The 40,735-nt window shown below is 66.2% G+C and carries 56 protein-coding genes; 50 read left to right on the top strand and 6 right to left on the bottom strand.

The features are described from left to right. Positions 1-1,418: recombinase family protein (locus ACWDUA_RS24375; protein WP_449753607.1), on the top strand; the 1,418-nt coding region annotated here is incomplete at its 5' end. On the opposite strand, the gene ACWDUA_RS24370 is transcribed toward ACWDUA_RS24375, so the two are convergent. Beyond that, positions 1,402-1,812, bottom strand: a complete 411-nt coding sequence (locus tag ACWDUA_RS24370; protein WP_449753606.1) for a hypothetical protein — start codon at positions 1,810-1,812, stop codon at positions 1,402-1,404. The genes ACWDUA_RS24375 and ACWDUA_RS24370 overlap by 17 nt on opposite strands. A gap of 158 nt (positions 1,813-1,970) precedes the next feature. Further along, positions 1,971-2,501, bottom strand: a complete 531-nt coding sequence (locus ACWDUA_RS24365) for a hypothetical protein (protein ID WP_449753605.1) — start codon at positions 2,499-2,501, stop codon at positions 1,971-1,973. A 158-nt stretch (positions 2,502-2,659) separates the two neighbouring features. Here ACWDUA_RS24365 and ACWDUA_RS24360 point away from each other — a divergent pair, with 158 nt between their 5' ends. The 48 genes from ACWDUA_RS24360 to ACWDUA_RS24125 all read left to right on the top strand — a co-directional run bounded on the left by ACWDUA_RS24360 (position 2,660) and on the right by ACWDUA_RS24125 (position 37,741). After that, the gene (locus ACWDUA_RS24360; protein ID WP_449753604.1) at positions 2,660-2,896 is read left to right on the top strand and encodes a helix-turn-helix domain-containing protein; all 237 of its coding nucleotides are present in this window, start codon (positions 2,660-2,662) and stop codon (positions 2,894-2,896) included. Positions 2,897-2,961: 65 nt separating this feature from the next. After that, entirely contained in the window at positions 2,962-3,141 is a 180-nt protein-coding gene (locus ACWDUA_RS24355) for a hypothetical protein (protein ID WP_449753603.1), read from the top strand. Next, a complete protein-coding gene (locus tag ACWDUA_RS24350) occupies positions 3,138-3,533 on the top strand; it encodes a hypothetical protein (protein WP_449753602.1) in 396 nt (131 codons plus the stop codon). Before ACWDUA_RS24355 ends, ACWDUA_RS24350 begins: the two co-directional genes overlap by 4 nt. Next, positions 3,526-3,723 (top strand): hypothetical protein, encoded by a 198-nt coding sequence (locus ACWDUA_RS24345; RefSeq protein ID WP_449753601.1) that lies wholly within the window; start codon positions 3,526-3,528, stop codon positions 3,721-3,723. The genes ACWDUA_RS24350 and ACWDUA_RS24345 overlap by 8 nt, the downstream gene beginning before the upstream one ends. Continuing rightward, entirely contained in the window at positions 3,723-3,914 is a 192-nt protein-coding gene (locus ACWDUA_RS24340; RefSeq protein ID WP_449753600.1) for a hypothetical protein, read from the top strand. The genes ACWDUA_RS24345 and ACWDUA_RS24340 overlap by 1 nt, the downstream gene beginning before the upstream one ends. Then, entirely contained in the window at positions 3,911-4,114 is a 204-nt protein-coding gene (locus ACWDUA_RS24335; RefSeq protein WP_449753599.1) for a hypothetical protein, read from the top strand. Before ACWDUA_RS24340 ends, ACWDUA_RS24335 begins: the two co-directional genes overlap by 4 nt. After that, complete coding sequence (locus ACWDUA_RS24330; RefSeq protein WP_449753598.1) at positions 4,111-4,410, top strand: hypothetical protein; 300 nt, start codon at positions 4,111-4,113, stop codon at positions 4,408-4,410. Before ACWDUA_RS24335 ends, ACWDUA_RS24330 begins: the two co-directional genes overlap by 4 nt. After that, positions 4,410-4,853, top strand: coding sequence for a hypothetical protein (locus ACWDUA_RS24325; RefSeq protein WP_449753597.1), 444 nt, complete (start codon positions 4,410-4,412; stop codon positions 4,851-4,853). Before ACWDUA_RS24330 ends, ACWDUA_RS24325 begins: the two co-directional genes overlap by 1 nt. Then, a complete protein-coding gene (locus ACWDUA_RS24320) occupies positions 4,850-5,584 on the top strand; it encodes a hypothetical protein (RefSeq protein WP_449753596.1) in 735 nt (244 codons plus the stop codon). The genes ACWDUA_RS24325 and ACWDUA_RS24320 overlap by 4 nt, the downstream gene beginning before the upstream one ends. Positions 5,585-5,638: 54 nt before the next feature. Then, on the top strand, positions 5,639-6,205 hold the full coding sequence (locus ACWDUA_RS24315; RefSeq protein ID WP_449753595.1) for a hypothetical protein: 567 nt from the start codon (positions 5,639-5,641) through the stop codon (positions 6,203-6,205). A 74-nt stretch (positions 6,206-6,279) separates the two neighbouring features. After that, on the top strand, positions 6,280-6,606 hold the full coding sequence (locus tag ACWDUA_RS24310) for a hypothetical protein (RefSeq protein ID WP_449753594.1): 327 nt from the start codon (positions 6,280-6,282) through the stop codon (positions 6,604-6,606). Beyond that, positions 6,603-6,815 (top strand): hypothetical protein, encoded by a 213-nt coding sequence (locus tag ACWDUA_RS24305; RefSeq protein WP_449753593.1) that lies wholly within the window; start codon positions 6,603-6,605, stop codon positions 6,813-6,815. The genes ACWDUA_RS24310 and ACWDUA_RS24305 overlap by 4 nt, the downstream gene beginning before the upstream one ends. Further along, positions 6,808-7,116: a hypothetical protein gene (locus tag ACWDUA_RS24300; RefSeq protein WP_449753592.1), complete on the top strand. Its 309-nt coding sequence runs from the start codon at positions 6,808-6,810 to the stop codon at positions 7,114-7,116. Before ACWDUA_RS24305 ends, ACWDUA_RS24300 begins: the two co-directional genes overlap by 8 nt. After that, complete coding sequence (locus tag ACWDUA_RS24295; RefSeq protein ID WP_449753591.1) at positions 7,113-7,295, top strand: hypothetical protein; 183 nt, start codon at positions 7,113-7,115, stop codon at positions 7,293-7,295. The genes ACWDUA_RS24300 and ACWDUA_RS24295 overlap by 4 nt, the downstream gene beginning before the upstream one ends. Next, positions 7,292-7,612: a hypothetical protein gene (locus ACWDUA_RS24290; RefSeq protein WP_449753590.1), complete on the top strand. Its 321-nt coding sequence runs from the start codon at positions 7,292-7,294 to the stop codon at positions 7,610-7,612. Before ACWDUA_RS24295 ends, ACWDUA_RS24290 begins: the two co-directional genes overlap by 4 nt. Then, positions 7,612-7,776 carry a hypothetical protein gene (locus tag ACWDUA_RS24285; RefSeq protein WP_449753589.1) on the top strand — a complete coding sequence of 55 codons (165 nt, stop codon included), beginning with the start codon at positions 7,612-7,614 and terminating at the stop codon, positions 7,774-7,776. Before ACWDUA_RS24290 ends, ACWDUA_RS24285 begins: the two co-directional genes overlap by 1 nt. Positions 7,777-7,948: 172 nt before the next feature. Then, positions 7,949-8,164 carry a hypothetical protein gene (locus tag ACWDUA_RS24280; protein WP_449753588.1) on the top strand — a complete coding sequence of 72 codons (216 nt, stop codon included), beginning with the start codon at positions 7,949-7,951 and terminating at the stop codon, positions 8,162-8,164. A 742-nt stretch (positions 8,165-8,906) separates the two neighbouring features. Beyond that, the gene (locus ACWDUA_RS24275; RefSeq protein ID WP_449753587.1) at positions 8,907-11,231 is read left to right on the top strand and encodes a bifunctional DNA primase/polymerase; all 2,325 of its coding nucleotides are present in this window, start codon (positions 8,907-8,909) and stop codon (positions 11,229-11,231) included. Between the two features lie 313 nt (positions 11,232-11,544). Next, positions 11,545-11,880 carry a hypothetical protein gene (locus tag ACWDUA_RS24270; RefSeq protein WP_449753586.1) on the top strand — a complete coding sequence of 112 codons (336 nt, stop codon included), beginning with the start codon at positions 11,545-11,547 and terminating at the stop codon, positions 11,878-11,880. 13 nt (positions 11,881-11,893) lie between these two features. After that, complete coding sequence (locus ACWDUA_RS24265) at positions 11,894-12,286, top strand: hypothetical protein (protein WP_449753585.1); 393 nt, start codon at positions 11,894-11,896, stop codon at positions 12,284-12,286. Further along, entirely contained in the window at positions 12,283-12,498 is a 216-nt protein-coding gene (locus ACWDUA_RS24260; RefSeq protein WP_449753584.1) for a hypothetical protein, read from the top strand. The genes ACWDUA_RS24265 and ACWDUA_RS24260 overlap by 4 nt, the downstream gene beginning before the upstream one ends. Positions 12,499-12,512: 14 nt before the next feature. Beyond that, complete coding sequence (locus tag ACWDUA_RS24255) at positions 12,513-13,316, top strand: hypothetical protein (RefSeq protein WP_449753583.1); 804 nt, start codon at positions 12,513-12,515, stop codon at positions 13,314-13,316. Positions 13,317-13,619: 303 nt separating this feature from the next. After that, positions 13,620-13,988: a hypothetical protein gene (locus ACWDUA_RS24250; protein ID WP_449753582.1), complete on the top strand. Its 369-nt coding sequence runs from the start codon at positions 13,620-13,622 to the stop codon at positions 13,986-13,988. 88 nt (positions 13,989-14,076) lie between these two features. Further along, positions 14,077-14,442, top strand: coding sequence for a hypothetical protein (locus ACWDUA_RS24245; protein ID WP_449753581.1), 366 nt, complete (start codon positions 14,077-14,079; stop codon positions 14,440-14,442). Continuing rightward, a complete protein-coding gene (locus tag ACWDUA_RS24240; protein WP_449753580.1) occupies positions 14,439-15,746 on the top strand; it encodes a PBSX family phage terminase large subunit in 1,308 nt (435 codons plus the stop codon). The genes ACWDUA_RS24245 and ACWDUA_RS24240 overlap by 4 nt, the downstream gene beginning before the upstream one ends. Further along, positions 15,743-15,943 (top strand): hypothetical protein, encoded by a 201-nt coding sequence (locus ACWDUA_RS24235; protein WP_449753579.1) that lies wholly within the window; start codon positions 15,743-15,745, stop codon positions 15,941-15,943. The genes ACWDUA_RS24240 and ACWDUA_RS24235 overlap by 4 nt, the downstream gene beginning before the upstream one ends. Then, positions 15,940-17,562 (top strand): phage portal protein, encoded by a 1,623-nt coding sequence (locus tag ACWDUA_RS24230; RefSeq protein WP_449753578.1) that lies wholly within the window; start codon positions 15,940-15,942, stop codon positions 17,560-17,562. Before ACWDUA_RS24235 ends, ACWDUA_RS24230 begins: the two co-directional genes overlap by 4 nt. Then, positions 17,562-18,623, top strand: a complete 1,062-nt coding sequence (locus ACWDUA_RS24225) for a phage minor capsid protein (protein WP_449753577.1) — start codon at positions 17,562-17,564, stop codon at positions 18,621-18,623. Before ACWDUA_RS24230 ends, ACWDUA_RS24225 begins: the two co-directional genes overlap by 1 nt. 94 nt (positions 18,624-18,717) lie before the next feature. Further along, the gene (locus tag ACWDUA_RS24220) at positions 18,718-19,344 is read left to right on the top strand and encodes a hypothetical protein (protein WP_449753576.1); all 627 of its coding nucleotides are present in this window, start codon (positions 18,718-18,720) and stop codon (positions 19,342-19,344) included. A gap of 52 nt (positions 19,345-19,396) precedes the next feature. Then, positions 19,397-20,401, top strand: coding sequence for a major capsid protein (locus ACWDUA_RS24215; RefSeq protein WP_449753575.1), 1,005 nt, complete (start codon positions 19,397-19,399; stop codon positions 20,399-20,401). An 11-nt stretch (positions 20,402-20,412) separates the two neighbouring features. Next, positions 20,413-20,700 carry a hypothetical protein gene (locus ACWDUA_RS24210; protein ID WP_449753574.1) on the top strand — a complete coding sequence of 96 codons (288 nt, stop codon included), beginning with the start codon at positions 20,413-20,415 and terminating at the stop codon, positions 20,698-20,700. 68 nt (positions 20,701-20,768) lie between these two features. Beyond that, on the top strand, positions 20,769-21,041 hold the full coding sequence (locus ACWDUA_RS24205; RefSeq protein ID WP_449753573.1) for a hypothetical protein: 273 nt from the start codon (positions 20,769-20,771) through the stop codon (positions 21,039-21,041). A 2-nt stretch (positions 21,042-21,043) separates the two neighbouring features. Then, on the top strand, positions 21,044-21,463 hold the full coding sequence (locus ACWDUA_RS24200; RefSeq protein ID WP_449753572.1) for a hypothetical protein: 420 nt from the start codon (positions 21,044-21,046) through the stop codon (positions 21,461-21,463). Beyond that, positions 21,463-21,789 (top strand): hypothetical protein, encoded by a 327-nt coding sequence (locus ACWDUA_RS24195; RefSeq protein ID WP_449753571.1) that lies wholly within the window; start codon positions 21,463-21,465, stop codon positions 21,787-21,789. Before ACWDUA_RS24200 ends, ACWDUA_RS24195 begins: the two co-directional genes overlap by 1 nt. An 8-nt stretch (positions 21,790-21,797) precedes the next feature. Then, positions 21,798-22,133: a hypothetical protein gene (locus ACWDUA_RS24190; protein WP_449753570.1), complete on the top strand. Its 336-nt coding sequence runs from the start codon at positions 21,798-21,800 to the stop codon at positions 22,131-22,133. Beyond that, positions 22,130-22,579, top strand: coding sequence for a hypothetical protein (locus ACWDUA_RS24185; RefSeq protein WP_449753569.1), 450 nt, complete (start codon positions 22,130-22,132; stop codon positions 22,577-22,579). Before ACWDUA_RS24190 ends, ACWDUA_RS24185 begins: the two co-directional genes overlap by 4 nt. A 4-nt stretch (positions 22,580-22,583) precedes the next feature. Next, on the top strand, positions 22,584-23,333 hold the full coding sequence (locus tag ACWDUA_RS24180) for a phage tail tube protein (RefSeq protein WP_449753568.1): 750 nt from the start codon (positions 22,584-22,586) through the stop codon (positions 23,331-23,333). 31 nt (positions 23,334-23,364) lie between these two features. Next, positions 23,365-23,856 carry a DUF7426 family protein gene (locus ACWDUA_RS24175; protein ID WP_449753567.1) on the top strand — a complete coding sequence of 164 codons (492 nt, stop codon included), beginning with the start codon at positions 23,365-23,367 and terminating at the stop codon, positions 23,854-23,856. Between the two features lie 312 nt (positions 23,857-24,168). Then, positions 24,169-28,587 carry a phage tail tape measure protein gene (locus ACWDUA_RS24170; RefSeq protein WP_449753566.1) on the top strand — a complete coding sequence of 1,473 codons (4,419 nt, stop codon included), beginning with the start codon at positions 24,169-24,171 and terminating at the stop codon, positions 28,585-28,587. Beyond that, complete coding sequence (locus ACWDUA_RS24165; protein ID WP_449753565.1) at positions 28,587-29,426, top strand: hypothetical protein; 840 nt, start codon at positions 28,587-28,589, stop codon at positions 29,424-29,426. The genes ACWDUA_RS24170 and ACWDUA_RS24165 overlap by 1 nt, the downstream gene beginning before the upstream one ends. Further along, complete coding sequence (locus ACWDUA_RS24160; RefSeq protein ID WP_449753564.1) at positions 29,423-31,006, top strand: Gp37-like protein; 1,584 nt, start codon at positions 29,423-29,425, stop codon at positions 31,004-31,006. Before ACWDUA_RS24165 ends, ACWDUA_RS24160 begins: the two co-directional genes overlap by 4 nt. Before the next feature lie 8 nt (positions 31,007-31,014). Beyond that, positions 31,015-31,710, top strand: coding sequence for a C39 family peptidase (locus ACWDUA_RS24155; RefSeq protein ID WP_449753563.1), 696 nt, complete (start codon positions 31,015-31,017; stop codon positions 31,708-31,710). Then, positions 31,644-32,420 (top strand): peptidoglycan recognition protein family protein, encoded by a 777-nt coding sequence (locus tag ACWDUA_RS24150; protein ID WP_449753562.1) that lies wholly within the window; start codon positions 31,644-31,646, stop codon positions 32,418-32,420. Before ACWDUA_RS24155 ends, ACWDUA_RS24150 begins: the two co-directional genes overlap by 67 nt. Beyond that, positions 32,420-32,632, top strand: coding sequence for a holin (locus tag ACWDUA_RS24145; RefSeq protein ID WP_449753561.1), 213 nt, complete (start codon positions 32,420-32,422; stop codon positions 32,630-32,632). The genes ACWDUA_RS24150 and ACWDUA_RS24145 overlap by 1 nt, the downstream gene beginning before the upstream one ends. After that, complete coding sequence (locus tag ACWDUA_RS24140) at positions 32,629-33,009, top strand: DUF2746 domain-containing protein (RefSeq protein ID WP_449753560.1); 381 nt, start codon at positions 32,629-32,631, stop codon at positions 33,007-33,009. Before ACWDUA_RS24145 ends, ACWDUA_RS24140 begins: the two co-directional genes overlap by 4 nt. A 3-nt stretch (positions 33,010-33,012) precedes the next feature. Next, entirely contained in the window at positions 33,013-34,125 is a 1,113-nt protein-coding gene (locus tag ACWDUA_RS24135) for a hypothetical protein (RefSeq protein WP_449753559.1), read from the top strand. Continuing rightward, on the top strand, positions 34,122-34,484 hold the full coding sequence (locus ACWDUA_RS24130) for a DUF7572 family protein (protein WP_449753558.1): 363 nt from the start codon (positions 34,122-34,124) through the stop codon (positions 34,482-34,484). The genes ACWDUA_RS24135 and ACWDUA_RS24130 overlap by 4 nt, the downstream gene beginning before the upstream one ends. Beyond that, positions 34,484-37,741 carry a glycosyl hydrolase family 28-related protein gene (locus tag ACWDUA_RS24125; protein WP_449753557.1) on the top strand — a complete coding sequence of 1,086 codons (3,258 nt, stop codon included), beginning with the start codon at positions 34,484-34,486 and terminating at the stop codon, positions 37,739-37,741. The genes ACWDUA_RS24130 and ACWDUA_RS24125 overlap by 1 nt, the downstream gene beginning before the upstream one ends. A 157-nt stretch (positions 37,742-37,898) precedes the next feature. Here the strand turns inward: ACWDUA_RS24125 and ACWDUA_RS24120 are convergent, their stop codons facing one another. The 4 genes from ACWDUA_RS24120 to ACWDUA_RS24105 all read right to left on the bottom strand — a co-directional run bounded on the left by ACWDUA_RS24120 (position 37,899) and on the right by ACWDUA_RS24105 (position 40,008). Beyond that, positions 37,899-38,843 carry a hypothetical protein gene (locus tag ACWDUA_RS24120; protein WP_449753556.1) on the bottom strand — a complete coding sequence of 315 codons (945 nt, stop codon included), beginning with the start codon at positions 38,841-38,843 and terminating at the stop codon, positions 37,899-37,901. Next, positions 38,843-39,226, bottom strand: a complete 384-nt coding sequence (locus ACWDUA_RS24115; RefSeq protein ID WP_449753555.1) for a hypothetical protein — start codon at positions 39,224-39,226, stop codon at positions 38,843-38,845. Before ACWDUA_RS24115 ends, ACWDUA_RS24120 begins: the two co-directional genes overlap by 1 nt. Before the next feature lie 65 nt (positions 39,227-39,291). After that, a complete protein-coding gene (locus ACWDUA_RS24110) occupies positions 39,292-39,504 on the bottom strand; it encodes a helix-turn-helix transcriptional regulator (RefSeq protein ID WP_449753554.1) in 213 nt (70 codons plus the stop codon). Between the two features lie 90 nt (positions 39,505-39,594). Next, positions 39,595-40,008, bottom strand: a complete 414-nt coding sequence (locus ACWDUA_RS24105) for a hypothetical protein (RefSeq protein WP_449753553.1) — start codon at positions 40,006-40,008, stop codon at positions 39,595-39,597. A 161-nt stretch (positions 40,009-40,169) separates the two neighbouring features. Here ACWDUA_RS24105 and ACWDUA_RS24100 point away from each other — a divergent pair, with 161 nt between their 5' ends. After that, the gene (locus ACWDUA_RS24100) at positions 40,170-40,388 is read left to right on the top strand and encodes a hypothetical protein (protein WP_449753552.1); all 219 of its coding nucleotides are present in this window, start codon (positions 40,170-40,172) and stop codon (positions 40,386-40,388) included. The last annotated feature ends 347 nt before the right edge of the window (positions 40,389-40,735 follow it).

Below are 40,735 nucleotides of genomic sequence, written 5' to 3'. Positions count from 1 at the left end.
GAGGCCGGATGTGCGAGCATGTGCATATGCGCGCCATCATCTACACCCGCGTCTCCAACGACCACAGCGGACGCTCGACCAGCACCGATGACCAAGAGCGCGAGTGCCGAGAGCTGTGCCGCACCCGAGACTGGGATGTCGCCGAGGTGCTGTGCGACGACGACATCGGGGCCTCACGCTGGTCGAGTAAAGACCGTCCCGCCTACCGCCGCCTCGCCGACGTCCTCCGCTCCGGCGATGTCCTGGTCACCTGGGAGGCCTCCCGAGCGCAACGCGACCTCGCGGCCTACGTCGAACTCCGAGACCTCTGCGCCGAGCGCGGCGTCGCCTGGTGCTACAGCGGACGGCTCTACGACCTCTCCCACGGCGACGACCGATTCTCGACCGGCCTCGACGCGCTGCTCGCCGAGAAAGAGGCCGAGCAGATCCGTGAGCGCGTCCTGCGCGGCAAACGCGCATCCGCCCTCGCCGGACGCCCCGCCGGACGCGCACCATACGGCTACCGCCCCGTCCGCGACCCGCGCACCGGCCGCACCGAGTCGTGGGAGCTGATGCCCGAACAGGCCGCGATCCTGCGCGAGGCCGCACAACGCATCCTCGGCGGCGAGTCCGGCCGGTCCGTCTGCGCCGACTTCACCGCACGCGACATTCCCACCCCGACCGGCAGTGCGTGGCTGTCCCAACGTCTGCGGGTGATGCTCGTGCGCCCCGCGGTCGCCGGTCTGCGGGAGCACCGCGGTGAGGTCGTCGGACCGGGCCGCTGGCCCGCGATCCTCGACCGCGATACCTGGGATCGGCTGTGCGCCCTGTACCGGGACCCTGACCGCCGGATGAACGACAGCACCGAGGTCAAGCACCTGCTGTCCGGGATCGCCGTCTGCGGCGTCTGCGGCGCCACCGTGCGCTACTTCGATCCGCCGTCAGCCCGGTCCAAGCACATCAACGCCACCTATGTCTGCTCGACCTCGGCGGTGTGTGTGCGCCGGCGGGTGGACCGCGCCGACGAGATGGTCTCCGAGTTCGTCATCGCCACCCTGGAGGGTCTGTCGCCGTCGGCGTTCACCCGCGACGACCCGGCCGCTGCCGCCGCACACGAGGAGCTGGTGGCACTCCAGTCGCGTCTGGATGCCTTCACCGATGAGGCGGCCAGCGGCGGGCTCTCCGCGTCTGCGCTCGCGCGCATCGAAGCCAAGTTGTTGCCGCAGATCGCCGAGGCCCGACGGCGGGCGTCCGTGTCCCCGATGCCGATCCCTGGTGATGCTCTCGGTCCGGCGGCGCGCGACTACTGGGGGCGGGCGTCTGTGTCCGAGCGGCGTGCTCTTGTCCGGGCGCTGGCGTCGGTGACGATCCTGCGGTCGACTGTGCGTGGCCCGGGCAGTTTCGATCCGGGGTCGATCGTGATCAAGCTGGCCCTGTGACTGTTGCCCGCATGACCCGATCCTCACCCGTCCATGTCACCAGGCACTCGAACCGCCGGTAGCCGGCCATGCCTCCGAGTCGGTTCTGCGCGTTCACCTCTCCGGTGACCTCCCACTCACCGTAACGGCTCGACGGCGTGGTCACCTGCACGCGACGGGTCTCCACCGATCCAGGGTTGTACGCAGCGTCTTTCAGCGCGTGCTCACACGCGACGGTGGCCGCGCTGTCGAGGTTGTGCGGGTCGGTCACCGCCTCGACGCGTGCGGCCTCCCGCTCTTCCGGGCTGGGGTCATCTGAGGTGTTGGCCGCGATCATGGCGACGATGGCAGCGAGTACGAGCACGGGCACAGCGACCCAGATCCACCATGTACTGCGCTTGCTCTCAGTCGTCATTGAGGCCTCCTGTGGTCCGGTCGGATGAATTCGAACACCTGTGCGATCTGATTGTCGGAGTCGAGCGCTACTAATCTCTCATGCACCGACCACAGATCCTCGCCGACATCGCCGACATGGCGCCACGCTTCGACACCAGACGACTGACGGATGACCAGCTACTTGAGCTCTTGACCCTCGTCCGACTCGGAACCGAAGCGACTCCGGATAGCATCAGTCGCCCGATCCTCCGCGTCGTCTGAGGTCTTCTGGCCTTGACCCGCTTCGCCCGGTGTTCCCTGTTCCGGCGCAATTTCCAGCTTCCCATTTCCAGCCCCCTCGATTCGCCGCCGAATCTCGCCGAGGAGCCTGTCTGTTGAGACCCCGGTGAGTTCGACATCCGGCTGCTCGCTGGTTGCGAGCAGGTGCCGCAGGATTCCTGCGGCGTCCGGGCGCCCAGCCTCATCGAGCTGGTCAGGCGCGAGCCCAACCGTGAGTGCCATGCGGGCGATCGTCTCGTCAGGTGCGACCACCGGAATCCGGCCTGTGCCGGTCCCCTGGAAGCCCTTCACGATCTGACGCCAACGCCCCTCGCTCATCCCAGCCATCTCTGCGGCCTTGCGCATCGACAGCTTCGGTACCGCCGCCTTCTGCGCGGCGTCGATCAGCCGAGCCTCTGGCGGTGCTGAGGGCGTTCCCATGTCACTCACCATGCAAGCGTAGGTGTGCGAAGTCCAGTCCTGGGAATCCCGCCAACTTTCGCAATTACACGCATGTCGTTTTCGAACACCGCAGGTCACGGCCACTACGCATCACTTCGTGCGATCTACGCTTGACCTACGCACTTCTACGCAGTACCTTCGAACGCATGACGAAGAACGAACTCCCACCGCCCCGAACGTGGCAGGAGCTTCGCGTCATCCGCGAGAAGGACGGCCACACGCTCACCTCCCTCGCCGAGGCTGCCGGGATGTCTCTCGGCTACCTCAGCGACCTGGAGAACGGACGCCGAGAGCCCAACGCGCGGGTGACCAAGAAGCTCGCCATCGCCCTCAACGTCCCAGTCTCGGTGCTGGAGAAGCACCGGCGCATCGCCGCGGCCTGACCAACAAAAAATCGCCGCCCGTGCGGACACACGGACGGCGAACACAACGAGAAAGAAGGCTCTCAATGCAGGACCAGTCTAAGGCACAGATCTCCCGCGACGAGATCTCCGCCGACATCAAGCGTCGAGCACGGGAATTCGCAGCCGACTTCCACGCCGGCGACCTCTCCCCCGAGGCGCAGCAGGTCATCCGCCGCGTGATCATCGACCCCTACCTCGCCGATCTCAAGGACGGTGCGGCATGACCACCGTCGACTCCACCTACCACCGTTGCTGCCGGTCGGTCGGTCGTCACTCCACCGACTGCACCGAGACGACTACCTCGACCGCCGAGGTCACCGGCCGACTCCTCGAGCAGATCACCGAGTTCGCCGGACCCCACTCATCCGTCTCGACCTACATCGCGGCCGACCGGGCCAGCGTCGACGTCCACGGCGTCAACCCCGACCGCTACCCAGAGTGGAACGCCGACGAACCACTAGCGGCCGTGCGCATCCTGACCGCCAAGTCCGGCCGCCGGATGATCAGCGCCGAGGCCGTCACCCTGCTCCGCGCCCTCCAGCTCGTCGCATCAGTGATGGCGTTCCCGCCCGAGGTCACTCCCCTGCGCCTGGTCGGTGGTGACCGCGATGCGTGACCTCGGACTGTACGACCTTGCCGGCGACCCGCCCGACCCCGACGGAGGACTGATCGAGTGCCCGTGGTGCAGCGGTTGGCATTCCGCCGACGACGACCTCTGCCCATTCCTCACCGCGGTCCCGGCCGACGGAGCCGAGATCCACGAAGAGGACATCGACTGGGACGACTGGATCGGGGAGGTGGCCTGATGGCCAAGCACCGTGCGAAGTGGTCGGTCGGCAGCGGGACCCGATGGGTGCCGGGAGTCGGGATGGTCACCGGTTGGTGGGCGGAGCATCCCACCGACCCGGGGCGGGACAGGTTCTTCACCCGATGGGGTGCCGCGATGGCCTACGCCGGCGCGTACGCCGGCACCCGCCACGCCGAGGCCGTCCGATGAGCGCTGACGCCTTCACCGCCATCTGCGCGATCGGCTGCCTCGCAGGCCTCGCAGGCACCTGGGCGCTCGCCTACCTGTGGCCCGACATCCCCACCGATGACGACGAGCTGCACGACATCGACAACACCCCACTCGGAGTGCTCGACCTGCGAGACCCCCTCGACGAGCACTACCGCACCGCACCCAAGGAGACCCGATGACCACCACCGAACCGCACATCGTCGACCTCGACGCCGTGCGTGACCAGATCGACGCCATCCGTGCCATCGACGCACAGATCAAGGTCCTCGCCGAGACCAGGGCATCCCTGCGTGCCGATGTCGAACTCGCACTGGGCGACAACGAGATCGGCAAACTCGACGGCCACACCGTGGCGACGTGGAAGCACACCAAGCGCAACAGCCTCGACCAGACGGCACTCAAGCGAGCCCATCCCGAGATCGTCGCTGAGTTCATGCGCGCCACCGAGGTTCGCACCTTCCGGGTGGTCGAGTGATGACCACTTACCGAGGCCTTATCGACAGCGGTCAGTGCAACGGACGCTGCCTGCTCGCCGAGGAGGAGGGTGAATGCTCCTGCTCCTGTGGAGGCAGGCATCATGGCGAGCTTGCCGAGATCCCGTTGGGAGGCTTCGGACCTCGGTCACAGGGGGTCATGAGGTATGGCGTGCACAACCCCTCTGCCGAGAGGTATGGACGGAAATACTGGATCGTTGGGTTGGCCGACGGTAGGGAGATGGGCATCAAGGCCGACTCCCTCGACGCATCCGACGGAATCCTCTCGGCCATCGGAGATGAGGGATACGCCCTACTGATTCTCAGGCCTGCGTACTGGATGTACGCCTACGCGGCCTCCGTGGTTGATGGGACTCCGGTTTGCGTGGACAACCTGGACGCTCCCGATGCTCCGAAGAAGAAGCGAGCGAGGAGTTTCCGATGACCGTGACCGACGTCGATCTGCTCGGCGACCTCAAGCAGATGATCATCGACGGCTCCGCAGGCGAGGAACGCAGCCAGCAAAGGGACCTCGGCCCCTCCGAGGTCGGAACCCCCTGCCTCCGGAAACTCGCCCTCAAACTGTACGGGGCACCGCACACCAGCCGAGGCAGCGACCCACTGCCCTCGGTGGTCGGCACCGGCGCCCACGCCATGGTGCAGGCGTACGCCGAGGCCGACAACGCCCGCCGCATCGCCCATGGGGACGGCATGCGATGGATGGCTGAGCAGCGTGTCACCGTCCGCCAAGGGCTGGCCGGCACCTGTGACCTTCTCGACCTCCAGACGTTCACCGTCATCGACTGGAAATTCCCTGGTCAGAGCCGATTTGACCACTACAAACGGCACGGGCCGTCGGAGGTGTACCGCCGCCAAGCCCACCTGTACGGGCGGGGGTGGTGCAACCGAGGCATCCCCGTGCAGCGGGTGGGAATCTGTTTCCTTCCCCGCGGTGGACAGCTCAAGCACGCCCACCTGTGGACCGAGCCATTCGACGACGCCGTGGTCGACGAGACCCTCGCCCGCCTCGACCTGGCGACCGCACTGATCTGGGACCTCGACATCGACAACCACCCCGAGAACGTCGACAAGATCCCCGCCACGACCGGCGACTGCTACGTGTGCCCTTTCCACGCCTCCACCCCACTCACCCCGTTCGAGTGCAACGGAATCTAGACCCCCAGTCGCAGAAGCGATTCGGGCCACATGAGAAGAAATGAGAACAAGAAAATGAGCATCCTCGACGACATCGACAAGGCCCTCAGCACCCGCAGCAAGTCCGCGTTCACCGCGGACAGCGTCGCCGGTGAAAAGGTCCGCGGCCCCATCATCTCGGTGGACTACCGGCAGGTCACCGACTACACCACCCAGCAGCCCGCCACCTTCCCGTCGGGTGACCCCAAGATGCAGTTCATCGTCTCGGTCCAGACCGACCAGCGGCTGGATGGAGACGATGACGGCGCGCGGAGTGTCTACATCCCGAACTGGGGCAAGCGAAAGCAGGCCCTCGTGGAGGCGATCCGCGAGAGCGGCGCATCGAAGGGCTCCGAGGTCATGAGGCCCGGGGTCGTGTTCGAGGCGGTCTACAACGGGGAGAAGCGCGCCCAGGGTGGCCAGAGCGGTTCCTACACCTACAAGGACTACACCTACGAGTTCGATCGTGGGGCTGCTGCGAGTTCGGCGGCCGACGCGCTCACCTCGGCGCCGGCCGAGTCCGTGCCCGCCGGATTCACCGCAGAGCAGTGGGCCTCGATGCCCGAGGCCACCAAGCAGGCGATCCTCGCCGCGCAGGCCTGACCTTCCTATCTCGGTTCGGCTGCCTTGTAAGGGGTTGCGAGGCAGCCGAACCCGGAACCCCGAAAGGAGTCATGATGACCGAACAGAGAAGACCACGCGTGCACAGCGTCTCGCTCCTGCACGCCGACGGCACCACCGAGACCTTGATCCCCGAGTCGGAGGTGTCATCCCTGCGTTCGGAGGTCGACCGACTGCGGGATCTAGAGGAGGCGGCCGTGGATGTCGTGGATGTCGACGCGTTGATCGAGCGGGTAGCGAAGGCGATACGGGCCGTCGATGTGCAGCATAACCAAGGCACCCCCTGGGATCAGCTCCCCAGTGGTGCCCGCTACCGCTACCTCAACCGTGCCCGCTCCCTGCATGACGCCGGGTTCCTTCGCACACCGGAGGCCGGACAGTGAGCATCGCAAAACGCATCCTCAACCACGAGACGTGGATCAACGACGACAATGAGCGGGATCACTCCTTCAACCCGGCCCCCAAATCGGAAGGCTGGGACCTGTTCGAGCACTGGGAAGTGGACGCTGGTGGCGAGCCGTGCCTGCTGCTGATCACCAGCTCCCCGAATGATGTTGGCAGCCTTGCGCCGGGGAGTTTCATTCTTGGCTGACTGGGAGTTGTTCGCCATCGGCCGATCCGACTTCGCGGTGCGTGAGGCGAAGAAACGGCATCGGCAGGCCATGCAGGCCGACACGATCCTTGCGGCCGCCACAATCCTGCACTACTGCTGCGACATGTGGGCGCAAGCCGCACACGGCGGCATCTATCCCGGAATGGCTGAACGTGCCTGCGGCCCAAAAGCGATCCGCCACATCGTGCACCTGGCCAACCATCCGACGCTCATCAACATGTGGGAGCGGGCCCATGACAAGGAGACCACGATGACCCTCGACTTCGGCGGTGCCTCATGACCTCCCGGCACCGCACCGGCACACCTGTCGACGTCACGATCCTGCGGGCCATGCTGCGGGACACGAGCGTGGTCGAGATGGTTGCCGCGGCCCTTAGCGCGTTCGGCGACACGCTCGGTGTACCCATCGACGGCGAGCAGTTTGTCTACGACATCAAACGAGACCTGGAGGAACTGTGAGCGACTATTGGCTCGGGCTGTTGACTATCCCCGCTGTAGCCGTCACAGCAGCCGCGACAGCTGTCGTGGTTGGGGGGCTGCTGAGGCTGTGGTTCGAGTGGGGCGAAGGTCTCCTCAAGCTGCTGCCGGAGCGGTTGCAGCCGCGCAACCAGACCCGTCACGCCGCGATCGTTGCGACCGCAGATAGGGCGTACCGGCTGTTCTGGGTGGCTGGCTTCGCTGTGTATGTCGTCAACCACGGTCCGCTGAAGAGCGGAACTCTGTCCAAGGTCCAGAGGGTGCGTCAGGCCATCGACAGAGAACTGGAGGAGGCGTGATGGCCGAGCAGATGGCTATGCGTACGAGAACCGAAGTGCGCGAAAAGATTCAGCGACTCATTCAGCATCACTGCTCGGTACGCCCCCTGTCCATCGCGTGTGACGACGACAAGGCTGCCGCGCTCGCCGAGCTGATCATCCGGATTACCGAAGGGAGGGTGTGATGGACCCCTACACCTCATACGACGGCACCGTCTATACCGACAACCACATCCTGCACCCCAGCCCGAACGCCTGTAGCCACACGAATACTCACGCCTGCGCGGCGTGCGACTTTGACGGCTACTACGTGCGTCGATTCGGTTCGGCATGTCCATGGTGGGGCGGCGGTGCGTGATGCCGATCTATGACGTCCGCGATGCGGCGTGCGCTGTCGATGTCCCAGGCGTCCGGCACATGGCACCTGTGCTGCTCATGCGCGACGGAACCTACGCGGTGTGCCCGGACCTGACCGGCGACGCACTCAAGGTTGCGCGCCGATGGGTCGACATCTGCGGACCCGACTTCCGCGCAGCCAACCTCGACCTACTCGACGACAAGAAGAAGGCGTGATGGAACCGCTGAAACCTGGGTATCTCGACCAGCGACTGAGCAAGCTGTACCAAGTTCACCCCCACAAGGCGTCCGCGAAGTGGCGCCCGAAGTACGCCAGCTCCAAGCAGCGCACATCCTGTGACGAATGCTTTGCGGCGCAACACGAATCCGGGGGGCTGTATGGCCCAAGGGCTCGTGTGACACACACGCGGACGATGCCAGACGGCGCCAAGCTCTACCTGTGCTCCGCTCATACGGAGTTGTGGCGAGAGCAGGACGAGTTGACCAAGCCGAAGAGGGCGGGCAAGAAGAGATGAGTGGCGCCGAGTACCTCCTCCTGAATCCGTTTGGGATCCCGGTCCGGAGGTTTTCCACCGCCGACGAGCTGGAGGCGCACATTGTCGAGCGGTTCGGGTCAACGTCGGCCGAGGACATGGCGAGTCACCGAGGTGTGATGCGGCAAAGCGGCGGTGATGCGTGATGGGGGTCGGGAAGTGGACTGTGCGCAAAGGCGAGACCTGGGGACGCCCCTGCTGGCGTGCCGAATCCGACACCGACCACTCACGCACCCGCACCTTCGACACCCATGCCGACGCGCAGCGGTACGCGGACTGTATGGCTAACACGCAGAGGAGGAAGTGATGGGGGTCGGCGACTACCCGCGGTGCACCGAGTGCGGCGCCCGCCTGCCCGCCACCACCTGGCGACCACGCCTGTGCGTCGACTGCCAGCACGACGAGAAGGAGGACGTGGCCGAATGATGCCCGTCAACGACGACACCCCCAACCCAATCCTTGCCGACGGATACGCCGACGCCGCCCCCCAATACTGGGCCGCCGGATGGCGAGGCATCCTGCCCATGCCCCGCGGGAAGAAGTTTCCCCCACCAACCAGCTACACCGGATACCAAGCCCTCACCCCCTCTTACCCCGACATCCAAGCATGGTGCGAGGAAAGACCCGACGGCAACACTGCCCTGCACCTCCCCGACACCATCATCGGCATCGACGTCGACGCCTATGACGGGCGCACCGGCGCAGGCACACTCGCCTACGCCGAGCACCTGTGGGTGCCACTGCCGGCCACCGTGCGCACCACCAGCAGAGACGACGCCCACTCCGGCATCCGCCTCTACCGAGTCCCCGCAGGCACCCGACTGGCCACCAAGATCGAATTCCCCGATGTGGGCCTCGGCCACATCGAGATCGTCCAGGCATCCCACCGGTACGCCGTCGTCTGGCCATCCCTGCACCCCGTCGGAGCCCGCTACCGCTGGCAGGACGCCGATGGGTTCTCCTGTGACATCCCATCACCCGACGACCTGCCCGACCTGCCAGAGGGGTGGATTACCCCTCTCACCGCCGGGGTGTCGACGGTGCCGACATCACTCGCCTCCGTCGACGTCACCCACGCCATCGCCGGACTCACCGACGGCACCATGGACCTTGCGGTGTCCAACCGGCTCAACTCCGCCATCCTCGACCTCCCCGGCGCGGCCAGCAGACACGACACCACCTGCGCGCACGTCCTGGCGCTCCTGCGCATGTCCGAGCAGGGGTACGCCGGTGTGCAGCAGGCATTGTCGGTGCTCGGCTCGGCATTCGCCGGCGCTGTCACCAAGGACGGCACCAGATCTGATCAGCAGGCACGCTCCGAGTTCGCGCGCATGATCAGCAACGAGCGAGGACACCAGCTCATCGCCTCATCGCCGACCGTCGTCGACGTCACCGAGGTGCTGAGAATCAACACCGAACGACGGCAGCCCGAGCCGACCGAGGACGTCGACACCCCAGAGGTGGGCGACGAAGACGACGACCCGGGCACGATCCAGATCCCCGACGCCGAATTCTGGGCGGCCAAGCCGTACCTCACCGCGATCTACGAGATGGCACACTCACGGCTCTCCTCCCCCTGGTCGGTCCTCGGCTGCTGCATCGCCCGCGTCCTGGCTGCCACACCGCCCTGGATCACCCTGCCACCGTTCATTGGTGGGCGAGGATCGCTCAACACCTTCATCGCGATCGTCGGACACTCCGGGCAGGGCAAAGGGGCATCAGAAGCCGTCGCCGAGCTCCTCGTCCCCCTCGACCCGTCGATCGGGGAGCTCCCCGCAGGCTCGGGCGAGGGTCTGGCGCACTCCTACGTCCATCGGGCCGGACCGAAGGAGAAGGACGACGCCGAGCCAGGCGGCATCATCCGTGACCGCACCAGTTGCCTGTTCTCCATCCCCGAGGTCGACACCCTGACCGCGGTCGGCGGACGACAAGGCGCCACCATCATGAGCAAGCTCAGATCCGCCTACTCCGGCGAGGAGATCGGATTCTCCTACGCCGACCCGACCAAGCGGCTCCTGGTCGGCAAACACCAGTACCGCATGGCCTTGATCCTCGGCGTCCAGGCGAGCAGGGCCAGACCGCTGATCGACGATGCGGCCGGCGGCACCCCGCAACGGTTCGTGTGGTTGCCAGCCAACGACCCCGAGATCGGATCGGTGGAAGGAAAAGAGCACCCCCCGATCGACTACACGCGGTGGGTCAGGGTCCGAGGAGATCTCGACATTCCGGAGATCGCGAAAACAACCATCAGAGAATCCCGAATTGCGCGAGCACGCGGCGAGGGAAATGCACTCGACGGGCACACCCTTTTTACCCGAGAAAAGGTGATGGTGGCCCTGTGTGCCCTCGATGGGCGGACCACGCCGGACGAGTGGGACTGGCATCTGGCGGGCGCGGTGATGGCCAAGTCGGAGGCGGTCCGGGCCGAGATCGGCGCCGAGCTGGCCGCCGAGTCCGAGCGCGAGGCAGTTGCCCGCGGCGAGTCCATGGGCATCTCCCAGGCGGTGCGCGACGACGCTGCAGTGAACTGGAAGGCCGCCAGGGTGTCCAGCTCGATCATGCGCGCCCTCGACCGCAAAGGGCCGTCATTGTCAGCCTCGGAGCTGCTGAAGAGCATCAGCAGCCGCGACCGGGCAATGGTCACAGAGGCACTCGAAAGACTCGAAAGGCAAGGCTTGGTCGAGATCGAAGAGGTGGTCACCGACGGCAGTAACGGTCATCGGATCACCCTTTCGGAGGTGGCGAAATGAGGGGGTGGAAGAAATGGCCACCCCGGGTGGGGGTGGCCACGGATCGGGCGAAAAACTCTCAATCATCGATCGAGAGTTACCGTACCCTAAAATCCTCTCTACCTGCACCGTTATCATTTTGTTATCTAAAAAAGGCTAACCCCTACGCGAGAACCTTCGACCGGGGTGGCCAAAACGGCCACGTGGCCACCCCATGTGGCCACGCCCACCACGAGGCCGACCGGTGAGCCCCGCACCGCGCTGCGTCTGCCCCGACTGCGGCGCCTCACACGCCCAGCGCAAACAGCGCGCAGACACCCCCCGAGCGCCCTCGATGGCCGACACCACCGACCTCACCCCGACCCGCTGCCCGCGCTGCCACACCCCCGTACTCGCCGGCCGCGTCGAAGCACTCGACCGACTCATCGACACCGACCCCCTCACCGAGATCGGGGTCATCGCCTACCGGGCCACCGAGCGCACCCTGTTCACCGTCACTGGCCCGAGGGCGCGCGTGGTGTCGAGCTTCTTCCGATGGCCACCGGCTGACCGCACGACCACCGTGCACGTCGAGCACGCCTGCGAGCGACCCATCCCGCCCGAACTGCGCGAAAACAATGTCGTGCAGAAAAAGCGGGAATACGAATTCCCCGAAAATCCGAACTTCTGAGAAAGGTAATTCGATGGTTAACCGCAACAAAGCCAAGGGCGACAAATACGAGCGCGACATCCTTGCCCGCTGCCTCGCATTCGGATTCACCCAAGCGCGTCGCACCAGACCCGGCCGCATGGAAGACCAGGGCGACATCCACCTCTTCAGCGACGGCCGCCACATCTTGCAGACCAAGGACGTCGCCACCCCCGCCTGGCGAGAGTGGCTCACCGGCCTTGCGGCCCAGCGCAAGGCAGCCGGGGCGTACACCGGTGCGCTCGTCGTCAAGCGCCGAGGTGTCGGGGGCAACCCGCCAATCCACCTCGCCGTGGTCGACCTCGACGACTACCTGGTGCTCATCGACCGACTCGAGGCCTACCACGAGGCATACCTCCGTGCAGCCAAGGGCGGAGACGCCGCATGACGACCGCGCCCGACTGGACCACCTGCCCCGACTGCGGCAAACGCAGCTACCGCGCCAAGCGGGACGCCAAAACCCTCCGACGACGACTCGGTGACGGACGACTGAGCGTCTACCGCTGCCTCGGATCTGGCTACTGGCATGTCGGACACAAGCCCCACCTGCTCGCACGAGGCGTGATCAGCCGCGACGACGTGGAACAGCGCCGCCGATGACCCGAGGAGATGAAGTGAGCAAGCCCCAACACCACGACGCACGTTCGGTCGACGGCGACGCGCGTGAACAGGCGCGTGAGCAGCACGGACGTTCGAGGTCGAGGTCGCGCGCATGGCGTGCGGATGAGGTGTTGTCGGAGGGCGAGTTGGCGGATCTGTGTCGCAGGCTGGATCTGGTGACGACCGATCTGGTTGACCGTCTGGCGTTGTTGGGTGGTCCGTGGTCACGGATGGGTGTTGCGGGCCCCCACGTCCAATCTCAGCCGTGTTCCCGCCCGCCCTACCATCTGGGGGCCGAGGGCATCCTCGCCGAGCTGAGCAACGAGCTGACGACGACCGTGCGGGTGTTGTGCGAGCACCGCGGTGTCGAGGTGCCCGCGGTCGACAGCCTGGTCGCCGTGGCTGGCTGGCTGCGTAAGCATCGGGTCGCACTCTCGGTGATGGAGCCGCGTGTGGGTCGCGAGCTGGTGTCGGGCGTCATCCGGGCCGTCGACGCGGCCGTTCGGGCGGTGGGTGTCGTCGAGCAGGAGTACCGCATCCCACACGACCGCGAAGCGGAGATGATCAAGCAGGCCAACCGCATCGAGGTCGATGCCGCCGCGGTGGCTCGCATGGCCCACAAGCTCGGTGATCAGGCCAGGGGGCTCAACCGCGATCGTGTGGACTTCCTGCGTCGCAAGGGCTATCTGGCGGGCGAGCAGGTCGACGGCAAGTGGTGGTACCGGCTCGGTGACGTGTTGGCTGCGCATAAGCGGGCGCGTGAGGCGCAGCGGTTGCGGAAGTCGCAGGTCGTGGCATCGTCAGCAGATCTGGGTTAAGCTGCGCTTGCGCGACCGTTGACCCTGACGAGGGCACGGTCGCGTTTCCCGTTCCCCGAACTATCCGGGATTTCCGGATAGTTGCCATGGGGCTCACATTTCCGAACCGAAAGGCGGTGACCTGATGGCTGCCCGCATCGTAAACCGCGTGCCGGTTCTCAAGCCGAGGCCGCGGCCACGCGCCCCCCACTACCACGCGAGCTCGAGCAACCCGCCGGTTGGCGGCACGCTCGTGATCGGCGGGCGGACCCTGCCTTACGACGCCCCAGTCGGCGATATGCTCGCCGCCGCGATGGGCCTCTGATGGCTGTCGAGCGCCTCGGAGGACCCCGCGACCGAGGCGACTTCACCACCGTCCCCGCCGACGACTACCGCCGGCAGTACGCGCTTCTCGTCGCAGAGATCACCGCGGTAGCCGAAGACGGCTTCGACACGGCCGAACAGAAGCGCACCTACTTCGACGAGGTGATCCCTGCCTGGGAGGCGGTCCGCAACGTCGACGACAAGATCAACCGTCGTGGCCTGCTCGCCATCCGAATTGCCGAGGCGCGCAACACCTTCCGGCGCGTCATGGGCGAACACTGGCAGCCGTCGGCCGAGAACACCGTTGCCCGTGCCGCCCGCGCCCGCGGCCTCGACATCACCACACCCGATGGCCCGTCGCTGGACTGACGACGACAGCGACCGACTCCGCGCACTGCACGCCGAAGGCCGGTCCCTGCACTCGATCTGCAAAGACCTCGGACGCAGCAAAGGCACCGTGTCTCATCGCGCGAAACTCCTTGGCCTGCAATGGGATCGAAGCCGCACCGCGAAAGCCGCCGAAGCGGTGCACGTCGACAACAAGGCGCGGCGCGCCAACCTCGAAGAGCAGCTGCTCATCAAGGCCGCCGCACTGCTCGACGAAACCGAACAAGGCGAGCTCGTCCACGGCTTCGGCGGAGCCGACTTCGTGTTCAACTCACGCCAACTCGACAACATGACACCGAAGTCCAAGAAGGACCTCATCCAGGCCGCCGCGTCCGCGCTCGTCGCGGCAAACAAACTGCACGAGCTGAACTCCGAGGGCCGCGACCTACCGGCCGTCGACGCCTGGCTCGACGCCATGCTCGGCGGTGACGAGTGATCGTCAACCCCCTCGTCGGCAAAGGCCTCGCCGCCGCCCGAATGCCCAAGGCGCGCCTCAACGTCTACGAGGGCTCCGTCCGATCCTCGAAGACCATCGGCAGCCTCATCGAGTGGATCAGGTTCATCCGCGTCGGCCCGGACGGCAACCTCCTGATGACCGGCCGCACGCAGCGCACCATCATCAACAACCTCGTTCTGCCGATGCAGGAGATGTTGGGCCCGCAACGCTGCAAGATCAACTACGGGCTCGGCACCGTCGACATCCTCGGCCGTACCATCCTGCTCATCGGCGCCGACAACGAGGCCGCCCGCACCAAGATCCAGGGCCTCACCCTCGCCGGTGCCTACGTCGACGAAGCCAGCACGCTTCCCGAGAGCTACTGGAACATGCTCGTGTCCCGCCTGAGTGTCGTCGGGGCGCGACTGTGGGCCACCTGCAACCCTGAAGGCCCCCGGCACTGGTTCAAGCTCAAATGGCTCGACAAGGCCGCCTACTGGATCACCCACGACGGCAGCATCATCGACCGCCGCGACGACCTCACGCTCCCCGAGGGCGATGACCGCCGACCCATCGAACTGCACCGCGTCAGCTTCATCCTCGACGACAACCCGAACCTCGACGCCGACTACGTCGCCAGCGTCAAGAGCATGTACACCGGCCTCTGGTTCCGGCGCATGATCAAAGGCGAATGGGCGTTGGCCGACGGCGCCGTCTACGACATGTTTGATCCCGCACGCCACGTGGTGGACGAGGTGCCGACCATCGAACGGCTCGTCGCGCTCGGTGTCGACCACGGCGTGCAGAACCCCACCCGCGGGGAGCTGATCGGTGTCGGCGTTGACGGCGTGCTGTACGTGGTCGCCGAGTGGAATCCGCCGCGCATGACCGACGGCGAGCGCTCGCAACACCTGCGTGCGTGGTTGGGTGAGAACGGTTGGCCGGACCGGCTGTTCGTCGACCCGGCGGCGAAAGGTTTCCGCAACCAGCTCCGCGTGGACGGCTTCACCTCGGTGTTCGCCGCCAACAACCGCGTCGTCCCTGGCATCACGCTCGTGTCGTCGCTGTTCAAGGCCGACCGACTGAAGATCCACCGCTCATGCACCGCGCTGATCGACGAGCTCCCCGGCTACGTGTGGGACACCAAGAAGGCGGAGGAGAAGGGCGAGGACGCGGTCATTAAGCTCGACGACCACAGCGCTGACGCCCTGCGTTACGGGGTAGTGACATCGCAAAACCTCTGGCGCTCCTACGTTTCCATCCCGACCGTGACCGTTGACGAACCTGAGGAGGCCGCCGCGTGAGTGATTCGATGAGGCTGGTCACTCGGGAGAATTTCTACGAGGTTGGGAAATGGGCGGGTGTCGAGGAATACTGGGGACTCCATGCTCCACGCCCTGCGCTGCATATCGAGACGCCTGACGGCCTGGCGCTCGCGCATATCGGTGACACGGTTGCTTGTTTCGGCGATGACTTCTATGTCCTGAAGGCCGCCCCGTGAGTGTCGATCTTCCCGCCAACGGCACCGCCTGGCCGCCCAGGCCGCACAACAGGGTCCTCGCAGCCTGCGCCGAGCGCCAAGTCTGGTGGGAGGGCGACCCCGACAAGCTCGCCCTGTTCTACGGCTCCGAAGGCTCCCGCACCTGGGGCGATGCCACCTCGCAGAGCCGCGTGAAGCGTGCCTGGCGAGCCTTCTGGGGACAGCGCGAACCCGGACCGTCCAACCCGCCGCGCCTGCATGTCCCGGTGGCCGCCGACCTCGGACGAGTCGCAGCCCAGGCCCTGTTCGCCGAGCCCGTCACCATCACCGACCCCGCCGGCGACGAAGCCCTGCAAGGCGTGATCGATGCGCTGATCAACACCGATGAGGCGCACTCACGCAGGCTCGCCGCCGCCGAGTCCGCATCGATGCTCTCAGGGGTGTACGGCCGTGTTGTGTGGGACCAGGAGGTCAGCGACACACCATGGATCGACTGGGTCGACGCCGACCGCGCCATCCCACACTTCCGCTGGGGGCACCTCGTCGCCGTCACCTTCTGGTCCGAGCTCGACTGCGACGACGACAACGTGGTCCTGCGCTGGCTGCAGCACTACACGCCTGGTCGCATCGACCACGGTCTCTACCAGGGCAGTCGTGACAACCTCGGCCGGGCCATCCCACTCACCGAGCATCCCACCACCGCCGGTATCGGGGTCACTCTCGACGGCACCGGCACCGGCATCGCCACCGGCACCGATCGCATCGCCGCCGGCTACGCGCCGAACTTCCGACCGGCCCCCGAGTGGCGAGACGAACCCGCACTCAAGGATCTCGGCCGGGCAGACCTGACCCGCGACGTCATTCACCTGCTCGACCGGATCGACCGGACATGGTCGAGCTGGATGAACGACCTCGACCTCGGGCGTGGCCGCATGTTCGCCTCCGAGGAGCTGCTGTCGTCGCGGCATGGCAAGGCCGGATTTGATCTCGATCAATCGGTGTACTCGCCGGTCGGCACCGGTGTGGCATCCACCGGTGAAGCCATCACTTATCTTCAGGCACAGCAGTTTGCGATCCGCGTCGACGAGCACCAGCGCACCTTCGAGGGCTTGTTGCGGCGCGTGCTGTCCCGCGTTGGCTACTCGCCGCTCACCTTCGGGCTCGCCGACGAGGTGGCGATGACCGCGACCGAGGTCGACGCCAAGGAGCGCGACACCAACGCCACCCGCGCCGCCCGCGTCCGCCTGTGGTCGCCAATGCTCGTCAGCCTGAATACCACTCTGTTGCAGGTCAATTCGCATCTCACCGGGGCACCAGCGCCAACTGAAGACCTTGAGGTGTCATTCCCCGCGATGCGTCAGCAGTCCGACAGCGCCAAGGCTGCCACCGTACAGATGTGGGAGGCTGCCCGCGCGGCGAGCACCGAGACGAAGGTCCGCTACCTGCACCCCGAGTGGGACGACAAGAAGGTGGAGATCGAGGTCGAGGCCATCGACAAGAGCGCAGAGCCACCGACGAGCATCTTCGGCCCCCAGGAGTCGACGTTCGGCCCTCCTGCCGAGGCTGACCCCAACGCAGACCCGCAAGCCCAGGGCGGCGAACAGCCGACCGACCAGCCTGCCGCCGATACGCTGGACTGATGGCACAGGACGGCGAGCTCAAGCCGCACGAGATCGAACGACTCGCGCAACGCATCAGCGACCTGTACGCCGCCGCTGAAGTGGAGCTACTGCAGCTGCTCGCCAAACACCTCGCCAAGGGCCTTGACCTCGACGAACAGCACTGGACCGAGCGTCAACTGCTGGAGCTGCGCAAATTCCAGCAAGCCGCCCAAGAGCTGATCGAGAAGCTCTCCGCCGAGTCAGCCGAGGTAGTCGCAACGATCGTCGCGCAGGCCGGCAACCGCGGCGCAGCCGTTGCCGTCGGATCGCTGGCCGCAGGGTCGGTCGCCTCGGCCGCCGTCGATCCCTACGCGGTGACCGCCATCGCCGCCGAGCTGGAGCAGACGCTCACACGCACACGATGGCACATCTACCGAGACACCAACGACATCTACCGCAAGGTGATCGCCGAGACCGCGCCACAGGCCACCCTCGGCGTCGAGACCCGCCGGCAGACCGCCCGCAAAGCCCTGACGCGCTTCGCCGAGGAGGGCATCACCGGGTTCACCGACAAGGCGGGCAAGCGGTGGGAGATGAGCACCTACGTCGAGGCCGCGAGCAGGCAGGCGACGAAAGAGGCTGCAATCCAAGGACATGTGGCACGACTAGAGTCCAACGGACACAACCTCGTGATGATCTCTGACGTGCCACAGGAGTGCGCCAAGTGCCGACCCTGGGAGGGCAAGATCGTCGCGATCAAGCCCGACGGCAAGCACTCCACCCTCGACGATGCTCGCCGCGGCGGACTGTTCCACGTCAACTGTCGGCACAGCCTCAAGCGCTACATTCCGGGACGCACCAAGGGATTTGGCGAGACTGCAGATCCACAGGGCGACAAGGATCGTCAGAAGCTCCGCTACCTGGAGCGCTGCGTCCGCAAGGCGAAACGCGCCGAGGCTGCCGCGATCGACGATGAGGCGCGCGCCGCCGCACGCAAACGCGTACGCGCGTACCAGGCGCAGATCCGCGACCATGTGGACAGCACGTCGGCTGTCCGGCGCCCCGACCGCGAGCGCATAGGGCCCACCACCGCCCGCTAAGACTCCCCGACCCCGGTCGGGTACCCCGCATCCACTCGGATGACGGGGATTTCGGCGTGCACGCGACGTGCCCGCCCGCACGAAGGATGCCGCGATGGCAGACAACACCCTCCCCATCCACCCCACCACCGGACTCCGAGCCCTCGGTGTCACCCGACGCGGGCCGATCTGGCCTGTCCTCGGCGGCAACGGTGAAGGAGACGGCAACACCGGCGACGACACCGGCTCCGACGCCGACGCCGACGCCGACGGTCAGCAGGACGAGTCCGCGACGGACACTGACCAGCAGCAGACCGACGAAGACGAGCAGCTCGGCGAAGGCGGCAAGAAGGCCCTCGCAGCCGAACGCAAAGCCCGCGCCGCCGCCGAAAAACGCTTGGCCGCACTCGAAGACGCACAGAAGAAGGCCGACCGAGCAAAACTCGACGACACCGCCAAGGCCCAGGCTGAACGCGACGATGCACGCAAGGAGGCCGAAGCCGCGAAGGCCGAAGCCGCACTCCTGCGCGCCGCCGTCAAACACGGCCTGTCCAAGGAGGACCTCGAACTCCTCGACGGCGTACCCGCCGACCAGATCGACGAGCGCGCAAAGAAGCTCGCCGCCCGCATCAAGATCTCCGGCACCCCCGGATCGTCCGGCGGCGAAGCCAGCGGCGACCGGAAACCGAAGAAGCCCACCACGCTCGCCGGGGCCATCGGCGCCCACTACGGCAGCAAGTAGCACCCCCAACCACCTCGCACTCCGCGGGGGGAAGTGAAAGGAGAGGCCAACCATGGCTGTCACCCTCGCAGAGTCGAAGAACAACGCCACCCAGGACTACGACCCGCTGGTCATCGACGAATTCCGCAAGGAGAGCGCCCTGCTCGACGCGCTGATCTTCGACGACGTGGTCAACCCCGCCGGCGGCGGCGCAACCCTCGACTACGGATACCGGCGCCTGGCCACCCAGGCCGACGCCGCGTTCCGCGCGTACAACACCGAGTACACGCCCGCGAACGTCACCACCAGCAAGCACAGCGTCACCCTGGCCGTGCTCGGCGGATCGTTCCAGGTCGACCGCATCCTGGCCAAGATCGGCCCCGCCGCATCGGCCAACGTCGCGCTGAACATGGCCCAGAAGATCAAGGCCGCCCGCGCCAAGTTCCAGGACACCGTCATCAACGGTGACACCGCCACCGACGCCAACGCGTTCGACGGCCTCGACAAGGCGCTCGTCGGGTCCAGCACCGAGATCGGCACCGGCGCGGTCACCGACTGGCGCGACTTCGACACCGACGACAGGGCCGCATTCAAGGCCCTCGACGCCGTCGACGAGTGGCTGTCCAACCTGGACGGCACCCCGACGATGATCCTCGGCAACAAGAAGGCCCTCGCCCGCGTGCGCGCCATCGCCCGCCGCTCCGGCCAGTACGTCAAGGACCCGATCGATGGTCTGATCGGCGCCAACGGCCGCCCCATCGTCCGCGAGTCCTACGGCGGCATCACCTTCGTCGACCCCGGCGACAAGGCCGGATCGGCCAACCCGATCATCCCGATCGCCACCCGCACCGTCGCCACCGTGTCGACGTCGGGACTCACCGACCTGTACGCGGTGCGCATCGCCCTCGACGGCTTCCACGGCGTCTCCACCGTCGGTGGTCAGCTCGTGCAGTCGTGGCTACCTGACTTCTCCACCGCCGGCGCGGTGAAGACCGGTGAGGTCGAGCTGGGCCCGGTCGGTGTGGCACTCAAGGCGACCAAGTCGGCGTCGGTGCTCCGCAACGTCCGAGTCCAGTGAGAGAGGCCGGCATGGCTCAGATCACCACCCCTGTCAAGGGCTTCAGCGGCACCGTCGCCGGTGTCGACTTCAGCAAGGGCGTCGGCGAGACCGACAGCGAGGGCGCCATCGCCTACTTCGAGCGCCACGGCTACACCGTCACCGTCGAAGCGGCGGCGGTCGTCGTCCCCGAGGGCGACCCGTCCGAGAAGTGGACCGTCGACCAGCTCAAGGCGCACGCCGCCAACAAGGGCATCGACCTCGGCGAGGCCGCCAAGAAAGCCGACATCCTCGCCGTCCTCGCTCGGCCCGCCACCTGATCGTCGGACGGGGCGTGTGGGCCTCCCGCGCCCCGTCCGACACCCCATCCTCCCCGAGGAGACATGCCGTGCTGCACATCATCACCCACCCATCCCCCACGTACGCAGGTTGCATCGTTGCCCTGGCTCGCGCCTTCCACTTCACCGCGGGAGTCTCGACCGCCGAGGTGAACGACGCTGAGATCGCCGTCCTGCGGATGCAGGGTTTCACCGTCGAGCCAGGCCCCGAGGTAACCGAGCCGGAGCCCGAGGTAGAGCCGAAGGCCAAGCGGCGCCGGCCTGCCCGCGGAATCCACGACGACGGACCGATCACCGAGCCACTGCCCGAGCAGATGGCCTGACCGTGGTCCTCCTGCACGCCACCGAGGATGACGTCAACGCCTGGGCGGGCGAGAGTCTCGACGCCAACCTCACGCCGCTGATCAGATCCGCCTCGATCCTCGTCACCGCCGCGTGCCGCAACGACCTCTACGACCTCGACGCCAGTGGCAAACCCGCCGACGAAGACCTCGCCGACGCCATGCGCGACGCCACCTGCGCCCAGGTCGTCTACTGGGCCAAATCCGGCATCACCCCTAGCGGCGGTGCAGCATCCATCACCCCGGCAGTGACCGAGGTGTCGGTCGATGGCGCAACCGAGAAGGCGGATGCGACCGTGGTTGCCGCCTCCGCTGCCGAGGCTGTGTCGTCGCTGTCCACGCTCACCTCCGAGGCCTACCAGATCCTCCGCTCGGCGGGCCTGGCGTCCTCGGCGGTCTGGTGATGACACAGTCTGTCGAGCGGTTCTTCACCATCTCCGTCCATGTCCGCCGCTTCACCGGACAGGGCAGCTTCGGCGCCACCTACGCGGCCGCCGAGACCATCCTGTGCCGAGTCCGGTACGGCGCGCGCCTCGTCCGCAACACCGCCGGCGACCAGGTGGTGTCACAGGCGCACGTCACCACCTTCGTCGACACGCCGCAGATCCCCGTCGGCTCGCTCGTCACGATCCCCTCGCACTCCGACCAGGAGCGCACCGTGATCGTCGAGGAGCGTCACGACACCGGCCTGCCACACATGCCCAACCACTACACCTTCGACCTCGACTAGGAGCACCCATGGGCATCCAGGTCACATGGACCGGCGATGACATCGATATCGTCGACGCTACCGAGAAGGGACTCCAGGACGGCGCCGACTACCTCATGGGCGAGTCCGACGACATTGCCCCGATCGATGAGGGCGACCTGATCCGATCTCACATCGCCGTCGCCCAGGGGACCATGGCCGCCGTCGGCTACAACAGCGTCTACGCCGCCCGGCAGCACGAAGAGATTGACTGGAATCACAAGAACGGCCGACAGGCAAAGTATCTCGAAAAAGCGTTGAACCACAACGCAAACGAGATACTGGAGGTCATCGCCGAGGGAATCAAGGACGCCCTCGGATCGTGACCACAGTCAACCCGTTCGCCGTCGCGGTCAGCATGGCACGACAGGCACACGCCCTCGGCCTCGTGTCCTACCGTCCCACTGGCTCTGAGCCGATCAATGCCGCCGTCCCCCTCGTCGTGTTCGGCAACCTCCCCGCCCGGCCCGTACGCGCGGTGAGCGTGGGCGTGTACGACGTGGTTCCGGAACTCGATGATGCACTCGGGCAACGCAATCCGCTCATACGCGTCCAGTGGCGATTCCGCGAGCCCGGCGATGACGGCGGCCAAGCCGTCTGGGATCGTGCCACCGCATTCGCGAATGCCATGCATCAAGAGACCCCCGGTCAGTGGCCGGGCTCGGTGTCACCGGCCTGGTGCTACCGCGTAGTGACCGGCGAAGCCACCCTCGACGGGGACAACTGGCAACTCGCAGACAGCTACGAAATCCGTTACAACACAGGAGGATAACCCAGTGGCGACTCTCCAGCACGCCCCGAACCTCTACCCCGACGTCGTGCAGGCCGGGGTCTACGAGGTCCAGATCAACACCGGCACCTACACCACCCCCGTGTGGGTCGACATCTACGGCCTCACCGACTGGTCGCCGTCCACCGCGCTCACCAACGAGGATGCGACGACCATCCACGACGACGGCTGGCAGCGCAAGGCGGGCGTCGGAGGCTCGGCCTCCGTGGCCTGCGAAGGCCTCATGCGTGGGTCCTTCGATCCGACCACCGGCGCATTCACCCGCGACCCGGGACAGGCTGCACTCATTGCCGCCGGCGAGGACTTCGGCCAGGAGGTCGACATCCGCTACTGGCGTCGCGACGGCGTGCCGATCGCCAAGCGCATCCAGGGCATCAGCTCCGTCTCCGACAAGGGCGGAAAGCCTGGCACCGCAGCGAAATTCAGCGGCAGCATTGAGGTCAACGGCAAGCCCGAGGACATCGTCAAGCCGACCAGCGCGTTCACCGTCAGCGTCGGCGGCGCGTCGGCGGGCAGCTTCGTCCTCACCTACGGCGGAAAGACGACCGCGACGATCGCCTACAACGCCAACGCGGCGGCGGTGAAGGCCGCGCTGGTGGCTCTCGACGACGGCCTGCTCGCCGCAGACTGGGACGTCGTCGCCGCCGGAGCCGACTGGGTGGTCACCACCCCGGGTGGGACGCTCACCGGCACCGGCACCGGCCTGACCGGCGGCGCATTCTCCATCACCAACTGACCCTTCGACGCTGAAATAGGAGGCCATTTCAGTGACCGACGTGACCGGTGCAGACTTCACCGACCTCGACGAATTCCTCACCCCCGAACTGCAACTCCCGATCGCAGGGCGCACCTACGCGGTATCCCCATCGGCCGACCTGGTGCTGCGGATGCGCCGCTGGTACGGATCAACGGAGGCTACCTCCGACGACCTGATCGCCATGCAGGCTGAAGCCCTCGGCGCGACATACGACCCCGACACCACCGAAATCACCGGCAGCGACGGGTCGACGTGGGCTCAACTCGAGTCCGACGGCGTCAGCGGCGAACGCATCCTGCGGTTGCTGACCACCGTCTCCCTGTGGTTCGGCTTCTCCCACGATGCCGCCCTGCACTACTGGCAGCACGGGAACCTCACCAGCCCAAAAGCGCCGGAGAAGACCCCGAGCCCGAACCGTGCGACACGACGGGCGGCCAACAAGAAGGCTGGCGCAAAGGGCCGTGGGGCTGGTATGATCCCCGCCCCGGAGCCCTCGGAGTAGACGACCCCGGCGGGGGGCCGGTCGTCCCCGAACTCGGCTACCGACAGTGGTACAACCCACTGTCGATGGCCCCCAGCCACCAACCCAAGCCGCTCCTATGGTCGACATTCCTCTCGCATTGGCGGGCAATCGAGCTCGACCTACAGGACATCGGCATTGACGTCGAGTCAGGCATCCTCGGCCGCCGCACGTGGCGATGGCTGGAGATGCGCATTCTCGACCTGCTCGACCCGAAAGCGCCGCGCGCCAAGCCATCCCGGCTGGCACGAGCAATGGCACCCGAACACGTAGACGACTCCGAGGAGGACGGTAGTGGGCCTGAACGTCGGCAAACTGCAAGCTGATCTCGAAGTCGACATCACCGGCTTCCGGCGCGACATGGAGCGCGCCGGAGACCAGTTCGTCCAGTTCGGCCGCTCCGCGGATCAGACTGCGACCCAGGCACGTCAGTCCCTCGGCCGCATCGGCGAGGGCGTCGGGGACGCGGCTCGCCAGGCCGCCAACGACTTCGACACGCAGATGGGCAACATCCGCCGGTCGGCTGACCAGAACGGCCAGCAGGCGGGTGACCAGTTCCGCCAAGGCTTCAACCAGGGCACCAGCGGTCTCGGTGACGGCATCACCGACCAGATCCGACAAGGCGCAGGCGCAGGCGGTGACCCCGGCGGTGCAGGCGAACAGGGCGGCGACGGCTTCTCGGGCGGCTTCATCGCCGGGATCTCCCGCCTCGGCGCCAAGGGCGGTCCGATCGCACTGGCTATCACCGCGGGCATCGCCGGGGCCGCGGCCATCGGGAAGAAGTTCGCCGATGAGGTGATGGCCGGATTCGACATCCAGGCCGAGAAGGCACACACCAAAGTCTCCTTCGGCTGGACCGACGACCAGGCCGCAGAGGCGGGTAAGGCCGCAGGTGCCGCTTACCGCAACAACTTTGGCGAGTCGGCCGACCAGCTCGCCCAGGCCGCCGGTATCGCCATGCAGGCAGGCATCCTCGACGGGAATGCCACCTCCGAGCAGATCCAGCCGGTCATCGAGCGCATGTCTACCCTCGCCGACCTCATGGGCGAGGAGATCCCGGCAGTCGCCCGGGCCGCCGGGCAGATGATCAAGACCGGAATCGCCGACAACTCAACCGAGGCATTCGACGTCCTGTTCGTCGCCCAGCAAAAGGGCCTCAACCTCTCCGAGGACCTGCTCGACACGGTCAACGAGTACGGCACTCAGTGGCGCAAGGTCGGTCTCGATGCGACCGACGCGCTCGGCCTGGTCGCGCAGGCGATGCAGCACGGCGCGCGCGACGGCGACGTGGCAGCAGATGCGATCAAGGAGTTCGCGATCCGGGCTCAGGACGGGTCGGAGACCACCAGCGAGGCCTTCCAGACGCTGAACCTCAACGCCGAGGAGATGCAGGCCACGTTCGCCAAGGGCGGCCCGGAGGCGCGCAAGGGGCTCGACACCATCCTCGACGGCATCCGGAAACTGCCCACCGACGCCGACAAGGCCACCGTGGCAGCCGCCCTGTTCGGGACCCAGTGGGAGGACCTGGGTGGCGCCTTTGAGCACTTCGACCTGTCCACCGCCCGTAACGAATTGGGTAACACAGCAGGCGCGGCGAAGCGCGCGATGGACGACCTCGGCGAGAACGGGGCAAGCTCGGTCGAGAGCCTCAAGCGCAACCTGGAGACGATCCGCACCGACATCCAGTCGACCCTCGGAGAGGCCCTCGGCCCGGCCGCAGCCGAACTCTCCGGCTGGATCTCCGAGCACCGCGACGAGATCATCCAGTTCGTCTCCATGCTCGCCAAGGGCGCCCTCGACACGGGTATCGCGTTTGCCAACATGGGCGCCGGCGTGCTGCACGTCTTCGGTTTCATCTCCGACGCTCTCGGCCCGTTCGTCGGAGGCATCATCGATGGCCTCGGCAAGACGTGGACCGTGCTCGGCTCGGTCATCGAGGCAATTCCCGGCCTCGGAGGTATCGGCCGCACCATCAAGGGCGCGGGCGAGGCGGCACAGTCGTTCGGCGACGCCATGCAGAACTCTGGCGACGCAATGCACACCGCGGCGAACTTCCTCGCCGACGACCTGGCGCCCGGACTCGCCTCAGCGCGCGATGCCATCGACGGCATGGGCCAGTCCACCGAGCTGACCACCAAGCAAGTCGGCGAGCTGGTAGGTCAGGTCAACGAGCTGCCCCGAGACAAGGCCATCAATGTCACCGCCCCCGGCGGGCAGAACGTCCTTGAGCTGCTCACCGACATGGGGGCAAAGGTCCACGCGGACAACAGCAAGAACATCGTCGTCGACGCCCCACTCGCCGAGGATGTGATCGACACCCTTGATCGCCTTGGCATCAAGGTCCGCACCGACAACAACAAGTCGATCCTGGTCACCGACTCTGGCACCGCGAAGACCACCCAGGACAACATCGACGCCATCCACGGCAAGGCCGTCAACGTCCAGGTGTCCGGCACCTTCGTCGGCCAACTCGGCCAGCTCATGACCGGTCAGGCTGTGCCGCAGGCCAACACCTACCCCGGCGGATCTCCCGGCGGCGCAGTCCACATCCCTGGCAACGCCGCCGGCGGTCCGATCGTCGGCCCCGGAACCAAAACCTCCGACAGCGTGCTCATGTGGGGCTCCAATGGCGAATTCGTCCAGCAGGCCGCGGCCGTGGACTACTACGGGCCCGGCTTCATGCACGCCATCAACCAGCGCCGCATCCCCAAGGACGCACTACCCGGGTATGCCGACGGCGGAATCGTCGGCTACGGCCTCCCGTCGGGCACCGCGATCAGCAGCGGCGGGCCCGGATTCCCCGACTGGGTGACCCGCCTCGGCTCCGAGCATGGCGTCCAGCCATCCACCTACGCCGGCCACCAGGAGTCTGACCGAGGCGAGGCCGGGTACGCGCCCAACCCCGAGCATCTCAACCGGGGCATCGACTGGACCGGCACCGTTGACGCCATGGACGGCTTCGCTCGCTACCTGTTCGGCATCGCCCCGTCCAGCCCCGAGCTGGAGCAGATCATCTGGCAGAACCCCAACACCGGCGCGAAAGTCGGGTGGCACGGGCGCACCCCCGACGATGGCAGCTACTTCGCCGCGGACTACGGCGGCCATCAGGATCACGTGCACACGCGGCAGTCCGGGCCGATCGGCGTCGCCACCCCGGCCCTGCGCCTGTCTGGTGCACCCATCGACATCACCCTGACCGCCGACTCGTCGCGGGATGACGTGGCGCGCAAGATCATCGCCGAGGGCCGCAAGCGTGGGTACTCCGACGCGCAGATCGCCGACATCCTGTCGACCGCCATCCAGGAGTCCAACCTGACCATGGCATCCGGCGGTGGTGGTGCATGGCACGGGATCTTCCAGCAGGACTCGTCCTACCCTGGCCGCGACGATCCGAACACCAACATCACCGGATTCTACGACCGCCTTGATGAGAAGAAGGGCACGCAGGGCTGGTCAAAGACCATGGACGACAACATTTTCTGGGTGCAGCAGCGTCCCGGTGAGACTTCAGCGCAATCCGCGGTCGCCAACGGCCGGTCCGGGTACATGGACGAGATCAACGCCCACCAGGACGAGGCCAACGAGATGGTCTCACGCCTTGGCCCCACGGTCGTCGGGACCATCAACATCAACGGCGCGCCGACGGGTACCGCAGATACCCAGGACGACACCAGCGACACCGGATCGACCACTCCCCCAGACGATCCCACCCTGTTCGAGTTCACGATCAACAACCCGTTCGAGCCGTTCTGGTGGAAGGGCGAGAAACAGTACCAAGATCACATCATCGCCAACTACGAGGCGCAGAAGGCGTGGAACGAATATCAGCAGGGCAACCCCGAGGATGCGACCAAGGCCGCCGAGAAAATCGCCGACCTGCAGAAGAAGGTCGCCGATGCCAAGGTCAAGATCCAAGAGGCCGACGACGCCGTGGCGCTCGCCGAGCAGCGCCGCCGCGAGGTCAAAGCAGACGCCCCCGAGTCCTCCCGCATGTCCGCCGACCAGGCTGTGACCAAGGCGAAGAACGACGCGGCCGACGCACGCACCGCTCTCACCGAGGCCGAGGACGAGCTGACCAAGGCGCAGAACGAGGCCACCAAGAACGCGTCCAAAACCTCGGGAGCCAACCCGACATCCGGACTCAACGTCACCACGGACTCGATGCGGCGGATGGCCGGAGGAGGAGGAGTATCGGGGCCCGGAGGTCCTCGCGACGACCTGGTCCCGGCGATGCTGTCCGACGGCGAGTATGTCCATCAGGCCAGCGCAGTGGACTACTACGGCACCGGATTCATGGATGCGGTCAACGCAAAGCGTTTCCCGCGCACCATCTTCCGGGCAGACGGAGGGTTCGCCGGTTACGGTGGCGACGACAACAGCGACGTCATGGCGCCGAAGAACTGGTACGACTGGGTGGGCATGGGCGTGGGTGCAGGGTTCGCCGCCTACAACACCATCGACCCGTATGTCGGCATGGCCATGTCCGGGCAGGTCAACCTCAGCTCCGTGACGCCGACGATCAACACCGGCACAACCGATCTCGGCTATCCGTCCTCGATCCTGTCCAACCTCGGCGGACAGATCAGCTCGCAGATCCAAGAGCTGATCCGGGCAGTCAAGGAAGGCAAGAACATCAAGGTCGTTGTCGAATCACCCAATGCTCCACGGGCATTCGATGAATCCATGTTGGCATCGATGAAGGCAGGTGCATGATGGCCGACTACGAGTTGACCGACCTCAACGGCACCGTCTGGGACTTCAACGATTCCCGCGGCCTGGTCGACCTCAAGTACGTGAAGGGCCTCGATGGGGCGGACTTCAAGCTGGCCACCTTGCATGGGGTCAACCAGCGCGGCGTGACCGTCGTCGGCTCCGACTTCGAGCCCGGCAAGCTCTCCCTCGGCGTCCAGATCCAGCCGTACCGGCAGGGCATCAGGGGTGCGGATGCGGTGGCAATCCTCGCCGACTGGCGCGACGGGATCGGCGAGGGCGAAGGCGCCCGCGACGGAAACGAGATGCGTTTCCGCGTCGTCGACACCAACCGCTGGCAGGCGGTGCGCTGCGTCACGAAGCCGCCCGCCGACTGGGAGGGGATGCGCATCTCGGGCAACTACCTTGATGAAGTTGTGTTCCAATCTGACGAATCCGATTGGCGCACAGACCCATTGGAGTACACGTTTACCGCCGCGCAGTTCGCGGGTGCCGCCGTCGCAAACCCCGGCACGGTGGACTCGTGGCCGTGGTTCAGGCTCACCGGCCCCATCACCACGCCGACCCTCGGTATCGCGGGCGAGGCGGTCGCATTGCCGACGCTCACCGGGGGGCAGTGGTTGACCATCGAGACCGACCCGAACTGGTATGCCGTCACCGACCAGGACGGGGTCGACAAGACATTCACCCTGACCGCGATGGCCGGCAGTAACGATGACCGGTGGCGCACGCCTGCGGCCGCCCGCGACGAGTCGATCCCGGTGACGATCACCGGCACCGGAACCACCGGCGCAACCAAGCTGGAGGTCGTTGTGCCGCAGATCTATCGGAGCGCCCTGTGACCGCGCCCGGGTATGCGCGCCCGAACACGGTCGACAACGCCTTCGACTACTTCGACGTCGGCCTGCGGGTCGGCAGCGGGCCAGGTAGCAAGATCGCCTGGCGTCCCGTCGGTCGATACCTGCAGGCCACTGTCCGACCATCGTGGGGCATCGAGCCCGGCGTGTTCTCGTTCAGCTTGCACCCCGATCATCCGCTGGTGTCGAAGATCCTCGCGAGCAACGTCAACACCACCTGCTGGCATTTCCGCTGCGGCTACAACGGGATGCAGGTGATGACCGGCCGCATCATGGACGTCGACTACGAGGGCGCACCCGGGCAAGCCCCGTACGTGTTCTCCGGCCTGTGCAACAAGCTGTGGTTCCGGTCGATGAATGCATGGGTGAACAACCTTCTGTTCCCCGAGGTCCAGGTCAACCTCACCGGTAAGCAGGACATCCGACTCGGCAAACCTGATCCGGTGATGAAGAGCTACCTGGCCAGTGTCGCAACGAGACTCAACGTCCCGGTGTATCCCGCGCTGCCCTTGCGGTGGGATTGGGATTGGCCCAACCTCGCCGACATCGACAGCCTCGACGACCTCCTCGACCTGATCCTGGACCTCCCCGAGGGCCTGGTCGCCATGTCGGCCAGATTCCCTTCGCTGGCCGACCTGTTCGCCCCGACCACCGAGCGCCTGGAGATGGGTGTCAGTGTCGACCTCTGGGACGGCCACGGCACCAGCCCGCAGGTGTTCAACACCTCCAGCCTTGCGAACCTGCAGTCGATCATCGACCGCACCAGCGACGGATTCCTCGACCTCTCGCGCCTACTCGACCCGCTCAACGACGGCCTCTACAGCCTGAGCATGAACCGCGCCGGATACGTCTTCGACACCGCGGAGACCCGCGACCGCAAGCACGTCCAATTCCGCACGGACAGTGGACAAATCACCAGCATCAAGTACAACGCCCACCACCCCGAGATGTACATGGCGATCGTCGGCGGCAAGTCGCCTGCGATCCTCAACGACATCATCGAGATCGGTGCCAACCTGGCCATCGCCGGAATCATCGCCGGACTGGCAACCATCCCCGGCCTGACCGGTATCGGCGGCCTGTCGGTCGTGGTCGGCGACCTCTTCGACGACATCTTCTTCGCCTATGAAGTGTTCTGGGACAGCGATATTCGTGACGCTGTCGGCGCCGACGATGCCCTACCCGAGCAGTTCACCGACAACTCGGCGAGCCACAGCATCGAGGGATATTCGGTGGCGCACAAGGCATTGCACGAGAAGGGCGGGTCGGAGACGCTGACGCTCACCGTACAGGGTGGTGCGGCCGACGGCCGAGGCATCAGCTTCGGCGCAGACAACGGGACAGCGCGCCGCTACCAGCTCGGCGATGTCGTGAGCGTCTACGACCGCGGGCTCGTCCTGGAGCGCTACGTCAGTGAGGTCGCCCTCACCCACGAACCGGGTAAGGGGCTCATCGAGGAGCCCACGATCGGCAAATCCCAACGGGCCAAAGGTCCATGGGATCGCATCTTCGGCACCTTCGGCCAGGCGCAAAGCCTGGCCGACGCCGTCGCCAACGCAGTCTAGGAGGAACTGTGACGATCAAGACCTTGCCGGTGAATCCGGCCATTGTCACGCAGGAGACGTACTACAACTGCGGTCCCGCCACCGTGCAGAACCTGATCTGGGCGAAGTCGAAAGTGATCGTCGCCGAAGGTGTTCTGGCACGCGATCTCGGCACCACGGTCAACGGCACCGACTACATCGGATACCTCGACCGCGTACTCGGCAATCGACTCGGAATCGACCACCTGACCGTGAACATACCAAACGATCCGCCGACGGCAACCCAGGTGAACGAGTTCTGGTCTCGGCTCAAGACTGCGGTGGACAACGGGTTCGGCGTGGCAATGAACTGGATCGCGCCACCGTCGAACTACCCGCGCGGCGTGAAGGGCTCGACATCGCCCAGCTACGGCGGCGGCACGGTGTATCACTACGTGGCGGCCGTCGGCTACGACGATGCGGCCCAGGCGGTGTTCGTCGCGGACTCCGGATTTCAGCCGAAGACGTACTGGATCACCCTGTCGCAGTGCGTGTCCCTGGTTGCCGGCAAGGGATACGCCTACCCGTACATCCCTGTGTCTGCCGCATCAAATCCCGACCCGATGGCTGATGTTCGGGCCCAGCTCACCGGCTCCACCATCACGGGCGTGTACACCGGATGGGCGCAACTCGGTGGCCGCACCGTGACCGACGCGCTCGGCGCGATCCTTGGGCGTCTGGCGTGAGCGCGCTCGGCGTCTACCGCGGCGCGCCGACGGCACGCTCGGGCGCTGGATCGAACCCGTCCGCGCCGACACGACAGGTGATCGTGCTCCACTCGACCGAGGGTGGATATGAGGGTGCGATCTCGTGGATGATCTCCGAGCAAAACGGGAGCTACCACCTGATCCGCGCCTTGGGTGGACAGGGCGCGCGGCTGGTCGCGGACTCCCGGCAGGCGTGGGCGGCGATGTCGGCGGGCAACCGGATCGGCCTGCACATCTGCATCGAGGGGTACGCGAGGTACTCGCGCGGTGAGTGGACCTCGAAGGGCGGTAGTGGTCTTGAAGGGCTCGCCCACGATATCGCCGGGTGGGCCAAGACGTACGGCGTCCCGCTGGTGCGGATCTCGCCCGCCGACGTCCGCGCAGGTAGGCGTGGGATCTGCACGCACGCTGACATCTCGGCCGCATTCGGCGAGTCCGATCACACAGACCCCGGATCGGGATTCCCTCTCGATCTGGTCATCGCTCGCGCTGTCGAGCTCAACACTGGAGGTAACACGATGGCTCTGACCCCGGCGGAGGATTGCAAGGCGCAGCTGACCGGCAGCGCGGAGGCAGGCAAGTATCCGGGTTGGCCGCAGCTCGGTGGCCGGACCGTGGTGGATGCTCTGGCGGCGATCGGTGCGAAGCTCGGCATCGAGGGTTTCCGGGACCCGAAGGCTGGCAAGTGATGTGGACCACGACCTTCTGGCTCGACGTCACTGAGCGGGCGATCAAGACGGCGGCGCAGTCGGCGGTCGGCGTGCTCACCGCGACATCGGTCGAGGCGATCGACTGGGCGGCAGGCGGGGCCATCGTCGGTGTGGCCACCGCGGTGTCGGTGCTGACCTCCGTTGCGTCGTCCGGCCGTGGCGACTCCGACTCCGCGAGCCTGGTGCGGTGACGGGGCCTGATGAGGTGACGTCGTGGATGGAGCTGCTGGTGTGGCTGTCGATCATCGCGATTCCGGCGGCGACGACGATCGTGGGCCTGTGGGTGCAGTCGCGCCGGTCGGCGTCGAAGCATGCCAACCTCGCCGAGGACGTGGACGCGGTCAAGCAACAGGTGTGCAACTCGCACCCGCCTGAGCAAAACCTGCGTGACGACATCGACGAGATCAAGGCCGCGCTGCTGGAGTTGGATCGTCGGACCGCCCGGATCGGCGACGAGATCCGTGTCGACCGCGAGAACTCCCGTGCAATGCAACGCGACCTCTACGCACAGACGGCTCGCACTGAGCGCGTGATCGCCAAGTACCACCCGGACGAGATCGGAGACTGACCGATGCCTGTGCGCTACCCGGGTGGACGCAAGCCGACCTCGGCGATCACCGGCGAGATGTGGGAGAAGATGCTCAACGCGACGGTGATCCCGCCGTTCGCGCATCTGCTCGCCTGGCTGCTCGACGACGACGTGCAGGAGTGGGACACGATCGCCGAGATCAGGGCGAACCTAATCCCGGCGTTGCTGCGGCGGCCACTGGAAATCCTCGGCGACATCTTCCACCTCGGCGACACGTCCGAGATCGACATCAGCCTTCCGGTGCTGACGAACATCCTCAAGCCCGTGCAGGACGTCGTCGACATGGCGACCGGCATCTTCGGCGCGTGGTTCGGCTCGACCTCCGGTGCGACCGGTACCATCGCCGATGCCACGTTCACCATCGAGGCGATCCATGATGCGGTGATCAATGGGTGGAATGTGCACGCGTTCACCGTGACCGAGGCCGGATGGGCGGTGCCTGCGTGCACCGAACTGAAGTTGATCGGGATCTCCGGTGGACAGAACGGTTACGCGGGGGACGCCGACACACCGGTGTTGACAGTCCCCCGTGGCGGCAAACACAAGGTGGTGGCGATCGACCCCACCGGTCTCACTGGCCTGGATGTGGTTGTGCCGACCGCCGGTAATGATCTGGTGATGCGGGTCGCAGATGCAACCCCGCACACAGGTACAGAGCTCTTCCGGGTCGGGCCCGGATCGGCTGGCGGCATAGCGGTCGGTGCAGAGGGGTATGCGCCGACCGGCTCGAACGCTGGCGATGGGGGTCTGGGTGGCGTCGGGGTCTACGACGGTTCCGATTGGACCCCGGGATCGCCGGGTTCCGCGAGTGCCGATGCCGCTGGCGGGGCCGCCGGTTTGACGTACGGCGCCAGTGGAAGTGCAGGCCAATCGGTGTCGGCTGGCGCCACCGTGAAGTGTGGTGGTGGTGGCGGGGGTGGTGGTGCCGGAGGGCGCAGCAACGTCACCGGCACTAACGGTGGTGTCGGTGGTGCGGGTGGATACCCGGGTGGTGCCGGTGGTAACGGAGGAGGTCGAGGGTACTTCCTCGTGCCTGGATCGAACGGTGCTGGCGGTGCTGGCGCCCCAGGATGTGGATGGGCGATGTGGCGATGACCGAAACGGCAACCCTCGCGCAGGAATACCTACCGCAGTTCTGCCCGGTCACGAACTTCTACTCGTGCTCCGATGGCACCTACCTGCTCGTGACCGTCAACCAACTTGATGCGGTCGGCACCCTCACCCAGCTCGGCATCCTCGACGAGATCGGTGTCGCCCCAACCCAGATCAGTCGCGCCCAAGTGCGCGCGCAACCCACCATCGTGTTCGCCGCCAACGAACACGCCCAAGTCATCGACGCCGACGACGACCCCAGCAACGGCATGACACCACTCATGGTGCTCGACCCCGGCACAACGTTCGCCGATGCGCTCGCGGCAGCCGGATACACACTCACCACCACCGAGGAGCCATGATGCCCAACATCACCTTCACCCTCGCCACCCTGCCCGCGCCCGCCGCGGCCACAGCACTCCTCCGCTTCAAGCCGCGCAACGCACCATGGACCGTCGACGGGAAGATCGTCACCCCCGACACCTTCCAACGCCGGTACACGCGCAACGAAACCCACACCGAAACCCTGCCCGAGGGCGCATGGCAAGTCCGCATCGGCAAAACCACCTGGGACTTCGACGTGCCTGCTGAGGGTGGCGACCTCGCAGCGTTGATCGCCTTCGGCATCCCCGCAGGCACCCCGACGGCCACATTGCAGTCATACGTCGAGGCGTTCGGCCAGCAGTGGTTGGACACCTACAGCGAGGCCACGATCGACTCGCGGGTGGCCGAAGTCGGAGACAGCCGGTATGCCAAGTCCGGGGCGTTCGCCCACTCCCTCGCTGGTGTGGCTACCGCCCAACCGACCGGGGCCGTCACCGTCGACACCGGGCAAACCGCCGATTGGCGGTACGGCACCACGGGAGTTGCCCCGTATACCGGCTCGAATGCGTTCTGGGGGACGATGGGCAATTCCCCCACCGGGAGTGCCGCCTACCTGTGTTCGCGTGACCTCGGTGCGCCGGTCGCCCACGCCAAAATCGCGTGGCGGTTCGCCGCCGGCACCGGTGGCGGCAACGGTTGCGCAGTCATCGCCGTCACGACCGCCCAGAATGATCTGCCAGTCGGCGCAGCGGTCGGCACGTTCGGCATGGCCGCACACCTGGTGTGCACCAAAGCTGCTTGGTCGTTCGGTGTATGGGTGCCGGGCAGTGGTCTCGTCAACATCGTGTCCGCGGAAGCGCTCTCGCGAACGTTGGAAACCGACGACACCACCAAGCACACGATGGAACTGTGGCTGTCCGGTTCGACCGCCACGGTCCTTCTGCCCGATGGTCGGGTGCGGAAGGTGACCGATTCCAGGATCGCCACCTACGCCGGGAACTTCGTGTTCTTCGAGAGCTTCGGTGCATCGACCACCGACGACGTGGCGAAGGTGACCGAGGTTTCGGCCGAGCCTCGCGGCGTGCCGTATCCGTCGGTGGCGCAGTCGGTGATCGCGGCAACCACCACCGACCTGTCGGGTATCGAGTCGGACGTGTCGGCGCTCGCGGCGAAAATCCCTAGCGCCACACCATCGTTCGTTGGGGTGGCGCATGGCACGCGGGCGCTCGGAACGACCATCACGGTGACCGTGCCGGCCGGTGTGCAGGCTGGTGATCTGATCCTCGCGTCGGGGCACGTTGCTGCGGACTCGGGTACTTGCACGATCACGGGACTCCCTGCCGGCGCAACAAGTCTGGCGACGATCACGAACACTGCGGTGGTGTCCCGGCTGTCTGCGGCGACCGCGACCGGCTCGGAGTCTGGGACCGTAGTCACGTTCACCTTCTCGACGTCAGGGCTGATGTCGGCGCAGGTCCTCGTGCTACGGGGGGTGGGGGCCACTGCAGCAACACCGACTCATGTCTTCGCCACGGGGGTGGTGTTCTCGGCGTTCAGCCCTGCCGCCGGGAAGTTGCCGTTGCACATCGGTCACATCGTGAAGTCTGCGGCGGGCGCGTCCACGTTGACACCACCGTCGGGGATCACGAAGATCGCCGGTCAGACGATCGGTGCATCCGATCAGAACTCGGCGTTCGCTGGCTGGTCGGCCACCGAGGGCACGGCGGTCGGGACGACTTGGACGCTGTCGGACACGGGATGGGTGGGTGGTCTGTACCGGGTGGACCTGTCGATCAAGTCGGCGCTGACGCAGAAGTGGCGGGCGTCGACAGCGTATGCGGGTGGCGATCTTGTGTGCAGCCCGCTAGGCGTATTCCTCGCCCGCAAGTCGGCGGGCACATCGACATCAACGTGGGCTGCCGATGTCGGCAACTGGGTGGCTGCCGACCGCAGCCGACTCTTCAATGCCCTCGACTTCGGTGCCGACGGCGAAGACGCAGGCGACTCGACTACCGCCATCCAGTCTGCGATGACAGCAGCAGGTGTGGCAGGCGGGACGGTCAAGATCCCCCAAGGCGTGTACCGGGTCACCGCGACACTGACCCTGCCGCGGACCGCAAGCCTCGATATGTGGGGGGCGACCCTCAAGGCGACCGCATCGATCGCGGGAGCCGTCCTGGAAGTCGGGGACGAAACGGGCTGGTGGAGGAATCGATTCATCGCCGGCGGTCGGGTGGAGTGCAACAACCTGGCCAACAAGGGCGTCCTCATACGACGGGCGTACGCGTCGAAGCTGGATCACATCACAGTTGCGAACGCGAAGCAGGTATGGATACAGCTTGGCGACCCCGCATCGGCAGTGAGCTGCCACGAGGCGCACCTGATCGCCTGTAAGGGTGAGAGTGACTACGCGGCACCCACTGGGAGTGTCGGGCTGTGGGCAACAGTGAAATGCGCCGACTCGGTGTTCACTGACTGCATCATGGTTGGTGCGGAGACATCCTTCCTGACCGAGGGTGGCCGCAACACGCACATTGGCTCCCACGGCTGGGGCGGTTGGACTGACCAGCTCCCGTACACCATCTTCAAGGACGCCGCTCCCAATTCCCTATATCTCGGATGCTACCCAGACACGCCAACACACTATGGATGGTGGTTTACCGCCGACTCCTATCGCTGGCAGATCAACGGCGGTTTTGCCTACAACCACGAGAACGGGATTGACAATCAGGCCGTGGTGATCCACACCGATGTGTCGAACACCAACGGCGCGGTAATCATCGGCCTAACCACGGTAGGTGCGACCAGCTCCTATCGCTGGGCTAGTGACTATGACGGCAGCCTATCGTCGGCCAACATCAAGATCATTGGCTGCCAGTCATACAACACGACCACAACCAACCTGCCTGTTGATACATTCCGGTCCGTGAACGCCCTGCGGGTCCGCAACACGGGGGCGAACCCGACCATCGCCAACGGGGCGGGTGTCGGCACATCGCCACCCGCAGCCACCATCACCTCAACCTCGCGAGATATGGCCGGTCTGATCCAACTAGGCACGGGCACCTCCCCCTCTGTGGGCACCCTTTGCGAGGTGACCTACAACGTCGCTGTGAACCCGAAGCCCACCGTCACCCTGACTCCGATGTCGGAGGCTGCGGTCGGGCTGGGGCTGTGGGTGGACTATGCGAACAGCACCACCGGGAAGTTTGTCGTCAAGTGCTCGACGGCACCTGCGGCGAGTCTGGCGGCGTCGTCCATCCAGATCGCCTACCGAGTAGATGTGGCAGGGTAGACCGGCGCGCTCGCCCCATAACACCCGGACTGGGCTCACGGCTCCCAGTCGTCACCGAGGACCGCGGCGATCCGCTCGACGAGATCCGACGCAACTCTCCCGACACCGCCCCCATCCTCATCGCGAGGGTCGGGGCGGTTTTCGTCGTTGGGGGGGGTCATCGCCGCCACACGTGGACGCGGGGCCGCTCATCCATCGGCGCACCCTCCGGCCCCTTGATGTGCGGTGCGATCCACGTCGGCCGTCGTTGGGACCTCTCTGGACCGCACGCCTGCTGACGCCAATGCCCCGACACCCACCACCGGCCGTGATACTTGCGCTCGGCGTCCGTCGCGTCGTCGTGCTCGCGTGGCGCCTGGTGGTGCAGATCGATGATCAGCACATCCCGAGGCGACCGAGGCTGCGAAACCACCACACCATCCGGCGGCGGCCCGGCAGGCTCAACCCGCCCAGTGTCGGCGCGCTGCACCGCCACTTCGGTGATGCGTGGCTGCCCCATCAGCAGCCACGCCGACCCCACCACCGACAAGATGCCCGCAGACGCCTCACTGCCCGTCTGATCCTCGACCAGATCGGCGCTGGTGTGCGCGGCGTGCGCATCCCCGACACGGAGGTCCTGGGTTGCCATCAGCGGTGTCGACGCCCAACCTGGCGACAGACCATCGCGGTGCCTGAGCAGACGAGAGGCGAGCGCAATCCGCAGACGCCCGTGGTGATGGCGCCACCAGATCGCATCCCAGTCGACGGTCTCGTCGCCGTGGGCGCCCTGCCAGCCGATCTCGCCGGCCGGGCGTGCCCATGCGAGCAGTCCGGTCTCCGAGGGCATCGCTACCGATGGTGTCCACTCGGGCAGTGATGTCGCCGCGCCGACCGCCACGTCGACCATCTGCGCCGTCACCCAGTACAGGGGGGCGTCGCGGATAGCGACGGCCTGCGAGGTCATGTCGTCGGCCATGATCTGGCCCTGGTCGGCGGTGATGCGGCCCTCGGCGACGAATTGGCGGGTCCGCTCCAGGGATGCCCAGTGCTCGTCGGCGAGGCGGTCTCGGAGGCCGGGGAGCCCGGCCGCGGTCCATTCGCGGCCGGACTTGCGGCGAACCATCAGAGGACGCTCGCCACGGTGACCTGCTCGCGGGTCAGCCCATTGGCGGCGAGCAGGGCGTCCTCGGCGACGTTGTAGGGGTCGATGTCCTCGGCGGCGGGAATGAGTGCAGCGTCGACATCCTCGCCGTCGATGGAGAGGGTGGCGCGGTCCCGCTCGCCGTCGTGCTGCCAGGTGATGACGCGTCCCTCGCGGGCGACGAACCACTCGTTGCCGTCGTGTCGGATCTCGCTGCCGTCGGTGAGGATGACGACGTTGCTGGCGGCGCCGGGGTCGGCGGCTTCGATGGCAGCATCGTCGGTGTCGAGGCCGTAGATCACGTCCTGCCAGATGTTGTCTCCGGCGTAGCTGTTGAGCTTGGTGGCGATGTCGTTGGCGTTCATGGTGTTTCCCTTTCGTTGTTCTCTCTCTCTGACACTTACCAATATACCCACTGTCGTGGGTGCTGTCAAGTGGTGGGGTCGATCTTTTTCCGGGGCCGCCCCACCTTGCCCGGCCGCCCCTCACTCCATGCATCGATCGTCTCCGCCGTCCAGCCTTTCGTCCGGCCGATCATCACATCGGCCGGCGGCATGATCCCGTCACGGCCATAACTCTTGATCGTGTCCACCGACAGCCCCGTGCGGGCGGCCACCTCGGTCACGCCCAGCGCTCTGATCACAGCATTCCCCTTCTCCGCTATCATGGGACCGCCCGGTGCGGCCGGTCCTCTCTCTGACAAGTCAGGTCCTTTCGGTGCCGCACCGGGCCCTTACGCGACATCCTCGTCGCTGACCTCGCTGTGGTCGGTGATCTCGATGGCCGCGGTGTCCCACACCAGCACCGTCTTGTGCGACACCCCGCCGTAGGTGGTGTCGCCGTAGGTGACACCGGCGAACCCCTGACCAGCCAAAACGGCCTGCACCTTGGCGTTGTCGGCGGCCTCGAACAGGTCGGTCCAGTCGCCGGCGTCGATGCCCTGGGTGCGGGTGAGTCCGAGGGTATCGGTGGCTGCGATCAGGTCGTCCTCGTCGGCCAGTCGGGCATCGTCGTCGAGTGCGACGGTGTAGAGGTGGCCGTCGTTGCCCTGGAGGTATTCGGCGGCGATGTCGGCGTCGTCGGTGAGGCAGATCGCCCAGGTGATGTCCGTGATGGCGGTCTCGGTGCCGTGGAAGTAGGTGCTCATCTCGGTCCCTCTCGGTTGTTCCCGCTCTCTCTGACACTCACTACATTACCCACTGTCGTGGGTGATGTCAAGTCGAAAAAAGATTGTCCGTGGGGTTGACATCACCCACGTCCGTGGGTATATTAGTAAGTGTCAGACAGAGAGCAACGAAAGGCAAGACAATGACCACCACCGAATTCGCCGCCAAGGTCGCCACCGACTACGCCGCAGGCCACGCGCACGCCACCCAGACCCTCGCAGTCGGAGACACCGGCGAGGCCAACGACATCCGCGACTACCTCACCGCCGCCGGCCCCTTCCCTCCGGCCCGGATCACCTGGTTCGCCCAGGGCCTCCGCGACGGCCTCGGAGGAACCCGGAATCGGATGCTCGGAGCCTGACCGCCCCGCCCCGGCCCGAAAGGGTCGGGGCCCCAGGTCGGGGAAGAACCCCGAAACGTGTTGCGCTGCAACAGGATTCCATGCTAAGCTGTAGTCACAAGTTCAGAGTGGCCGAAGAACTCAGCGGAAGCGGGTGGCAGAGGGGTAGCGCGAAAGCGCAGGAAGTGACCCGGCCCAGAGGACGACACGAGGGTACGACCCGGGTCCCACGCCTTGAATGCAGCGAAGGTCAGCAGAGCCCCCAACCGAAAGGTTGGGGGCTTCTCTTTGCGTGGGGACCGGGTCCCTGTTGTTTTGCCGAACTAACGAATCGAGATGAACCCCCGCGCACACTCTGCCGAGGCCGG

The sequence above is a fragment of the Gordonia sp. NPDC003376 genome (assembly GCF_053589235.1).
Note: the sequence above shows the minus strand (reverse complement) of the source record. Positions and strands in the feature narration are given on the sequence as shown.

What these genes read in the sequence shown, in the direction of transcription:
- ACWDUA_RS24250 (WP_449753582.1), top strand. Translation starts at nt 13,620, where the DNA reads ATGGCTGTCGAGCGCCTCGGAGGACCCCGCGACCGAGGCGACTTCACC.
- ACWDUA_RS24145 (WP_449753561.1), top strand. Translation starts at nt 32,420, where the DNA reads ATGTGGACCACGACCTTCTGGCTCGACGTCACTGAGCGGGCGATCAAG.
- ACWDUA_RS24275 (WP_449753587.1), top strand. Translation starts at nt 8,907, where the DNA reads ATGCCCGTCAACGACGACACCCCCAACCCAATCCTTGCCGACGGATAC.
- ACWDUA_RS24135 (WP_449753559.1), top strand. Translation starts at nt 33,013, where the DNA reads ATGCCTGTGCGCTACCCGGGTGGACGCAAGCCGACCTCGGCGATCACC.
- ACWDUA_RS24190 (WP_449753570.1), top strand. Translation starts at nt 21,798, where the DNA reads ATGGGCATCCAGGTCACATGGACCGGCGATGACATCGATATCGTCGAC.
- ACWDUA_RS24370 (WP_449753606.1), bottom strand. Translation starts at nt 1,812, where the DNA reads ATGACGACTGAGAGCAAGCGCAGTACATGGTGGATCTGGGTCGCTGTG.
- ACWDUA_RS24100 (WP_449753552.1), top strand. Translation starts at nt 40,170, where the DNA reads ATGACCACCACCGAATTCGCCGCCAAGGTCGCCACCGACTACGCCGCA.
- ACWDUA_RS24295 (WP_449753591.1), top strand. Translation starts at nt 7,113, where the DNA reads ATGACCTCCCGGCACCGCACCGGCACACCTGTCGACGTCACGATCCTG.
- ACWDUA_RS24325 (WP_449753597.1), top strand. Translation starts at nt 4,410, where the DNA reads ATGACCACTTACCGAGGCCTTATCGACAGCGGTCAGTGCAACGGACGC.
- ACWDUA_RS24260 (WP_449753584.1), top strand. Translation starts at nt 12,283, where the DNA reads ATGACGACCGCGCCCGACTGGACCACCTGCCCCGACTGCGGCAAACGC.
- ACWDUA_RS24270 (WP_449753586.1), top strand. Translation starts at nt 11,545, where the DNA reads ATGGCCGACACCACCGACCTCACCCCGACCCGCTGCCCGCGCTGCCAC.
- ACWDUA_RS24310 (WP_449753594.1), top strand. Translation starts at nt 6,280, where the DNA reads ATGACCGAACAGAGAAGACCACGCGTGCACAGCGTCTCGCTCCTGCAC.
- ACWDUA_RS24330 (WP_449753598.1), top strand. Translation starts at nt 4,111, where the DNA reads ATGACCACCACCGAACCGCACATCGTCGACCTCGACGCCGTGCGTGAC.
- ACWDUA_RS24340 (WP_449753600.1), top strand. Translation starts at nt 3,723, where the DNA reads ATGGCCAAGCACCGTGCGAAGTGGTCGGTCGGCAGCGGGACCCGATGG.
- ACWDUA_RS24225 (WP_449753577.1), top strand. Translation starts at nt 17,562, where the DNA reads ATGGCACAGGACGGCGAGCTCAAGCCGCACGAGATCGAACGACTCGCG.
- ACWDUA_RS24210 (WP_449753574.1), top strand. Translation starts at nt 20,413, where the DNA reads ATGGCTCAGATCACCACCCCTGTCAAGGGCTTCAGCGGCACCGTCGCC.
- ACWDUA_RS24150 (WP_449753562.1), top strand. Translation starts at nt 31,644, where the DNA reads ATGGGCGCAACTCGGTGGCCGCACCGTGACCGACGCGCTCGGCGCGAT.
- ACWDUA_RS24195 (WP_449753571.1), top strand. Translation starts at nt 21,463, where the DNA reads ATGACACAGTCTGTCGAGCGGTTCTTCACCATCTCCGTCCATGTCCGC.
- ACWDUA_RS24345 (WP_449753601.1), top strand. Translation starts at nt 3,526, where the DNA reads ATGCGTGACCTCGGACTGTACGACCTTGCCGGCGACCCGCCCGACCCC.
- ACWDUA_RS24120 (WP_449753556.1), bottom strand. Translation starts at nt 38,843, where the DNA reads ATGGTTCGCCGCAAGTCCGGCCGCGAATGGACCGCGGCCGGGCTCCCC.
- ACWDUA_RS24355 (WP_449753603.1), top strand. Translation starts at nt 2,962, where the DNA reads ATGCAGGACCAGTCTAAGGCACAGATCTCCCGCGACGAGATCTCCGCC.
- ACWDUA_RS24215 (WP_449753575.1), top strand. Translation starts at nt 19,397, where the DNA reads ATGGCTGTCACCCTCGCAGAGTCGAAGAACAACGCCACCCAGGACTAC.
- ACWDUA_RS24285 (WP_449753589.1), top strand. Translation starts at nt 7,612, where the DNA reads ATGGCCGAGCAGATGGCTATGCGTACGAGAACCGAAGTGCGCGAAAAG.
- ACWDUA_RS24280 (WP_449753588.1), top strand. Translation starts at nt 7,949, where the DNA reads ATGCCGATCTATGACGTCCGCGATGCGGCGTGCGCTGTCGATGTCCCA.
- ACWDUA_RS24265 (WP_449753585.1), top strand. Translation starts at nt 11,894, where the DNA reads ATGGTTAACCGCAACAAAGCCAAGGGCGACAAATACGAGCGCGACATC.
- ACWDUA_RS24315 (WP_449753595.1), top strand. Translation starts at nt 5,639, where the DNA reads ATGAGCATCCTCGACGACATCGACAAGGCCCTCAGCACCCGCAGCAAG.
- ACWDUA_RS24125 (WP_449753557.1), top strand. Translation starts at nt 34,484, where the DNA reads ATGCCCAACATCACCTTCACCCTCGCCACCCTGCCCGCGCCCGCCGCG.
- ACWDUA_RS24320 (WP_449753596.1), top strand. Translation starts at nt 4,850, where the DNA reads ATGACCGTGACCGACGTCGATCTGCTCGGCGACCTCAAGCAGATGATC.
- ACWDUA_RS24220 (WP_449753576.1), top strand. Translation starts at nt 18,718, where the DNA reads ATGGCAGACAACACCCTCCCCATCCACCCCACCACCGGACTCCGAGCC.
- ACWDUA_RS24105 (WP_449753553.1), bottom strand. Translation starts at nt 40,008, where the DNA reads ATGAGCACCTACTTCCACGGCACCGAGACCGCCATCACGGACATCACC.
- ACWDUA_RS24350 (WP_449753602.1), top strand. Translation starts at nt 3,138, where the DNA reads ATGACCACCGTCGACTCCACCTACCACCGTTGCTGCCGGTCGGTCGGT.
- ACWDUA_RS24165 (WP_449753565.1), top strand. Translation starts at nt 28,587, where the DNA reads ATGGCCGACTACGAGTTGACCGACCTCAACGGCACCGTCTGGGACTTC.
- ACWDUA_RS24115 (WP_449753555.1), bottom strand. Translation starts at nt 39,226, where the DNA reads ATGAACGCCAACGACATCGCCACCAAGCTCAACAGCTACGCCGGAGAC.
- ACWDUA_RS24335 (WP_449753599.1), top strand. Translation starts at nt 3,911, where the DNA reads ATGAGCGCTGACGCCTTCACCGCCATCTGCGCGATCGGCTGCCTCGCA.
- ACWDUA_RS24360 (WP_449753604.1), top strand. Translation starts at nt 2,660, where the DNA reads ATGACGAAGAACGAACTCCCACCGCCCCGAACGTGGCAGGAGCTTCGC.
- ACWDUA_RS24130 (WP_449753558.1), top strand. Translation starts at nt 34,122, where the DNA reads ATGACCGAAACGGCAACCCTCGCGCAGGAATACCTACCGCAGTTCTGC.